The following is a 57,671-nucleotide window of genomic DNA, read 5'->3' as shown; positions in this document are numbered from 1 at the left end:
ATGATTCCCGGTGTTTCTCCACGGGTTGGGGCTGCACCGTTGAATACGTAACCGCCGCCAATCGACACACCTTCGCTGGTATTGGCTCGACCGTTCTTGTCCACGCCGCTGGATCCGGTGCCTTGTATAGTGCCTTGTCTGTTGCTGACATTGGCAATGCCACCAATCCGTACGCCGTCGCCATCAACGTTGGTTTGTCGGCCATCCTGCCCGCCAGTGATCGTGCCATTATTGTTGAAAAAACTACCGTCGCTCACGGATACAGCACCGGCACCGTTACGCCCGATGATCGTGCCTGCGTTACTCAGGTCGATATGATCCCCTGAAACACCATTGCGCCCGCCCGAGATCAGGCCTGAATTGGAGATTCGTGTATCGATTGCAGAGCCGGTGTTGATACCGTCGAACCTATCTGCAGCGCTTGGGGAGTCGCCGGTGGATATTTCCCCATCGTTGGTGAGGCGCGCATGAGAGCCGGTACGGACACCGTCGCCGGCATCAGCCCGAATAACCGCGCCCTTTTGGTTCTCGATAGTCGTGCGGGCGCGTTCTCCCACTACGGAGCTGAGGTCCAGGGCTTGTCCGTTCAACGCCCGGATCGTACCGCTGTTCTTGAGATTGATCTCGCCGTCGTTTTTCAGGTCTGCACTGATCCGAATGGCATCATTTTCGCCTTGAATTAACGCGCCAGCGGTATTGTTGATGGAGTAATAGCCGTAGCCGTTATGGACGCCAGGAGTGGCAATTGCCGCCGCGGCAGAGGAGACAATCTGGCCGTCGTTATTGATACGAATACTGGGGCTCCAGAACGGGACCTTGCGTATTTCGACGGCAGTCTCCACGGCGTTGATACGGCCAGCGTCTCTGACCCATAGACTGGGGTCCATATTGCCGCCACTGCCCATGGATTGAGCAGCAATAGTCGGTGTACGAATTTCGATTTGTGCTTGGCTGGCCTGGGAAAACCAAACGCCGGAAACGATCAATGAAATATGCAGGGCAAGACGGCGGGGCGTAAACGACATGCTGGAAGTCCTTTTCTCGTATAACGCTATCTTCCTATATGGCGCTTTGATATTACCAGCCCACCTCGACAATTAGGTGCGCTGGTAACAGATGCTGCAATCAGAAATCGATGGTCGCCGACAGCTTCGCCACCCGCGGCTCACCCTGGCTCAAATACCCACCCAACGCCGATTCCCAATACTTCTTGTTGGCCACGTTCTCCACCGTGGCACCCACTGACACATCCCGCTGAGCCACTTTGAAGTTGTAGCGTGCACCCACGTCGAAGCGGTTCCAGGTCGGCAGGCTGAGGTTGTTGGCCGCATCGGCATATTGCCCGCCGGTACGCAGCATGCGGCCGTTGAGAGTCACGCCTTGCAGGCCGGGCACGTCCCAATCCACGCCAGCATTGAGCTGAAAGGTCGGCACACCGATGGCGCGGTTGCCGTCGTTGGTGCCGTTTTGCGTGTCTTTGAGTTCGGTGTCCATGACAGTCACGCCGCCCAGCAGTCGCAAGCCATCCAGCGGTTCGCCGAAGACGTTGAGTTCTACGCCTTTGTTGATTTGCTTGCCTTCGCGCACATAGGTCGCCGAAGTCCCAACCGCGTTAATCAACGAATAACCATCGCTAGGCTGCTCGATACGGTACACACCCAACGTAGCGCCGTAGGTACCCATATCGACCTTGACGCCGGCTTCCAGCTGTTTCGAGCGTGCCGGTGCGTAGGTCTGGTTGCCGTTCGTGACCTTGACCCCGCCGGCCGACACCGGCGAGGTCGGCCCCTTGGCCAAGCCTTCGATGCGGTTGGCGTAGAGGGACACGTGGTCCCACGGTTTGAACACGATGCCGTAGACCGGAGTAGTGATCGACGCGTCGTAGTTGGCGGTGCGGGTACCGGTGCCATAAGCGTAGCCCTGGACCACCATTTCCTGGCGTCGTACACCTGCCGTGATCAGCAACCGATCATCCATGAAGCCCAGGGTGTCGGACACTGCGGCACTGCGCACGAAGGTTTTGGCGGTGATGCCCGGATCGCCCAGGTCGCCGCCCTTGAAACCACCCGGTTTGGGCTCAGGTACGTCGGACGGGTTGTAAATATTGCTGGCGTGTTTGGTCAGGTCAAAGTCGTAGGCGTTGCGGGCTTGGGTCCAGATACCGGTCAGCCCGACGTTTAGCTTGTGGCTCACCGGCCCGGTCTGGAACTTGCCGTTCAGACCGGCCATGGCGCTGGTGTTGTCTTCCTGGCGGGCAATGCGCGAGCCGGTGACGTTCGCGTTACCCAGGTTGTCGGTCAGGGTCACTGAGGAGTAGCGGCCATTTTCCTTGGTGTGCTTGGCGCCAGCGGCGAGATAGGCTGTCCAGTTGTCGTTGAGGTCGTACTCGCCGCGCAGCATGCCGAAGGTGTCTTCGATGTCGGTGGCACCCCATTGTGGCGCGTAGTTGGTATCAGCCGAGGGCACTTTGGGCACCTCGGTTGCGGTACCGAAGAACACCGAATTACGCCCGCCATTGACCCGCTGTTTCTGGTAGACAAAATCCCCCGACAAGCGCAGTGCATCACCGCGATAATCCAGGCCCACGGCAAACAGTTTCGAACGCTGGTTCTCATCATCGATGCCAGTATCGCCTTCACGCTGGGACAGGTTCACCCGTACGCCGAAGCGGTTGTCTTCGCCAAAGCGCTGGCCGATATCCAGGTGCTCGCCCACGCGACCGTCACTGCTGATATCGGTGCTGAACCGGCGCAAGGGCACATCATCGGCGCGCTTGGGTTGCAGGTTCACACCGCCGCCGATACCGGAACCGGTGGGTGTCACACCGTTGATAAAGGCGTTGGGGCCCTTGAACACCTCCACCCGTTCCAGGGCGTCGGTAGACATGATCTGGCGCGGCAGGATGCCGTACAGGCCGTTATAGGAAATGTCGTCGCCATTGAGGGGCAAACCACGGATCACAAAGACTTGGGCCTGGTTGGCGTAGCCCGAGGCTTGGCGCACGGACGAGTCGTTGAGCAACACGTCGCCGACAGTTTCGGCTTGCTGGTCACGAATCAGTTTTTCGGTGTAGGAAGACATGCTGAACGGCACATCCATGATGTCCTGGTTCCCCAGCACACCCAACTGCCCACCGCGAGCCACCTGGCCGCCGGTATACACCGGGGGCAGGGCGTTGGGGGTGATGGCTGGCGCACTGATGCTGGTGGCGCCCAACTCCAGCGTGTTGTCGTCCTGACCGCTGTTCGCATCCTGCGGGGTGTGTGGAGTGGCAGCGTGAGCGGCGAAGCTCAGGGAGCAGCAAAGGGCGAGCAGGGTGGGGCGAAACGGCGCAGCGAGTCGGGCGGGACTGGGCATGGTTGGTCCTGACGGCGTACCGTCAATTTGAGGAAAAGGGGCAACAGCGTTGCGCTTCCTCACTGCGCGAATACGACTCCGGTACGGATGATAATAATTACCATTAATGACTTGCAATAGTTTTGTCGGATTGCTGTCTGCGTGTGTGCAGGAAATTTCCGTTAACGTGCCGCGTTTGGCGGGATGCCGAGTAGAATCACGCCCTGAAAGCGATTCTTGAGGTGCGGTACGGTGGATTTACAGCAGGGTTTTGTCCTGACCCGGCATTGGCGCGATACCCCGGCGGGGACCGAAGTCAGTTTCTGGCTGGCCACCGATCGGGGGCCTCGACATATCCGCCTACCCGTGCAGCCGTCGGTGATGTTTATCCCGGTCGCCCACCGCAAGCCCACCGAGTTGCTGCTCAAGGGCGAGCGCGACGTTGAACTGCGCGCCCTTGATTTGTGCGACTTCCATCACCGCCCGGTGCTGGGGCTCTACACCCACCAGCATCGACAATTGATGGACCTGGAAAAGCGCCTGCGTAAAGCCGGCGTCGACGTCTACGAAGGCGATGTGCGCCCACCCGAACGCTACATGATGGAACGCTTTATCACCGCGCCGGTGTGGTTTGGCGGGACGCCAGGCGAGGGTGGAATGCTGCTGGACGCGCAGATGAAACCCGCGCCCGACTATCGCCCACCGCTGAAACTGGTGTCCCTGGACATCGAGACCACCGCTCAGGGCGATCTGTATTCCATCGCTCTGGAAGGCTGCGGTGAGCGCCAGGTGTACATGCTCGGTCCGCCCAACAAGAGCGACGCGGTGGACTTCAAACTCGACTATTGCGACACCCGCGCTCAACTCCTTGAGCGCCTGAACCAGTGGCTTGCCACCCATGATCCGGATGCAATCATCGGCTGGAATCTGGTGCAGTTCGACCTGCGGGTACTCCACGAGCACGCCCAGCGCCTGAACGTGCCGTTGCTGTTGGGCCGTGGCGGTGATGCCATGGGCTGGCGCGAACATGGCAGTCGCAACCACTACTTCGCCGCCGCCGCAGGACGGCTGATCATCGACGGCATTGAAGCCTTGCGCTCGGCCACCTGGACCTTTGAATCGTTCAGCCTGGAAAACGTCGCCCAGACCTTGCTCGGCGAAGGTAAATCCATCTCTACGCCGTACCAGCGCATGGACGAAATCAACCGCATGTTCGCCGAGGACAAGCCCGCGCTGGCGCGCTACAACCTCAAGGACTGCGAGCTGGTGACGCGGATTTTCGCCAAGACCGACCTGCTCAAGTTCCTTCTGGAGCGGGCCAGCGTTACCGGGTTGCCGGCTGACCGCAACGGCGGCTCGGTGGCGGCCTTCACTCACCTGTACATGCCGCTGATGCATCGCCAGGGTTTTGTCGCGCCGAACCTCGGCGACAAGCCGCCCCAGGCCAGCCCCGGCGGGTTTGTCATGGACTCACGTCCCGGCCTCTATGAATCGGTGTTGGTGCTGGACTATAAAAGTCTCTACCCGTCGATCATCCGCAGCTTCCTGATCGACCCGGTGGGCCTGATCGAAGGCCTGCGCTACCCCGACGACAGTGAGTCGGTGGAAGGCTTTCGCGGTGCCCGTTTTTCTCGTACCCGGCACTGCCTGCCGTCGATTGTGGCCCGGGTTTCAGAAGGTCGTGAAGTGGCCAAGCGTGAACACAACGCGCCGCTGTCCCAGGCCCTGAAGATCATCATGAACGCCTTCTATGGCGTGCTCGGCTCCAGCGGTTGCCGGTTCTTCGACACACGCCTGGCGTCGTCCATCACCTTGCGCGGCCACCAGATCATGCGCCAGACCCGCGAACTGGTTGAGGCCAAGGGGTATGAAGTGATCTACGGTGACACCGACTCCACTTTCGTCTGGCTCGGCAGCACCCATACCCAGGAGGATGCCACGCGCATCGGCCTGGACCTGGTGCAGCACGTGAACCAGTGGTGGCGCGAGCGCTTGCTCAACGAGTTCGGCTTGCAAAGCGCTCTGGAACTGCAATACGAAACCCACTTCAGCCGCTTCCTGATGCCGACCATTCGTGGTGCGGAGGAGGGCAGCAAGAAGCGCTATGCCGGCCTCGTCACTCGTGCCGACGGCAGCGAAGAAATGATCTACAAGGGCCTGGAAACCGTGCGCAGCGACTGGTCGCCCCTGGCCCGGCAATTCCAGCAAGAGCTCTACCAGCGGATCTTTCACCGCCAACCTCACCAGGATTATGTGCGCGACTACGTGCGCCGCACCCTGAGCGGTGAGTTCGATGAGTTGCTGATCTACCGCAAGCGACTGCGCCGGCAATTGGGCGACTACGAGCGCAACGTTCCACCTCACGTGCGTGCCGCGCGGTTGGCAGATGAATACAACGACCGCCAGGGGCGTCCGCGTCAGTATCAGAATGGCGGCTGGATCAGCTACGTGATCACCGTCAACGGCCCGGAGCCCCTGGAAGTGCGCCAGGCGCCGATTGATTACGATCACTACGTCACCCGACAATTGCAGCCGGTGGCCGATGCGATTTTGCCGTTCGTAAATGATGACTTCGCCACCTTGGTCGGTGGCCAGATGGGGCTGTTCTGAAAGACTTGCATTGAGGTTCACAGAGCCTGCAATCTTGATCTCTGACGACCATCACACGGCGCGCCTCCCCATGATCGACATCACGCTGACCGGTACCACGGTCGAACTCCAGCCTCTGCAACGGGAACACTCGGCGACCTTGCTACGCGCCGCCGCCGACGGGCAATTGTGGAACCTCAAGGTGACCAACGTCCCCGGTCCCGATACCGTTGAACAGTACATCGCTGTCGCTTTGGCCGGACGCGATGCGGGTACGGTGATGCCGTTCACCATCGTGCGTCGCGACACGGGCCAAGTGGTGGGCAGTACACGTTTCTGGAAGGTCGACCGGGTCAACCGCAAGCTGGAGGTTGGTCACACCTGGCTCAGCGAATCGGCGCAGAAATCCGCGATCAACACCGAAGCCAAGCTCTTGCTGCTGACCCACGCTTTCGAGGTAATGGAGTGTGTGCGGGTTCAGTTCACCACTGATGAACTCAACGAAAAGTCCCGGGCAGCGATTCTACGGATCGGCGCCACCCAGGAAGGCATCGTCCGCCATGAGCGCATCATGCCCGACGGACGCAAGCGCAATTCGGTGCGCTTCAGCATCATCGATTCGGAATGGTCGCAGGTGAAGGCAATGTTGCTGACAAAGCTATCTCGCTGAACCCCTGTAGTAGCTGTCGAGCGCAAGCGAGNNCTCGCTTGCGCTCGACAGCTACCACGGGGGTTAAGCCAGAGTCAGCGCAAGGCTGTCCCGGCTTCATGGCTCAGCTCCTCCACCAACTCATCCATCCGGTCCGCAATCTTCGGCGTGGTCGACAGCACAAAGCTCTTCTGGTTGCCAATGTAGGTCTCGACGATATACAGCGTATCGCCCACATCCAGACCCAGTTCCTGCAAGGTTTCATCCGGAAGGCGGATGGCGCCGTCGCCGTTCCAGTCTTCGATAATGACTTGTTTGCTGTGCATGTTGGGCTTCCGTTAAGCGATTGAACGTCCTAGCCTAACACCTCGACTATCTGCCAGGAGGCTCAATACCGTGTACACCCTCTACGGAACCCAAGGCACCGGCTCGTGCATGATCGAAATCGCCTTGCAACGCTGCGGCGTAGCGTGGCGGCAGGTCGATGCCTGTTCCTGGGAAGACAGCGTGGGTAGCGAGGCCCTGGCCAGGATTAATCCGCTCAAGCAGATTCCCACCCTGCAATTGCCCGATGGCAGTGTGCTGACGGAAAGCGCCGCGATACTGATTCACCTTGGCCTGGCGTTTCCCGCCTCAAGCCTGTTGCCCGCAGACCCCGCCCAAGTCATTCGAGGGCTGGTGTATATCGCCGCCAACTGTTACTCGGCAATTGGCATCATCGACTATCCGCAACGTTGGCTGGACAGCGATGACAACGGGTTGCAGGCGCAGTTGGTCAGCGGGGCGCGTCGACGTCTGCATCTGGCCTGGGAGGTATTTGCCGATCAGTTTGCCGGGCAACTATTCAGCGCATGTGGCGACCCGAACGCCTTGGGTATCATGGCGGCGGCCGTTTCTCGCTGGTCGGGTGGTCGGGATGCATTGCAACAATCACGGTTTGAATTTGCCCGGATTCTGGCGCGAGTGGATGCTGAATCAAGTGTGGCGCCGGTGTTTGCGCGGCATTGGCCGCAGAGGGGGTGAAATGATCATGGAAATTTCGCTGCCTGTTGCCTGGCATGTTACTCATTGGTGCGACGACCCGCCCAATTGGGGGGAGTGGTTGGACCTGACTGACGCCTTGGGCACGCCATTGATTGGAGGACTGATTGCCGGTGACGCCGTGGAGCGGCACTTCGATAATAAAACGGACGAGCAGATCGCCATGGATGCCTGCGCAAAACTGGCCGCCTGGGCCTGTGCAATCAAAAGAAACAATGAGCCCTGACGTGCCTCAGCCCCTTGCGTCGCGGGCATCCTGGCCTACGCTTTCTGAAAGCCTCGTAGGAATCATCCTTGAATTTGACTGTCGCAGACATGAAACTCAAAAACCTTGCATGGAATTCAAAGGAGGTGCGCATGTTCATCCGGTCGCTGACCCTGGCTACCTTGGTGGTTTTTACGGGGCCGCTGTTGGCCGCCGACAACCGAGGTCCGCTGGAACAGGATCAAGGTAAATTTCGCCCGCTGATTGTCATTGCGCCCAGTTCCATCGATCCGACACAGGTCAAACTCAAGGAAGACCTTGAAAAGGCTGACAACAAGCAAAAATTCGCCGAGCGCAACATGGTGCTCTACACCGTGAACTACACCAGTATCGGCACTGTGGGCCAGCGTGATGGCAAGGACTTGGGCGCCCAGGACACCAACGCACTGATCCGCTCGCTCAAACTGGGGGCCAGCGCGGGTACCAAAGTTATTCTGGTGGGCAAGGACGGCGAGAAGAAAATCGAGAAGACCGTACCGCCGGATACGCTTGATCTGGCGGAATTCTTTGGTGCTGTCGACACGATGCCGACGGCCGAAAAAGAAGCAGCAGCACCTGTCGTGCCAGAGCCTGCCCCCAGCAAGGGCGCGGCCAAAGCGGGCAAGGCAACCAAGCAGTCTGCTCCTCAACAACTGGATGATTGAACCCGTACAGGAGCCGGCTTGCCGGCTCCTGTAGAAGTGCCCTTGCAGCACCAGCGGTAACCACTGGGTTTACAGACCCTGCTGTTTCCACGGCTTGAGCCACCACGCCAATCCCCCCAACACCAGCGCGCCAGCCAAGCTGCTCAAGCCCAGCTGCCAGCCATCATTGTGCAGCGGGTGCAGTACCAGTGCTGCGAAGCCCAGCAATACCACGCTCAGCCCCCATTGCAATGGCCAGCCCAGTTGCCCAAGCAACTGTTGGCGTTGCATCAGCAGCAGGTTGGTGACGATGACGCCGCCCAACGCTGCGAGGGCGATACCCGGCAGGCCAAAAAAGAACGGCAACAGCACCAACAGCGCGGCGTTGATCACGCTGCCCAGCAGTTCGCACCGCAGGGGCAGTCGTGTGTCACCGCTGGCGTAGGCGTAGCGCGCGAGCATGGCGTTCCAGGCGCCGAATACCAACGGTGTGGCAAACCAGCTGAGCAGTGCGGGCAGGGGGCCGTCGGCACTTTGCGCCGGCATCAGCAGATGAATCAACACCGGGCTGGCGCCGATCAGGCCGAGAGCCGCAGGCAGGCTCAGCAGAGTGGCGGCGTCCAGGCCTCGGCGCAGCAGGGCCAGGCGTTGATGACCTTGCTCGCCACTCATCAAGCCCAGCAGGACTTGGTTGAGGCTCATCAGCGCAATCAACGGCAAGTTGATCAGTTTGCGTGCCAAATTGACCCAGGTGACCGCACCTTCTCCCAAGTAACTGGCGATTAGCCGTTCGAGCAATGCCAGGCCCTGGCTGGCGACGTTACTGGCCAATAACGGGCCGATGCGTGCGAGCAATTCGCGCCCGGCCGAGGCATCGCCCTTGACCTGCCAGGGACGCCAGCCGAAGGACCAGGCCGGCACCAGCAACGGCAGGCACATCAGTACGCTGCCGGCAAAGAAGCTCATCGCCAGTTCGGCGCTGTCGCTGGAGGTCCCACGGATAAACAGGTACAGCACTGGCGGCAGGTTGAACAACAGCGAACCCAGGCCCGGCAGCACAAAGCGCTGGCGAGCCTGCAACGGAATACTGAACAAGCCGTGCATCACCAGCCCCGGCGCGCATGCGGCGAGCCAGCGCAGGTTTTCAGTGGCCTGGGCGTGGGTGGCGGCATCCAGGCCCGGACCGATCAGCCGCACCCACAGCGGCGCGCCCAGTACCAGCAGCGCATAGAGCGCCAGGCCCACGCCCAGCAAGCGCGGCGACAGGCTGGCCAACCACGCGTGTTGGCGTTGTGGGTCGCGTTGTTGATAAAGGGGTAGGGCCGCCGCCGCGAGCAGGCCTGCGGCAAGGGTCATGCGCAGCGCTTCGGGCAGAAATACGGCGACCAGAAACCCGTCGCTGCGACTGCCCGCGCCCCACGCCGCCACCAGCAGCCATTCACGAGCAAAGCCGGCCACCAGTCCGGCGAGTGTCGCCACGGTCAGCCACAGCGTGCTGCCAAACATTAATGAAACAGGGTGAACAGGCCCTTGCCACCCACCTTATAAGTCAGGTCGTGAGTACGCTCGCCCATGGTCTTGGCACCACTGCCGCCAACAATTTTGTAAGGGGCGACGTTTTTGCCGATCACCGTATTGGCCGTGACCACTGAGCCGCGCCCCAGCCGTGTGCCGAAGCCAATCAGCGCACGGGTGCCAATCCACACATAATCCTCAATGTAAATCGGCCCGGAAATCGACCAGAACTCCGGTGCCTGCAAGTCATGGCTGCCGGCGATGATCAGTACGTGGGAAGCAATCGCCACGTGGTCGCCGATCACCAGGCCGGCGCGGGCATCCACCACGCAGTGCCAGCCGACTACTGAGTCCTCGCCGATGATCAGGTTATGCATGCCCAGCACTTCGGTGTTGCGCCACAGGCTTGAGCCTTTACCGATTTTTGCGCCGCCAAGACGTAACCAGGCCAGGCGCACGTGATGGCTGGGGATCTTGTTGATCAAGATGTTGTAAGCCATATCCCAGGCGTTGCGCCAGCGATCCTTGAGGGTGATCCAGTTTTTGCCGTACATCGGCACCAGGTCCGATGGAATGTCCTGTTTCAAACGATGGTACAGCTGGCGTGCAACGGGTTGCTCGATGCGCTTTTCGATGTCGATGGAGCTTATCCAGAAGCGTTTTCCCTCGCCTGCGCCCTCTTCGAAAATCACTTCGTTGGTCAGGCTCCAGGCCAGGGCCTGTTGCAAGTCTTCCAGGCTTACACCCATTTCGTTGGCCAAGCCGGGCAGCCTGTCGGGCAGATCAGTGGAGTGCAGAATCCGGTGCTTCATGGTTGGTTATCCTTGGGCGCTGGACCGTCGGCGGTTAGGGTAGGGCGCAGGCGAACTTGTTGCAGGCTGATGCCCATCAACAGCCAAAACAGTGCGATCAGTACAAAGGTGAAACTGAAATAGTGGTCGAATATCCCGGTCAGCAGTGCTGCCATCACGCCGCATACGCAACCCAGCCACAGTGCATTTTCTGCGGTGACCTTGCGCACAGGGCCGTGTGGCCGCACTTCGCGCCACCACAATACAGTGACGGTGACAAACAGCAGCAAACCCGGAATACCGATCTTGTAAATGAAGTTCAACCACAGATTGGAAATACCCAGCAGGCCCGTTCCCGGTACCGGCGGGTCTACCTTGAAGCCGATGCCCAAGGGGTAGCGTGCCATCACTTCAGGGAATTTGGCGTATTCGTCAAAGCGGATCTCGGTACTGGCGTTGGTGGTTGAGAACGTGGTCAGCAAACGCTCTTGCAGCGGCGGGTAAAACAATACAAGCGCCACCACAAAGGCCACACCTATACCGATGATTCGCCCACTGTGAGGGACGCGTTTGTAGGTGAGCCAGAACAGAATCAGCACCAGCGCGACAATCGCCCCACGGGAAATACTCAGCAGCAGTCCGGCGCAGCCCAGCACGGCTACCGTAAGTCCCAGCGCCCGACGCCAGCCGGCGCGGGTCCAGCCATAGAACAGCGCCAACGGGATAAACAGCACCAGTACACCCCCCGTCAAGTTCGGGTGAACCCAGGGCGATGCCATACGCTGGTAGTTAGCCGAGAAGATGTCTTTCACCGCCTCTGGGTGGGCGTACTTGAGGTCAGTGAGAATCTGGATCATCGACATCGCATTGCGCGTCTTGAGGAACATAAAGATCGACAGCAGCAGCATCGCCAGGTTGCCCAGCAGCAGGGCGACCACCACCTTGTCGCGGTCGGCATCGGTGCGCAGCAGCAGCGGCACGATAAACAGCAGTGACAGGTTCATCAGCCAGCGCACCCAGTTGACTGGCCCGCTGCCCTCGGCGTGGATGATGATCATGCCCCAGATAAACGGAATCGTGCTGAACAGCATCAACCACGCCAGGGCGCGTTCGGTGGGGCGCCACAGCAGAAAACCGCGGGTCTTACCGATGAACGATTGCCAGAACACACCGACCCAGGTCAGCCCCAGCACCGCCTCGCTGATGGTGGTACGGACCCCCAGCTCCAGGGTGGTGTAGGGAATGCTGGTGGCAAATACCGCAAAAATCAGCAAGCCCCACAGTGGCTTGCGGATCAGCGTCAATGCCACGCCGAGGCCAACCACGACCATCAAGACCTTTATTGGCGGCAGTGCCAGCAGCAATGCGCCGAAGATCAGGCCCAGGATCAGACTGATGAGTTTTCCTGGCAGCATCAGGGGGTCAATTCCTTGAGCAAAGTGTCCAGATTCAGGCGATAAGCCGGTTCGGCAAACTGCCTGGCCCATGCGCGTTGCGATTCGGGGTCGAGGGTGCCCACAGGGTTGGCCAACGACAACATGAGGGCCTGTAATTGTGCACCATTGTGTGGATCAAAACGCGCAGCGTCGGGCGGTGCGACTTCGTCCAGGGCCGATCCCCTGGCGACCGCCACCGGCGTGCCGACACTTAGCGCTTCCACCACTGGCAGGCCGAAGCCCTCGGCATACGAAGGCTGCCACAGGCAGGCGGCGTGCCGGTAGAGCGCCTGCAGTTGACCATCGGACAAGCCGCTGCGCCAATGCAGGCCAGCCAACCCGCCCAGTGTGTCAGGCACGTCGCTGGCGTGGCCCACCAGTACCAGGTCCGGTACGCTCGGGTCCCTGGCGCGGCTGGCTTGCCATTGTGTGAGGAAAAGCGCCATGTTCTTGCGCGGCTCCCGTGTACCCACCACCAGCCAATAGCGTGTTGGCAAACCGTCGGGCAGCGGCTCAGGTGTTTCGCTGAACGCTGGGACCAGGTTGTACAGCACGCGGAACTTGGCGCGGGCCCAGGGAAATAGCCGCGTCGCTTCGTTGCAGGAAAACTGCGACGGGCACCACACCCGATCGGCTCGCCACACTGACCAGGCGATTGATACGCCATCGATCAGGCGATAGGCCAGGGCCTTGAGTTTCGAGCGATGGAAGTTGCGCTGCGTCAGTTGAAACAGGTCATGCAGCACCAGCACATAACGGGTGCCCGCGGGTTTATGACCCAGGGGCAAACCCATGTTAGCGGTGGCGATGTACAGGTCGATACGCTGCTCACGGAGCGCTTGCGGCAGGAATTTGCGTTCGAAGCGCAGTCGCACCTGAGGCCGTTGCAAACCGTCCAAAGGGCTGGGCCAGGGCGGGCACAGCGCCGTCTCACGTTGGGGGTGAGCCAACGGTGCTTCGCTGAACAGCACCACTTCGGTGTTATCACGCTCACGCAGCGCTTGCTCCAGAGCCTTGACCTGACGGGCAATCCCCGACGAAGGCGCGACGGTGGCGGGTCGGTAATCCACAGCTACGCGCATGCTGGACGCTCCTGATGGGTAGGTAAGGCGTGGTAGATCTGCTCCAGTTCGTTACTGGCCACCGCCCAGTCGTGAAAGTTGCGCGCGTAGTCGCGTGCGGCATCAGCCAACTGCTGGGCCAGAACCGGTTGATCCAGCAAGCGAACGATGGCATCGGCCAAGGTCTCAGTGCTTTCGCCGGCCAAGTAGTGATGGTTGGCACGGATGGCCAGTCCCGATGCACCCTGGGCCGTGCTGACCAAAGGCAACCCGGCGGCCATGGCTTCCAGCACTTTGAGTTTGGACCCGCCGCCATGGCGCAGCGCCGCGACAAACCCTGCGCAACGGCGTTGCAGCGCCGTCAAGTCAGGGACAAATCCCAGCCAGTCGATACGCTCATCGGGCCAACGTGCGCGCCATTCTTCAGGCAAACCGTAGCCGGCGACGGCCAGACGGGCGGTGGGGCATTGCAGCCACACACGGGGAAAAATATCGTCCAGCAGCCACTGTACGGCGTCGAGGTTGGGCGCGTATTCATAGTTGCCGACAAACAACAGGCGCAGGCTCTGAGGGTCGGCGGTCACATCGGCAAAACCACGGCTGTCGACACCGTTGACCACTACGCTGATCGGCGTCGAAGTGACTTGGCGCATGGCTTGGGCATCGGTTTGCGTCACGGCAATGACATGGCTGGCGGCATCAAACGCCTTGCGCTCCCATTGTTCGCAGCGCCATTGATCGTAACGCACAAACAGGCTGGCCCAGGCCGGGAAGCGGTCATAGGTAGCGCCGCCCAGGCTGGATTCCAGGTTGTGCTCGGTGAGCACGAAGCTTCGGGATTGCTGTTGCAACGCCTTGAGGTACGGCTGCAGGCTGTAGCTGTGCTCAACCTGAATGACGTCCCAGGACTCACTCAGCAGTTCATCAAAACGCTGGCGCAACGGCGCCGAAAGGCCATTGACCGTGGTCAACAAAGGCCAGGGCGCGAACAGACCGCCGAGCAGGGTCAAGGGGTGTTTCAGCGGGCGACGGGGCACGACGATCAGGCGCTCCAGCAGCGGCTCAAGAGCCTCGTGCACGGCCGCATCAGCCTCGGTTTTCGACTGCGCCAGCAGGGTAATGCGATGCCCGCGCTCGCTCAGCGTGCGCAGCAAATGGTATTGCCGGGTCTTGCCGCCGCTGGTCATTGGCCATGGCAAATAGGGAACAATCCACAGGATTCTCACGTGCTGCTCTCCATACCTGAGTGCGTTACCACACCAATATCTGCAACGTCGGTTTGACCGGTGGGCGGATACCGTTGCCATCGTCAAGGGTTTGCCGGACGCCGGTCAGCGGGTCAATCAGTTCGGCGCTGTGTACCTCGGGCAGGGTGATATTTGTGCCGTCGGCGCTCCAGTACATCAACAGGTGTTTACCGTCGTCGCGGGTCCACGCGACGCTGTACAGGTTTTTCGGAGCGTCTTTGAGTGTCGGCGTGGCGCCGGGCTTGAGACGTGCGCCGGTGATTTCCAGGAAGCGCGCAAGGGCGGTATAGACGGGCTTTGGCTCACCGTTGAGGTCCAGCAGGCCGTAATGCTGGTCCCGCGCCGAGGCCCGTCCATCCAGGTCCGAAAGGGCGAACAGGAAGATCTTCTGGTAGTCCTGGGACGCCATCAGCGCCAGGCGGCGCAAGGTGTAGTCGGCTTGGCCGTCGACACCGATCAGGCGCTGCATTTCCTTGGGCCCGGCATAGCTGGACCATCCCCATTCGGTGGCCCATACGTCCTTGATCCCGGCGTTGTGCAGCAATGTATTGAGCTGGTTGCCCCGCAGTAGCACTTCGTTCTTGCCGGGCTCATCGGTTTCCGGGGTCATCGTGTAAGGGTGATAGGCCGCGACCATGCCTAGGCTTTGTACCCCCAGCGCGCCCAACGCTTCGAACATCAGGGTTTTGCCACGGGGCGGCATCTGACTGTAGTACCCCATGCCACCCATCACCTGGGTCTTGCCCGGCGCGGCGAGATTCAGCGCCTGGTGGCTGGCCAGTAACAGATGCCCGTATTCCTTGGCGTTCACTTCGGGGCGCCAGTTATTGGGCAGGTTTTGTTCGTTCCAGACCTGCCAGGCGTCGATATGCGGATAGCGCTTGGCGAGCATCGCCAGGCGCAGGGCATACACGCTGACGTCCCGGGGCGGGTATTGGTCCTGAAACGGCGCACCCTTGGGCGCAGTGGTGATAAACGGCGCTGAGCCCACCAGGTAGAACACCGAGCGGATGTTCTCCTCGGTGAGGGTGTTGTCGAGTTCGTCGAGGGTGCTCAGTTGATAGTCCTGCTTCTGAGGCTCCAGGCGATCCCAATGCAGGTCGACCCGCACCCAGTTCAGCCCCAGCTTCTGGTACCGGCTGATTTGCTTGCGGTATTGCTCTGGCTTGAACCACAGGAAGTGCGCGTTTACCCCCAGGAAATCCTTCCAAACCACGGTACGCTGAGGTGCAAGGTTCACCGGTTCGGCGTCGACTGTTTCACTCAGCAACAGGGTGCTGCCGACGGCCAGGACCAGCGTCAGTGGCAGGAAACGCGCCCAAGGGCGAATGGAAGTGTTCATCGGGATAGCTCCTTACATGCAGCCTGGAACAATTCGGCAAAACGCTGGGCCGTGTTAGGCCATTGACGTTGCCGACCGATTTCAGCGGCCTGGTCGGCCCACTGGCGAACCTGTTGCGGGTCCAGCATCAAACGGCTCAGGGCATCACTCAACGAGTCGATATCACCTTGCTGATAAGTGACGCCATTACCAGCGGCCACTTCTTCGGCAAAGGCCCGTGCATTTGAGGTGATCACGCCACGCCCGCAAGCATTGGCCCAGGACAGGGCGCCGCTGGTGCCGCGCATCTGCCCCAAAAAGCCGAGTTTTTTCGACTCGCGGTAGGGAAGCACCATCACATGGTGATCCTGGATCGTGCGTGCGATGTCGGCCGAGGGCAGGTCCAGTTGCCAATCCACCACGTCACCGAGGTGCAACGCGTCGATCTGCTGGCGCAAGCCTTCCAGGTAATTACCGGCTGGGTCGAACGTCATTTCCGGCGCCGTGCCTCCGGCCAGGGTCAGGCGTACCTGGCCACGGCATTGAGGGTTGGCCGACAGGGCGCGCGCCAGGGCTTCAAGCAAGTCCTCGATGCCTTTGCCACGATAGATAAAGCCGAAATACAGCAGACGCAAGGGTTCCATCGGCGGCAGTGCCACCGGCGCAATGACCAGGTTGCCGTGGGCAATGACCGCCGACTGGTCCGCACGTAACCCCATGCGCTGGCGCAAGCAGTCGCCGCCCAGGCGGGTGAGGGTGATCAGGCGACGCATGTGCTTGGCCACTCGCCGTTCTTCATGCAGGGTCAACGGGTCGGCCAGTAACGCTGCCGCCTGAGGCATCGGATGGGGCAGGCGTTCGAGCAAGGTCAGCGGGAAGAATAATTGGGCCCGGCGCCAGATCAATCGCTCCGGGTCATGCACGGTGGCAGTCAGCGGCAGCTGCGGGTGAGTCTGGCGCAAGTAATCCAGCGCCTGGAATTCTGCGAAGCGTCCACCGCCCAGCTCAGCATGGACCAGGTCCACGCTGCTCCAGTCAAACACGCGCAGCCGGCGCTGCAGCTCAGCCGGGTCGTGACAGCCCTTGAGCGGTGTGAGCACCTCAATGCCCAGCTCGACCAGCGCGTTGCACAAGTGCGCGGCGTAGTCGGCAATGCCGGTTTGTTCGGGTGGCAGCGGTGCCAGCAGCGCAATCCGCATCAGGCTGCTCCACGCCAGCTGTTGATCCGTGCCAGGACGTTGGCCGGCACTTCAAAGCGGCGACGGTTGAGAATGATCCCGTCGACCTTGCCGAACGCGGTGGTCAGCAGCGACAGGGCATTCTCAATGGTTGGCACGGTGCTGGTGCGGGCCTCGATCACCAGCACAATCTGGTTGGCGCGGCGCAAGGTCAGGAACGCCTGCGGGTTGGACGACAGGGCAGAGGCGTCCAGCAGCAATACTTCACCCGGTTGCGCCGCTTGTGTGCCGTTGACCGTGACCTGATGACCACGTTCTACCAGCAGGTCTTTCAACTGCTCGATGATGAATGTCACGCCTTCGCCATGGCGCGCCGAGGTCAGTCCCAGGGCAAAGCCCTCGCTGGCTATGCGGTCGGTGGGCAGCAGGCTATACAGACGATAAATACTCGCGGTCAGCGCGGCAGGTGTTGCGTCGTGCACGTCGGGGATGCTGCTCCATAGCGGTACATGGAAGACCTCTTGCAGCCGCGCGCCGTCGTGGATGCGTTGGTCCAGCAGGTACAGCACGTAGATGGTCAGCAGGCCCACGGCGAAGCCGGCCGGGATGGTGAACAGCAGAATCAGCAAGCTTTTGGGGAACACTCGCGCCGGGTTCAGGGTGGCGTGTTCGATCAAGGCAATGTTGCTGATCTGGCTGCTGTCCAGTTCGTGGTCGATGCGCGCTTGTTCAAGGTTTTCCGAGTACAGCGCATAGCTTTTCTCGGCGGTGTGCAGTTGTTGGGTCAGGCGATTGAGCTCTGGCTCCTCAGTCATCACCCGGTCACGCTCGGTGCGCAGGGCATTGAGGGTCTTGTCGTAGTCTTCGATTTGCCCGGCCAGCTTGCGCTCCTGCAATTGGGCATCGATCACTTGCTGTTTGACGTTGATTACCAGGCTGTTGGGCGCGCTGTTTTGCGAGCGCTCCAGGCGGGTGGCCTCCTGGGCGCTCAAGGCTTCCAGGTCGCGGATGTTCTGTTCAACCTGGCTGACTTGTGGCGTACCCGGCAGGTAAGTACGCAGCAGGCGCGCACGTTCTACTTGCAAGGTGTTGAGCTGGCGTTTGAGGTCCAGTTGGGTGGGGTTGAGGCTGGTTTCCCGCATCGTCACCACTTCGGAAGGCTGGTTTTTGATCTGCTGGGCGGCGTTGACCAGGAAGCTGCGAATCCCCGAGAGCTGGTTTTGCGCGCCGACTTTAGCGTCGGTGATGCGGTCGATCTGGCTGGTGAGGTTTTCCAGGCGCGCCTGGACACTGATCGAATCGATCTGCTTCAAGCGGCCTTGCAGTTCTTCCTTGAGACCCAGGATGGTTGCGGCGACCTTGGCCCCTTCGGTTTCATAGAAGGTATGCAGGCTCTTGCGCCCGAGGATTCGTGCCCGCTCTTCGAGGTAGGCATCGACCCAGGTCTGCACGACTTTTTGCGCGACTGCCGGGTCGTCCCAGGTGAAGGATATTTCGATCACCGAGGAACCGGGTTCATGGCTGGCCTTAAAGTTTTTTTCCAGCCCGGTTGCCAAGCGCTCCAGCGGGCTTTGCTTCTCGGCCAGGCCGATAAACTGCAGCACGCTGCGTATGCCATCGATTACGGTGCCGACGGCCTTCTTGACGTAGAACTTGGTGGTTTTCCAGAACCCTTGCGGCGGCTCGGAGGTCATGGCCAGGTAGCGCTCGGCAACGATGTGCACGATAGGCCGACCGGTGAGCATTTTCTCCTCGTCAACGATGGGGTCGTGCTGGGTGCTCGGAGCAATCAGCGTCTGACGGTTGCCGGCTTCGATGGGCACCGTGGTGTTATCCCGCCCCGGCTTGACCAGCAAGCGTGCATCGGACTCATAACGAGCCGGCAACAGGAAGGCACCCAGCACGGCGACCACGATGGTGGTGATCACTGCCAGCTTGAATTCGCGGCGGAAAATGAAGAACAACCGCAGCAAGTCGCGTAGAGAGCGGATTTCGATCACAGGATCACTCCGTTGAATAAGTGTTGTATGCCGGATGGAGTCAGCAGGTTCGAGTGATACCAAACCTGCGCCATGATCATGGGCTGAGGTTGTAGGTGGTATTGCCGGACGTGTTATTGAGCTGATAATTCAAGCCCAGCCCAACCCCTTTGTTAACCGGAAACAGCTTGGTGAAGTACATATCCACCGCTTCCACCGTGGCACCGATGGTCGACTGCGGCACATAGATCAAATCCCCTCGTTGCAAGGTTACCAACGGATGCGTCGGGTCTTTCAACATGCTGGTCACGTCGATGTAGTAAAGCCTGTACTTGCCGTCAGGCCCGGTACGTAGCAGCGCAATGTTGGAACTGTCCGCCGACGGCAGCACACCGCCGGAACTGAATAGCGCCTGCTCCACGCTGACCTGGCCCGCCAGGTTGAAGAACGCCGGGTTAGGCACCGCGCCGCCGATAAACACGCGATTGCTCGGGGCGCTGGCGATGTTTACCGTCACCGCCGGCTCGCGGTAGATGCGTTTGAACTTGTCGCTGATCTCCTTGCCCAGGTCCTCTGGCGTGCGTAATGCAGCCTTGACCCGACCGATGTTGGGCATCGAGATCACACCGTCAGGGCGCACCACAAAGAGCGTCATCTCATCGGCAGTAGCCGGCTCCTGGGCGTCACGCACGATGCGCAGGGAATCACCGCTCTGGATCAGCACCTGCGCCGGCGGCAGATCGGCCAGGGTCAGCGCGGCTTGATGGCCGGCCTTGAGCGTATCGTTGTCAGGAAGCGGCACCCGCGCAGGGGTCGAACAGCCAGCCAGCCAGATTGAGGTACTCAGGAGGCCGAGCAGGGTAAGACGGGAACGTCGGTTGATAATCTTCATGACGGCTCAAGTCCAGTAGGTAGAGAACATACCCAGGCGCTGCTTGAGCGATTTGGGCAGGTAGCGTTCAAGGTGGCCGAGGCGATAGCCCAGCAATTTAAAGGCACTGCGCACCACGACTTCCGGTGTGCGATGCAAGGCTCCGGCTTCGCGCAGCGCGCGAAGTTCGGCCAGTACATAGCGTTTACCTTCACCGCCAGCGTCACCAAATGCCTGGCGAATCCACGGCTCACGGCCGTAGAACACCCCGATATCGAAGTAACGGTGAAACTCATCCATAAGAGCGTAATCGTGGGAGTGATAAACCTCGGCGGCGGCGTAGCGCACCTTGTAGCCGTCGAGCAGCATGCGCGCGGCAACGTAGGCGTCTTCGCTGCCGATCACGTCGGCTGGAAAACCACCCACTGCTTCCAGGGTGCTGCGTCGGTACACGGAAAAGGAGTCGGAGCTGAAACAGGTCTTGATCCCAAGCTCCGGGACATCGGCCAGGCTTTTGCTGCGGCTCTGGGCCGGGTAGTTGAAGTGCCGCGATTGCGCGCCCAGTAGGCCGGCGCCGGGGTGGGGCAGTTGGCGTCCATAGGCGACGCCGTTGAGCGGGTCGAGCTGTAATTCATCGATCAGGTTGGCGAAGGTGTGCGCATGGGCGGGGATCGCGTCCTGAGTCATGACGATCAATGCTTCGCCGCCGACGTGTTCGCTGGCCCAACGACGAGTACCGCCGTGATTGAAGTCCTTGGCGTCGATCACCTCGACCCGGGCGCCAAACTCGCGAAAACGCGCCACGGTGTTATCGCTTGAGGCGCTGTCGACCACCAGCATTTCGTCCGGCTGCAAGGTTTGCATCCGCAGTGCGGGCAACAGTCGATCCAGATGGCTGGACGCATTGCGGGTGGGGATGATCAACGAGATGCGCATCAGGGGTTTACGTCCTGAGGCGCCCGACCGTAGATATCGTCAAACCGCACAATATCGTCTTCTCCCAGGTATTCGCCGCTCTGCACCTCGATCATCACCAGGTCGATGATGCCGGGGTTGGTCAGGCGATGTTTGTGCCCGGCTGGAATATAGGTGGACTCGTTCATGTTGAGCAGGATTTCACGGTCGCCATTGGTGATCATGGCCGCGCCGCTGACGACTACCCAGTGCTCGCTGCGGTGGTGATGCATTTGCAGGGACAGTGAACCCTTGGGCTTGACCACGATGCGCTTGATCTTGAACCGGGTGCTTTCTTCCAGCACCGTGTAGGTGCCCCACGGCCGGGTGACGGTGCGGTGCAGGCTGAACGCCGGATGGTTCTGGCGTTTGAGTTCGGCCACGATGTAGCGCACATCCTGGCTGCGATTGGCATCGGCAATCAGGATCGCGTCCGGGGTATCGACGATGATCAGGTCGCGCACGCCCACCGCACCGAGAACGCGCTTGGGCGAGTCGATGTAGCAGTTGTGTACGTCATGCAGGATGGCTTCGCCGTTGACCTGATTGCCGTGTTCGTCGCCGGGGGTGAGTTGGCGCAGGGCTTCCCAGGAACCAATGTCGCTCCAGCCGATATCGCAGGGCACCACGGCAACCTGGGCGGATTTTTCCATCAGGGCCACGTCGATGGAAATATCCGGCGCGGTGCTGAAACCTTCGGCATTCAGTTCGCGCTGGCGGGAGTGGTTGTTTGTCAGGGTCTGGCTGTGGTCAAGCGCCGCCTTGGCCGCGTCCAGTACGGCGGGAGCATGGGTGGCCAGTTCTTCCAGCAGCGTGGCGGCCTTGAAGCAAAACATCCCGGCGTTCCACAAGTGCTTGCCGCCCTCCAGGTACGTCTGGGCGGTGGCCAGGTCCGGTTTCTCGACGAAGCGCTTGACCCGGAAGCCCTGGCTCAGGGCGTCACCTTGTTCGATGTAGCCAAAACCGGTTTCCGGACGGTCCGGCTGGATGCCGAAGGTTACCAGGTAGCCAGCCTCGGCCAGGTCGCGAGCCTGGGCCACGGCCTCGGCAAAGGCGCTTTCATCAAGGATCAAATGATCGGCGGGCATTACCAGCAATTGGGCATCGGCGCCGAAATGCTCCTGCACATGCAACGCGGCCACGGCAATGGCGGCGGCGGTGTTGCGGCCGAAAGGTTCCAACAACAGGTCCAGGCCCAGTTGCGTCTTGTTGACTGCGCGATAGTCGTCCAGGGTGCGAAACAGCAGGTCACGGTTGGTCACCGTCAACACGCTTTCCACGCCAGGCAACTGGCTGGCCCGCAGGAAGGTCTTCTGCAACAGGCTCTGGTCGTCGCGCATGCGCATGAACGGCTTGGGCATGTTCTGCCGGGATACTGGCCACAAACGAGTACCCGAACCACCGGAAATGATGCAGGGGATTAATCCGTTGAGGGTATTCATTAATAGACTTCCTTGGTGGAAAGAACGGCAGGGACCGTCATGAACACGATGTACAAATCGAACCATACCGACCATTTGGAGATGTACTCCAAGTCGTACTCGACGCGTTTTTGAATTTTGTAGAGCGTGTCGGTTTCACCGCGATAGCCGTTGATCTGGGCCCATCCGGTGATGCCCGGCTTGACTCGGTGCCTTGAGCTGTACTCGCTGACAGCCTCCTCAAAAGGAACACCGGCAGCTTTGGTGGCGGTGGCATGAGGGCGTGGGCCGACCATCGACATGTTGCCCAGCAGCACGTTGAACAGCTGCGGCAGCTCGTCGATGCTGGTCTTGCGAATGATCCGACCTACCCGGGTGATACGTGGGTCTTCGCGGGTGGTCTGGCGGTCGGCGTTATGGTCGGTCTGATCGGTGTACATCGAGCGGAACTTGAACACCCGGATCACATTGTCGTTGTAGCCAAAACGGTTCTGGCGAAACAACACCGGGCCCTTGGAGTCGAGTTTGATGGTGATGGCCGTCACCAGCATCAGCGGAGACAACACCACCAGACAGAGGCTGGCCAGCAGCAGGTCTTCGCAGCGCTTGATAAACGGCGACCAGCCGCGCAGGGGCAATTGCGAGGTATTGAACATCAGAATGCCGCCGACATCGGTGATGCGGTTATGGCCATAGCGCAGGGCGGCCATGTCCGGTACCAGCATGACGTTGACGGACATCTGCCGCAGGCGCTTGACCAGCCCGTTGATACGCTGCTCGGCGGCCCAGGGCAGGGTGATCATCACCTGGTTGACCTGCTCGGAACGGATCAGTTTTTCCAGGTCGCGAGTGTTGCCCAGCAGGGGCAGGTTGCTCAGCTCCTTGGGGATACGCTCGGTACGGTCGTCGATAAAGCCGATCAGGCCGGAGCGGATATCACTGTTGCGCGAAAGGTGCTCGGCAACGTGCACGGCAGTGTCGGTGAAGCCGAGAATCACCGTGCGTTGCAGGTATTTGCCATTCTTCATCAGGTTGCGATACAGGCGCAGCATCAGGATGCGCTCAACGCCGAACAGTCCCAGGCTGGTGGTGAACCAGAACATCAGGTTGCGCGGGCTCAACTGCGGGAACAGCAGCAATATCTGATACATGAACAGCAGGATGCAGAACGCCGACGTCCAGGCTACCAACATGACCCGAAAGCGCAGGCGATTGCTGAACAGACCCTCGGAGTACACCCCCAGGGCCTGGAACAGAATAATGGTCAGCGTCGCGAAAAACAGCAGCAGGCCGAGGAAGTGGTTACGCAGTTCTGCTTCCATAGGCTGCGGGTAGAACAACAAGACCACCGCAGGCAACACCGCTGTTGCACCATGGAGCAATTTGACGAACACCACAAAAAACTCGATAAAGCCGGTACGAGTCAGAAACAGACTATCGACCGACGACTTCTCACTCATGAATCATCCCTCGTTGCACCACCAGGACGTCTCTATTCGGCTGTTCATCCCTATAAAGCAGGGATCGCTTTATAAAGGGTGCAAGTCGGACAGCGGCTTCGCTGGGTAAAACGCAATTGCCTGTCTAAGGACTGCAGGGAATATGCGAGTAATGGCCAAATAGTGGCAATCGCCGGATGATCTGTCAAATACTTGACTGAATTTGCGGTATTTGCCTCCTTACGACATAGGCTACTCTCTGAGCGACAGTTTGTTGACTTATTTGGGGCTGTGCTCAGATTTATCGAGAATAAGTGATGGCTTTTTGGAGTGTAGGAACAAATAGGAGGATTTTCCTATCGGCCAGGAAATCCTTTTTTTTGACAGGGATGTAGGACGAGAGACGTTCTAGCCTTCGATAGGGTGCTGGGGGCGATTCGGGGGCGTATCCAGTTAATTTTTTGTTTTTTTTCGCAAAGCCTGATTAATTCACGGGCTTTTTCCTGTTGATGATTTGAGCACGATCGACTGCAGCACCTTTGTTGTTTTTGCAGGATCCTCACAGTCGACATGAGAGATCGCTCCCCAAGAGGAACGATCCCGTCAGCCTCAACCCAACCGCGCTGCCGCCCGCGCTACGATCGCCCCGCGTGTCTTGCGCGACTCAACCGTGCGTTTGTTGGCCTCCTCCAGTACATAGGCCGGTGCGGTGTCTGGCCGGCCGGCGTTGAACGGCGGTGCAGGGGCATATTCCAACTGCAGTTGCACCAGTTGTGCCGCCGCCTCGCTGTGCAGCTCTGCCGCCAGGGTCAGGGCAAAATCAATCCCGGCTGTGATCCCGCCCCCAGTAAACAGATTGCCATCGCGGACCACGCGCTCCTGCACCGGGATAGCACCCAAGGCGGACAGCATGTCGTGGTAGGCCCAATGGGTCGTCGCCCGGCGCCCCTTCAGCAGGCCCGCCGCGCCGAGTACCAGCGAGCCGGTACACACCGAGGTTACGTAACGCGCGGTATGGGACTGTGTATTGAGGAAGTCCAGGGTCTGCGGATCCTCCATCAAGGCTCCGACCCCCGAGCCACCGGGTACGCAAATCACATCCAGCAGCGGGCATTCATCAAAGGTCATGGTCGGAGTGAACACCAGGCCGGTGCTGGAGGTGACCGGCAGCAGGTCTTTCCAGATCAGATGGACCTTCACGTCCGGCAAGGACGCCAGCACATCGTAGGGCCCGGTCAGGTCCAGTTGCTGGATGCCGGGGAACAACAAAAAGCCGATCTGCAAGGTCATGTGAAACTCCGGGGATGGGGATAGACGAGTCAACTGTAGTGGCCTAACCTTTGGCGAATACGCCATTCATCCCACGAATCACGCCAATCATGCCGAAAATCATCCATGTGCTCGCCTTCCCCAATGTGCAAGTGCTCGACGTCACCGGGCCGCTGCAAGTGTTTGCCTCGGCCAATGACCTGGTGCGCCAGCAAGGGTTGCCAGTGCCTTATGCGATCAATGTGATCGCCGCGCAGGTGGAGCCGGTGATGACCTCCGCTGGCCTGGCGCTGGTGGCCGAACCGTTGCCTGCGGCTGATGCACCGTGTGACACCCTGGTCATTGCCGGTGGCTGGGGTGTGTACGGTGCGGCCGACGATCCAGCGCTGGTGGATTGGGTTCGGCGCAAGGCCGCACATTCGCGACGGATGACCTCGGTCTGCACCGGTGCTTTCCTGCTGGCCGCCAGTGGCCTGTTGGACGGTTGCCGCGTGGTGACCCACTGGACTCGCTGTGAGGAGTTGGCGCACAAATACCCCAAGCTTACGGTTGAGGCCAATCCGATCTTTATCCAGCAGGGCTCGCTATGGACGTCGGCCGGGGTCACCGCCGGCATCGATTTGTGCCTGGCCCTGGTGGAACAGGACCTGGGGCGGGCCACGGCGCTGGAAGTGGCGCGGCACCTGGTGGTGTTTCTCAAGCGCCCTGGAGGGCAATCGCAATTCAGCGTGACGTTGTCCCTGCAAAAGGGCGGCAACCGCTTCGCTGAGTTGCACGCCTGGATTGCCGAACATTTGAACCTGGACCTGAATATCTCGACCCTGGCCGCGCAGGTGGGCATGAGTGAGCGCAGTTTTGTGCGCCACTACCGTGCTGAAACCGGCCAGACCCCGGCGCGGGCAGTGGAGTTGATACGGGTGGAAACGGCGCGCCGGCAACTGGCCGACAGCGCCGTCTCGATCAAAAGGGTTGCCGTGCACTGTGGCTTTGGCTGCGAAGAAACCATGCGTCGCAGTTTTCTAAGGGCGTTATCGGTGACGCCCCAGGCCTATCGCGAGCGGTTTTCAGCGTCTGTCGAGTAATTCAAATACCGCCTCAAGCGTCGCCTGCGGCGCTTCCTGGGGAATATTGTGGCCAACACCTGCCAGTACCTGGCGCCGATAAAACCCGGTGAAGCATCCCAGGTCTTCATCCTCCTCCGGTGCCGGTCCCACGCCATCGTCAGCACCGCACAACGAAATGCTCGGTACCGAAATGGGCGGCGGCTGCACCAGTGCCTGCTCAATCGCCTCCAGTGCCGGATCGCCAGGGGCGTACATGAAACGATGGCGATAAGAGTGAATCACCACCTCGACAAAATCCGGATTATCAAACGAAGGCGCCGTCTTGCCGTACAGGCTCGGTCCTTCCGCCCAGGACGGCGACCACAGCGCCCACAACCGTTCACACAGCTCGCGACGGTGGGCAGTCAAACCGTCCACGCCTCGTTGGGTGTGAAAGTAGTATTGGTACCACAACCGATGTTCAGTGATGGGCGCTCGTGGCTGGATGGACTTGGCAATGTCCTGAATGTTGTAGCCATCGCCGGTCACCAGGCCGCGTACCCGCTCGGGCCACAAGGCGGCGACGATACAGGCCGCACGTCCACCCCAGTCATAACCCGCCAGTGTCGCCTGAGGGATGGTCAGGGCATCCATGAAGTCCAGCAGGTCTTTGGCCAGCGCCGCCTGTTGGCCGGAGCGCATTACCTCTGCGTTGATAAACCGCGTCGGGCCATAGCCTCGCAGGTACGGCACCAACACCCGACAACCACGGGCGGCCAACACGGGTGCAATCGCGTCATAGCCTCGGGGATCGTAGGGAAAGCCGTGCAGCAGAATCACCACGTCACCGTCGATCGGACCGTGGGCTTCATAGGCCATGTCGAGCATCGTGGTGCGCACGCAGTGCAGTGGGGCGGTTGTGGTCATGTGGGCTCCGATCAAACTGTGTACATCCAAGCCTTCAGCGAGGGACATGTTTAGTGTTGGGGCGGGTCTCAGGGTTGCCAGACGGTTTTTTCGCCACTCAATTTACGGTCAAGAAAGGTCGCCGCACTGATCAACGCCAGGTGACTCAGCGCTTGGGGCGTATTGCCCAGATGTCGCGCCTGGCTGTCGAACTCTTCGGCATACAACCCCAAAGGATTGGCATAGCGCAGCAACTGTTCAAACTCCAGGTGCGCCTTTTCCACCTGCCCGGCCCGGGCCAGGCATTCGACGTACCAAAACGAACAGGCCGCAAATGCGCCTTCGGTGCCTTGCAGGCCATCGATCTGGCTGTCGTTGCGGTAGCGGTAGACCATACCGTCGCGCACCAGGCTTTTCTGGATTGCTTCGAGGGTCGACAACCAGCGTGGATCGGTGGCGGCAACGAAGCGGACCAAGGGCATCAGCAGCATCGAACCGTCGAGGGCAGTGCTGCCGATGTACTGCACAAAATGCCCGCGTTCTTCGTTCCAGAAGTTGCTCCAGATGTCCTGGTAAATGGCCTGGCGTGTTTCGTCCCAGCGGGCGAACGGCGCCGGCAGCGAGCGTTTGGAGGCCAGGCGAATGGCACGGTCCAGGGCCACCCAGCACATCAGTCGCGAATGCAGGAAGTGATGCTGCTCACCGCGCATCTCCCAGATGCCGACGTCTTGTAGATTCCAGGTTTCGCACACCTGATCCACCACTTCAACCGTGTGCTTCCAGCCTTCATGGGAGATGGCTTCGCCGTACTTATTGACCAGGTACACCGCGTCCATCAGCTCGCCGAAGATGTCCAGTTGCACCTGGCTGTAGGCTTCATTGCCGATACGCACCGGCTGCGCGCCGCCGTGTCCGCTGAGGTGAGTGAGTTCGGTTTCCGGCAATTCCTGGCGACCGTCGATGCCGTACAGGATATTGAGTTTCATCGGCTGGCCATGGCAGTCGCTGACTCGCCCTTTCAACCAGCGCATGTAGTTGTTGGCTTCCTCGACAAAGCCCAGGCGCATGAAGGCGTAGACGGTAAATGAGGCGTCGCGCACCCAGGTGTAGCGGTAGTCCCAGTTGCGCTCGCCGCCCGGGGTTTCCGGCAGGCCGAAGGTGGCGGCGGCGAGAATCGCGCCGTGTTTGCGCGAGGTCAACAGCTTCAAGGCCAGGGCCGAACGATTGACCATTTCCCGCCAGCGTCCACGGTAGTTGGACTGGGCTATCCAGCCGCGCCAGAACTTCAGCGTGCGCTCCAGGTACAGGTCGGTATTGTTGCTGTTGACCCGGGGATCTTCGAGGGCACCGAGGACAAACTCGGCGCCCTGACCCTGTTCCAGAGTAAAACGTGTGACCGCAGCTTCGCCGTCGAGCTGCAGGTCATGGCTGCTGGCCAGGCGCAGGCCGGGTTGATCAGTTGCTTCAAAACAGGCATCGCCGTTGTTGAGGGTGACGCCGGTCTGGGCACGTGCGTAGTCGTGGCGCACCGCGCACCGCAGGTGAATCGTCGCTTTACCACTGACCACACGCACGCGGCGGATCAACAGCGGTAAATCGTCGACTTCGTCGCTGATGGTCAGCAGGTCGGTGATCTCCACTACGGCCTCATCACCCAGCCAGCGGGTTTGCAGGACGTTGGTGTCCGGCAGGTAGATTTGCTCGCGGCGGGCGTCGGGCAGGTCGGGGGTGAGTTGGAAAATTCCAGCGGCGGGGGAGTCCAGCAATGAGCAAAAGATCGACGGGCTGTCGAACTCAGGCCAGCAAAAAAAATCGATGCTGCCCCGGTCGTTGATCAGTGCTGCACTGCGCATGTCGCCGATGATGCCGTGGGCATCGATGGCGCTTTGTGGTTCGCTCTTCAGATCAACCATTGTCACGAAGCTCCTAGTAAGAGCCTTGGGGATAAAGACTCATGCCACCCTCGAAAACAGGGTGCTGCCCACTTCATAGCTGCAGGCGTCACTACTCTCTGTAGATACCGTCTTGCGCGTCACCAAGCAAGCGCCATGTCAGGTCCTGCATTTGGCGGTTGTCGCCGCTGCCGAGGTACGAGGCTGCGATAAGGGCCGAAGGACCTTCGGCGGTTTCAGAAGACCGGCGACTGCTGCGCAGCCGATCGCAGGCTACGCCAGCGGCTACAGAGTTCAGGGGATCCAGGAACTGAGGGCCATTTGCTGCTCCAGCGAGATGCGCATCGTCTCCCCAACCTTTATCAGCGTGTTCAGTTAGCTGACTGGCTGTGCGCGTTGGAAGTTCACCGGTTGTCTGAAATGCGACGATGGCTGTCTATATCTATCGTTTTCGCCACCGGGCTTTTCGCTAGAATCAACGCCTGAGTGACGTGAGAGCTTCCCATGACGATCCCCTCCCGGCCCAGGCCTTGGCTTGAGGCCTATGCCGACAACTACCATAACGATGACAGGGTGCACCTTCATTGCCACGCCCAGGCGCAGTTGATTCATGCGGTCTCGGGTGTGATGGTGGTCGGCACCGCCCAGGGCAGTTGGCTGGTACCGTCCGGCCATGCGTTGTGGGTCCCCGCCGCAATACCCCATGAGATCCGCATGGCGGGTGAGGTGCATATGCGCACGCTGTTCCTGATGCCCGAGGCCGAACCGGGGCTGGGCAGGAATTGCCAGGTGATCGAAGTGTCGGCGCTGCTGCGGGAGTTGATTGTCGCGGCCACTTTGATTGCAGACCAAAGCGGGCCGCGTCTGCCCGCCATGATCGAATTGATCCGCCTGGAGCTGCTCGTCGCACCGGTGGTGGCGATGCATGTGCCGGTCCCCGGTGAGGCGCGGTTAGCCAAACTGTGCACTCATTTTATTGGCAACCCTTCCGATGACAGCAGCCTGGAGTCCTGGGCCGACTCGCTGAACATGAGCGCCCGGACCCTGAGCCGAATCTTCCAGCGTGAACTGGGCATGAGCTTCGGTGAATGGCGCAAACGCGCGCGGCTGGCCTTGAGCTTGAAGCTGCTGGCCCAAGGGGCGTCGATTCTGGAGGTGGCCCTGGAGCATGGGTATCAGAGCCCGAGTGCGTTCAGTGCGATGTTTCGCCGGTCGCTGGGCTGTCCGCCGAGTCATTTTCGGCCAGGCGCCTCGCCGCAGGGCATGACGTTGCGTTAAGCAAACATATTGTCCATTTGGCGACGATACATGGCCTTGACGCGGGCGAATCCGCTAAGGCCGCGACCTAATCTTCAAGGCTCCTTCTTGAGCGAGCCTTGTGATGCCGATCCGTGTGTTTTTCCTACCGACCTGCGTGCTGATGACGCTCGTGCTGACCGGTTGCAGCGGCACGTCCGGCGAGCCGTCGATGCTGATCGCGGCGCAACCGGCATCGCGGCTATTCCAGGAGTCGACTGCACCGTTGCCCGCTCGCTGGTGGCAGCTTTATCGCGACCCGCAGCTCGATGCCTTGGTGGAGCGAGCCCTGCGCAATAACAAAGACCTTGAGGCGGCGGCAGCCCATGTCGATGTGCTGCTGGCGCGGCTGGAGCAGGTGGACGGCGAGCATCAGCCGTCCACGTCACTGGGTTACGGTTTGGACTATGGTCGCAGTCACGATGATCAGACGTTGGCCCAGGCGACCCATCAGTCTGCTGATGGCCAGTGGAACCATTCACCAGCGTTCGCTGTGAATTACACCTTGGACCTGTGGGGCGAGGTGCGTTACCGCATGGCTGTAGCCCGGGCCGACGCCGAAGCGGCGCGTGCCCTTGAAGACGAGTTGCGGGTAACCGTGGCCGCACAGACGGCCCGTGCCTATGCCCAGGCCTGTGTTTATGGGTTGCAAGGTCAGGTGCAGGCACATTCGGTGCGGTTGCTGGAGCGCAGTGTCGAGATCACCGGAAAATTGCAGAAGGCTGGCGCGGCAACCGATCTGGATGAGGTGCGCCTGAAGGGCTTGCTGGAGGAAACCCGCGCGCCGTTGCCGATGTTCGCCGCGAAACAGAAGAACGCCTTGTACGAACTGGCGGTACTCAGCGGCCTGCCACCGGGGCAGGTTGCCACGCAAAGTTGTGCCCATGGCCCGCACTTACAGGCACCGTTGCCGGTCGGCGATGGCTGGGCGTTGTTGCAACGCCGGGCTGATATCCGCCGTGCCGAACAGAGGTTGCAGTCTGCCACGTTGTCCATTGGCGTAGCACGCGCCGAGCTGTACCCCCGTGTCACCTTCGGGGCGATGCTTGGGTCCTCCGCCAGTAGCCTGGGCAAACTGGGCGGCGGCGATGCCGTGGTGTATTCCGTTGGCCCGCTGGTGTCCTGGCGTTTCCCCAATCGCCAGGTTGCCCAGGCGCGGGTCAAACAGCATCAGGCCCAGGCACGCCAGGCCCTGGCGCAATTTGACGGCACGGTGCTCACCGCCTTGAAGCAAGTCGAGCAGGCCCTGGCGTTGTACCAGGGCGAGCAGCAGCGTCGCCAGGCGCTGGAGGCAGCACTTAACAACAGTCGCCAAGCCCATCAACTGGCCAGCCGCAGTTATCGGGCCGGGGGGCTGGACGCCCTGCAACTGCTGGACAGCGAGCGTAACTTCGTCAGCCTTCAGGCCAGCCTGGCCCAGTCCGACTTGCGTTTGATCAACCGCCAGATCGACGTTTTCCAGGCGCTGGGCGGTGGCTGGCAACGTGCGGAACAACCTATTGCCGACCTTGGAGCAAAACCATGAATCAGGCTGTTGAACCCTCCACCCTCAATCCGGTGTTGAACCAGACTTTCACCCAACGTTACCGGCGCCCGTTATTGATCAGTGCGTCCCTGGCTGCGTTGTTGGGGTTGGGAGTATTTGCCGGGTATTGGTGGAACCTGGGGCGGTTCCTGGAGGAAACCGACGATGCCTATGTACGCGCCGATTGGGTCGCGATCAGCCCGCGGATTGCCGGTTATGTCGCCCAGGTGCTGGTGGAAGACAATCAGCCAGTCAAGGCGGGGGACTTGCTGGTGCGCATTGATCAGCGTGACTTCACCGAGCGCCTGAACAGTGCCCAGGCGCAGTTGCAGCAAGCGCAAGCGGCGGCGAATGCGCAGCAGGCCACCTTGCAAACCCTGGACGCACGGATGAGTGAGCAGCAACAACGCATCACCCAGGTCCAGGCGGCCCTGGGCAGTGTCGAGGCCGAGGCTCGACGGGCGCAGTTGGACTATGCGCGTTATCGCGAACTGGTGGCGCAACACGTCGCCACCGCCCAGCGCCTGGAGACGGTCAGCGCAAGCCAGGTCCAGGCGCAAGCGGCCGTTGCCGTGGCCCGTGCTCAGGTCGCCCGGCAACAAGCCCAGTTGCAGGTGCTGCAAGCCAGCCGCCAGCAGGCGCACGCACACATCACCGAGCATCACGCCAGGATCGGCGAAGCCCAGGCCAATCTGGCCCTGGCGCGCAATGCCTTGAGCGATACGGAAATCCGCGCGCCCTTCGACGGCATCGTCGGGCAGCGCAAGGTGCGTCGCCAGCAATACGTCATGCCCGGCCTGCCGTTATTGGCGGTGGTGCCGGTGGATCAGGCTTATGTGATCGCCAACTACAAGGAGACCCAATTGCAGCGCATGCTGCCCGGGCAATCTGTGGAGATCGAAGTGGACAGCTTCAGCGGCCAGTACTGGCACGGTCAGGTGGAAAGTATCGCCCCAGGTTCCGGTGCGGTGTTTGCGCTATTGCCGCCGGATAACGCCACGGGCAACTTCACCAAGGTTGTGCAGCGTTTTCCGGTGAAGATTCGCCTGATGCCGGAGGGGGGCGAGCGGTCCCGGATCTTGCCGGGCATGTCGGTGATCGCTACCGTCGATACGCGTCCAGGCGCCAGGCAGGAGCATGCGCATGGAGGCTGATACACGCTCATCCAAGGTCTCGTTGCGTGCCTGGGTCGCGGTGATCGGTGGTCTGTTCGGCTGCTTCATGGCTGGCATGAACGTACACGTCACCAGCGCCGCCTTGCCGGAAATCGAAGGAGCCCTGGGCGCGACGTTCGAGGAAGGTTCATGGATTTCCACGGCTTACCTGGTGGCGGAAATCATCATGATTCCGCTCACGGCATGGCTGGTCCGGGTGTTCTCCCTGCGTCGGGTGATGTTGGTGGGCTCGGGGGTGTTTCTGGTGGCGTCGATGGCCTGTTCATTGGCGCCGAACCTGACGACCATGATCATCATCCGGGTAATTCAGGGGGCGGCGGGGGCGGTGTTGATTCCACTGTCGTTCCAACTGATCATCACCGAGCTGCCGGCGAGCAAGATTCCCCTCGGCATGGCGCTGTTCAGCCTGGCCAACAGCGTGGCCCAGGCCGCCGGGCCATCCATGGGTGGCTGGTTGACCGACGCCTATTCATGGCGCTGGATTTTCTACCTGCAACTGTTCCCTGGTATTGCGCTGCTGGCGGCGGTGGCCTGGTCTATCGATCGCCAACCGATGAACCTGGGGCTGCTGCGCCAGGGTGATTGGCTGGGCATCGCCTGCATGGTGCTGGGCCTGGGTGCGTTGCAGATCGTGTTGGAGGAGGGCGGTCGAAAAGACTGGTTTGGCTCAAGCTTTATTATCTGGATGACGGTGTTGGCGGTGCTTGGACTGGTGGGGTTTATTGGTCGTCAATTGTGGGGCGCGCACGCATTTATCAACCTGCGGCTGCTGGGGCACTACAACTTTGGTGTGGCCAGTGTGGCGATGTTTATCTTCGGTGCCAGCACCTATGGGCTGGTGTTTCTGGTACCCAATTACCTGGCGCAGTTGCAGGGCTACAACGCTCGGGAGATTGGCATCAGTTTGATTGCCTATGGCTTGGTGCAATTGGTCCTGGCGCCATTTCTGCCCCGGTTGATGAAGTGGCTCAGCGCCAAACTGCTGGTCGCGTCGGGTTTTGCAATCATGGCCCTGGGTTGCTGGATGGGGGCGCATCTGTCGGCGGACAGCGCGAGCAACGTCATTGTCCCGTCCATTGTGGTGCGGGGGATTGGCCAGCCCTTGATCATGGTGGCCTTGTCGGTACTGGCAGTGCATGGATTGGCCAAGGCCGAAGCGGGTTCGGCGTCAGCGGTGTTTTCGATGTTGCGTAACCTGGGCGGGGCCGTGGGCACGGCATTGCTGGCGCAACTGGTGGTGGTGCGTGAGCGTATACATTCGGCGCGCATCGGCGAATCGGTGACGGTGTTTGAGCCTGCGCTGCAACAACGCTTTCCGGGTAACGGCATGCTGGATGAGCAACTGCCGGATCATCAGATGGTGCTGAACCTGTTGGATCAGGGGATTCGCCATCAGGCATTTTTGATGGCCTACAGCGATGCGTTTTTTCTGGCGTGCGTGGCGCTGGCCGCATGTGCGGTGGCGGCGCTGATGTTGCGGCGTACTTGAGGGGTGCGGGTCAGGGGGTCTGAAACCATATGTGGTAAAACGCTTCTCGGATCAGACAAGGCAACGGCCGATCACCGGCGAAGCCTATTGAGTAGAGACGTTTAAATAATGGCAAACCCTTACGCCGAACTGTTCCAGGCGCCAGGTTCCCGGGCGTTTGTATTGGCTGGCATGCTCGCCCGCATGCCCATCTCCATGACCGGTATCGGCTTGATCACCATGCTGTCGCAAGTCCATGGAGGTTATGGGTTGGCCGGTGCCGTGGCCGCTACCTTTGCCCTGGCCACCGCATTTTGTGCGCCTCAGGTTTCGCGACTGGTGGACCGTTATGGTCAGGGCCGTGTGTTGCCGATAGCGGCTTCGATTGGCGGTGGCGCGCTGTTGCTGCTGTTGCTCTGCACTCGCTTGCAGGCACCAAGCTGGACCCTGTTCATTTTCGCCGCTTTGGCCGGGTGCATACCCAATATGTCGGCCATGGTGCGGGCGCGCTGGACTGAGCTGTACCGCGGTCATCCCAAATTGCAGACGGCTTTTGCCCTGGAGTCAGTGCTGGACGAGGTGTGTTTCATCCTTGGCCCGCCGCTGTCGGTGGGTTTGTGCGTGGTGCTGTTTCCCGAAGCGGGGCCGTTGATTGCGGCGTTGTTGTTGGCGGTGGGTGTCACTGCTTTTGTCCTGCAAAGACAGACCGAGCCACCCGTTCACGAATACCACGCCCATCATGGCCAGTGGCTGATTGCCTCACCTTCGGTGCTGACGCTGATGATCCTGCTGACCGCCATGGGCACGATTGTGGGTGTGGTGGATGTGGTCAGCGTCGCGTTCGCCCAGCACCAGGGCCAGCCGGCTGCCGCCAGTATTGTGTTGTCGGTGTACGCCATTGGCTCATGCCTGGCGGGGTTGGCATTTGGTGCCCTCAAACTGAAAACGCCATTGCCTCGGCAGTTCCTGTACTGCGGCGTGGCCACAGCCCTGACCACGCTGCCGCTGTTGCTGGTGGTGAATATTCCGGGCCTGTCAGTGGCCGTCTTCGTATCAGGGCTGTTCTTCGCTCCAACCCTGATCGTCGCCATGGCCTTGGTGGAGCGAGTGGTTCCTCCCAGTCGCTTGACTGAAGGCATGACCTGGTTGATCACCGGTTTGAGCATCGGCGTGGCGATTGGCGCGGCCAGCTCCGGATGGATGATCGACCGATTCGGCGCACCCAGTGGATTCTGGGTGGCGTTGGTGGCTGGGGCGGTGGTGCTGGGAGCCGCAGTGTTGGGGTATCGGCGGTTGGGGTGATCAGCCCGTCACGACGGCACCGTGATGCTGCAGGAACTCGTTCAGCGCCTGCCGCGTCAGGTCGTTCAGCGTCACTTTCTGTCGGGTCGCCGCCAAGGCTGCGGCCAAATGCAGGTCATGGCCGACCCGAACGTTGAACGAGCCCTTGCAAGGCTTTTCGGGTGTTTGGCCGAGGGTGTGGCAAGTATCGAGGTAGTCGTCCACCGCATCGCGAAAGGCGGCTTCCAATTCGGCGACGGTTTTGCCTTCGTAGCTGACCAGAGCCTTGATGAATAGAAGTTTTCCGAACAGGCAATTATCTTCGATGCTCGCTTCGATCGAGCCGATATAGCCATTGTGTTTCAACTGGTTGTTCACTGAATCAGGTCTCCTGATTTCAATTGTTCGATGATCTGGCGCCGAATGTAGTGTTTCAGCTCGTTGCCGGGATGCGGTTTGTGCAGGGTGATCATTGCACTCGGATCGCCCTTGTCGAACTTGACGCGGCTTCCGGCCCCTTCGATTTGTGTGTAGCCCAGCCGACGCAACAGCGTGATGAGTTCAGTCCAGGTAAAGGCCATTTGCTCATTGAGCAGTTTGGCCAGCAGCTTTTCATTTTTCGACACGGCGATCCTTGCCTGTAACTAAATGTAGTTGCACTGTATGTGGTTCGTCAATGATAGGTCTGCGTCGTCAGGCTTTCCGAACTTTGATGTAACCCCTGATGACATCTCCCGCAGCGCCTGTGCCTGGCTCTTCTCCCTTCAAAAACCCCGCTAATTTTTCCCGCCTGGATTCGTTTTATAGGGACGACGTGCCTTTGTGCTTCCTGCCTATTGCTCCGGATCCCAAGAAATGAACGCTGAAGACTCCCTGAAACTTGTTCGCCGGTTTATCGGGTTGCCCCTGGAAAAACGCCAGATGTTTCTCCAGGCGCTGCAAAAGGAAGGGATAGACTTCTCCCGTTTTCCGATCCCGGCGGGTGTGGCGGTCGATGACCGTCAGGCGTTGTCCTACGCCCAGCAGCGGATGTGGTTTCTTTGGCAACTGGACCCGCAAAGCGGCGCCTACAACCTGCCCAGTGCGGTGCGCCTCACGGGACGCCTGAATGAGTCGGCCATGGAGCAGGCCTTTGCCGGGCTGATCGAACGTCATGAAACCCTGCGCACGGTGTTCGTCCAGGACGCCGACGATCAGCCCCGGCAGGTGCCTGTAGCACAAGCGCTGCACATCACTCGTGCAGATATTTCGACTCTGGAGCCCGTTGACCGGGAAGCCTGGGTACAGGCTGAAGCCGAGCGCGTGGCGCTGGAGCCTTTCGATCTGAGCCAGGGGCCACTGCTGCGGGTGCAGTTGATCAAGCTGGCCGAGCAGGAGCACGTGTTGCTGCTGACCTTGCACCATATCGTCTCCGATGGCTGGTCCATGGGGGTGCTGATCGAGGAGTTCACGCGGTTTTACGGTGCGGCCGACGCCGGCCAGGTCGCCGACCTGCCAGCGTTGCCGATCCAATACAGCGATTACGCCCTGTGGCAGCGGCGCTGGCTGGAGGCCGGCGAGCAACAGCGCCAACTCGACTATTGGCGTGAAGCCCTGGGTAATGAACATCCGGTGCTTAACCTGCCCACTGATCACCCGCGTCCCGCACGCCCCAGCCAACGAGGCGCCCGCCATGAGTGGGTGATTGCCCCAGCCCTGGCCGACGGCTTGCGTCAGAGCGCCCGCCAGCAGGAAGTCACCCTGTTCATGTTGCTGCTGGGGGCGTTCGGCACCTTGCTGCACCGCTACAGCGGGCAGGCCGATATCCGCATCGGCGTGCCGATTGCCAATCGCAACCGCAGTGAAATCGAAGGCCTGATCGGTTTCTTCGTCAATACCCAGGTGCTGCGCATTCAGTTCGACTCCCAGACCCCGGGCGATCAGTTGATGCGGCAGGTAAAAGCCGCTGCACTGGGCGCCCAAGCCCATCAAGACTTGCCGTTCGAGCAACTGGTCGAAGGCCTGAACCTGGCCCGGGACGCCAGCCATCACCCGCTGTTCCAGGTGATGTACAACCACCAGCCGCAGGTGGCCGATCTGCAGACCCTGGCGGTCAGCTCCGACTTGCAGTTGAGTGCCGTGGAGTGGTCCAGCCGCACCACGCGTTTTGACCTGACCCTCGATACCTTCGAACGCGGCGGGCAGTTGTGTGCGGCGTTTACCTACGCCAGCGATCTGTTCGCCCCGCACACCATCGAGCGCATGGCCGAGCATTGGCAAACCTTGCTTGGCGCCCTGGTCCAGACCCCCAAGGCTCGCGTAGGCGACCTGCCGCTGCTGGCCGACGACCAGGTTCAGCAAGCGCTGGTGCAATGGAACAATACCCGCGCCGAACGTGATCCGACGTTGTGCATTCATCATTTGATCGAGCACCAGGCAGCCGCCAAGCCTGACATGACGGCGCTGGTGTTCGCCGGCCAGTCCTTGACCTACCAGCAACTCAACCAACAGGCCAATCGCCTGGCACACCGACTGATCGCCCTGGGTGTCGGCGCCGATGTGCCGGTGGGGATCGCCGTCGAGCGCTCCCTGGACATGATTGTCGGCATGCTGGCCATTCTGAAAGCGGGCGGGGCTTACGTACCGCTGGATCCGGACTTCCCGGCTCAACGCCTGGTACACATGGCCGAGGACAGCGGCATTCATCTGCTCGTGACCCAGTCTGGCCTGGTCAATCGATTGCCTGCCCTCGCCGGTGTCCAGCACTTGCTGATCGACCCATACGATGAGCAACCTGTCAGCAACCCGGATGTGGCCCTCGATCCCGATCACCTGGCCTACGTGATCTACACCTCCGGTTCCACCGGCAAGGCCAAGGGTGTGACCCTCAGCCACCGCTCGCTGGTCAACTACGTGCAAGGCATCCTGCACACCCTGCCGCTGGCCAATGCCCGCAGCATGGCCGTGGTCTCGACCTTGTCCGCCGACCTTGGCCACACCACCTTGTTCGGCGCCTTGTGTTCCGGCTGCACCTTGCATGTGTTGGGCCTGGACCTGACCCTGGATGCCGAGCGCTTTGGCGCCTATATGGCCGAGCAGCAGATCGACGTGCTGAAGATCGTGCCATCCCATCTGGAAGCGCTGCTCAGTGATGACCCGCATGCCAGCGGACTGCCGCGCCAATGCCTGATCATGGGCGGCGAAGCGGCATCACCGGCATTGCTGGCGCGGATTCGCGCCCTTGGCGATGGCTGCCGGGTGATCAACCACTACGGGCCGACCGAGACCACCGTGGGCGTGCTGACCACCGCGAACGAAGCGCCCACGCCGTCAGCGTTGCCGCTGGGGCGTCCGCTGCCCAACACCACTGCGTACATTCTGGAAGACGGCCTGCAACCGGCGATGGTCGGTGCCTCTGCCGAGCTGTACCTGGGCGGCGCGGGCCTCGCTCGCGGCTACCTGGGGCGCGCGGCCATGACCGCCGAGCGTTTTGTGCCGCATCCATTCGGCTCAACCGGTGAACGCTTGTATCGCACCGGCGACCTGGCCCGTTATCGGGCTGACGGCAGTATCGAATTCAAGGGCCGGGTCGACCATCAGGTCAAGGTCCGTGGTTATCGGATCGAGTTGGGTGAAATCAATGGTTGCCTGCGTCAGCACCCTGGTGTTCGCGAAGCCGTCACTCTGATAGCTGACGCAGCGAACAACCCGCATATCGTCGCCTACGTGGTGCTCAAGGACGGCTGCAACAGCGACGACCTGCGCTTGGCCCTGGGCCACGAACTGCCGGACTACATGGTGCCCGCCGTGTTCGTCAGTCTCGACGCGTTGCCGCTGACTCTCAATGGCAAGCTCGACTTGCAGGCCCTGGCAGCCTTGCAACAGGACTTGCCACAAGTGGTGCATCAGGCGCCGGTGACTGACCTGCAAAAGCGCCTCGCCACGGTGTGGGCTCAGGTGTTGAAAACCGATCAGGTCGGCCTGCAAGACAACTTCTTTACCCTTGGTGGCCATTCCCTGCTGGCCACGCAAATCATCTCCCGGACCCGGCGCGTCTTGGGCGCCGACGTTGCCTTGCGCACGGTGTTTGAAACGGCCACCTTCGGCGAGTTCTGCACGGCGGTGGAGCAGGGCGACCTATCCAGTACACGCCCGGCGATCACCCGCTTGACCCACCAGCAACCCCGACTGGCCTCGTTTGCCCAACAGCGTCAGTGGCTGTTCTGGACCCTGCAACCCGACAGCGTTGCCTACCACACGCCGATCATCGTCAAGCTGCAAGGCGAGCTGGATCACACGGCCCTGGAGCAGACATTCGCTGCGTTGACCGCCCGCCATGAAGCCTTCCGCACGCGCTTTGTACTGGACGGCGATGTGTTGTGCCAGCACGTCGATGCGGTGTCCCGCGTCACCGTGCAATGGCAAGTACTTGAGGGGCCGGTCGAGCAGGCAGTGATGGCCGAGACCCAGGCGCTTTTCGATCTGGCCGAAGGGCCGCTGATGCGGGTCAAGGTGTTCCAGCTCCAAACGCAGCAGCACCTGCTGGTGGTGACCCTGCATCACATCATTTCCGATGGCGCCTCCATGGGTGTACTCGGCCGTGAATTCGCCGCCCTGTACGCAGCCTTTCAGGCACGCCAACCGCTGGAACTGCCGGCTCTTGCAGTGCAATACGCCGATTACGCCCAGTGGCAACGCGACTGGTTGGGGGGCGGTGAAATGCAGCGCCAACTGGACTACTGGCGCGGGCAGCTTGGCACTGAACATCCGCTGCTGGAACTGGCCACCGACCATCCCCGTCGCGATGGCCAGGGCTACCGTGAAGGGCGGGTGGATTTCACCCTTGATCCTGTATTGGCCTCCGGCGTGCGCGCCCTGGCCCAGCGCAGCCAACTCACCCTGTTCCAGCTCTTCGTCGCCTCGTTCGGCCTGCTGTTGCAGCGCTACTCGGGCAGCGATGACCTGCGTATCGGCGTGCCGGTCAGCAACCGCAACGCCCAGGAGCTGGAAGGGGTGGTGGGCTTCTTCGTCAACACCCTGGTGCTGCGCCTGCAACCCGAGCCGCAGCTGTCGGTGTTGGCGATGCTACAGCAGGTCAAGGCCACCGCACTGGCGGCCCAGGCCCATCAGGATCTGCCGTTCGACAAGCTGGTGGAAGCCCTCAATCCGCAACGCAGCCTGCAACACAACCCGCTGTTCCAGGTGATGTACAACCACCTCAATACCGTCGGTGCCGCTGACGCCGACAGCCTGCCAGGCCTGCGCGCCGAAGAGGTGGTGCTGGAAGGTGGTATGGCCCAGTTCGACCTGACGCTGGAAACCCTGGAAACCGATCACGGTATCCAGGCGGCGTTCATCTACGCTGCTGACCTGTTCGATGCCTCTACCTTGCAAACCCTGGCGGGTCACTGGCGTCAGCTATTGGCGGCGATGGTTGCCGATCCGCAGCAAGCCATTGGCCAACTGGCCGTGCAAACGGACGAGGAACAGCGTGCTCTCATCAGCCAGGGTCAGGGGCCAGAAGGCGAGTACGCCAGCGTCATTCGTCTGTTTGAACAGCAGGTCAGCCGGGCGCCCGATGCGATTGCGCTGATTGCCGGTGATCAACGTCTGAGCTACCGCCAACTGGACGCCCGTGCCAATCATCTGGCCCAGCGCTTGCTCGATGCGGGCGTCACCGCCGAGATGCCGGTGGGCCTCGCGTTGCCGCGCACCCCCGAACTGGTGGTGGGCCTGCTGGCGATCTTCAAGGCCGGTGCGGCCTTTGTCCCGCTGGACCTGCAATACCCCGCAGAACGCCTGGCCTACATGATCGAAGACAGCGGCATCGCGGTGCTGTTGACCCAGGCTTCAGTGGTTGAGCAATTGCCAGCCGTCGACGGTGTACGCACCATGCTGTTGGAGGGTGCGCACGAGCAAGCAACCGCGCCCGCCCTGAACGGCCTGCGTGGCGAAGGGCTTGCCTACGTCATCTACACCTCCGGTTCCACCGGCCAACCCAAGGGCGTCGGCATCGAGCATGCAGCCCTGGCCATGCATTGTCGGGCGGCGGGCGAGCGTTACGCAGTGACCCGCGACGATTGTCAGTTGCAGTTCGCGTCCATCAGCTTCGACGCGGCGGCCGAACAGATTTTCATGCCGCTGATCCACGGCGCCAGTCTGGTGCTGGGAGAGGTCGGCCAATGGTCCTTCGAGCAACTGTTGACGCAGATTCGTCAGCATCGCATCAGCATCCTCGACCTGCCGCCGAGCTATTTGAATGCCATGGCCCAGCACGCTGATCCGGCAGAGGCGGGTGTGGATGTTCGTGTGTGCATCCTCGGTGGTGAGGCGTGGGGTGCGGGCCAGTTGGCGGCGTTGAAGGTTATCCGTGCCGCGCAACTGTTCAACGCCTACGGCCCGACCGAGGCGGTGATCAGTCCGTTGATCTGGGCCGCTGATGAGCAGCGTCTGGCACAGGGCACTTATGCCGCCATCGGCATGCCTGTCGGTGCGCGCTCGGCCTGTGTATTGGATGGCAATCTCAACCTGCGGCCGAATAATGTGGTCGGCGAGTTGTACATCGGTGGCGAAGGTTTGGCGCGGGGTTATCTGGGCCGCCCAGGCCAGACGGCCCAGCAGTTTGTCCCGGACCCGTTCAGCGCCAGCGGTGCCCGGTTGTACCGCACGGGTGACCTGGCTCGCCGTGATGCCGCTGGGATGTTCGACTATGTCGGGCGCGTCGACCATCAAGTGAAGATTCGTGGTTTCCGTGTCGAATTGGGCGAAATCGAGGCGCGCTTGCTGGCGTTGCCACAGGTGCATGAAGCCGTGGTCCAGACCTCGGTTACCCGGCAGTTGGTGGCGTATGTGGTGTTGGACCATGAGTCAGCTCTGGACGTAATCAAGACCCAACTCGGCGCCAGCCTGCCGGACTACATGCAGCCGTCCCACTGGGTGCTGCTGGACGCGCTGCCATTGCTGCCCAGCGGGAAACTGGATCGCAAGGCTCTGCCGGAACCTCATATCAGCCAGGCTGAAGACCAGTACCTGGCGCCGCAGAACGCCATGGAGCAACAACTCGCCGAGATCTGGGCGCAAGTACTCAAGCTCGACCGGGTGGGTGTGCAAGACAATTTCTTCGACCTGGGCGGCGACTCGATTATCTCGATCCAGGTGGTGAGCCGGGCACGACAGGCGGGGATTCATTTCAAACCCAAGGACCTGTTCCAGCACCAGACGGTGCAAGGTGTTGCCCGTGTCGCGGTACTGGGCGACAGCGTGCAGCGTATTGATCAGAGTGCCGTCCGCGGTGACCAGCCACTGTTACCGGTGCAGCAGGTATTTTTTGAAGAGGTGCGCAGCCAGCGTCAGCACTGGAACCAATCGGTGATGCTGCTGTGCCGCCAGCCTCTGGAGCGGCAGCGCCTCGAACAAGCCTTGCAGGCGCTGATCAGCCACCACGATGCGTTGCGCCTGGCCTTTGTTGAAGGCGACGGCTGGCAAGCGCATTACCCCGAGCGAGATCCGCAGCCGACCATCCTCTGGCAGGCCGAAGGCTGCACGCAACAGGGCTGGCAAGCCTTGTGCGACAAGGCCCAGCGCAGCCTCGACCTGGCCCACGGGCCGCTGGTACGTGGGGTGTTGGCAACGCTGGCTGACGGGCAGCAGAAGTTATTCCTGGCAATTCATCACCTGGTGGTGGATGGCATGTCCTGGCGCATTCTGTTTGAAGACTTGCAAGCGGCCTATCGCCAATTGGTTGAAGGCAAGTCCGTGCAACTGCCCCTCAAGACCAGTGCCTTGCAGAGCTGGGGCCAGCAGTTAGCGCTCTATGGTGCGAGCCCCGCGTTGCAGGCTGAATTGCCGTTCTGGCAGACCCAGCAAGCCACAGGTGAACAGACACTACCCGGCGCTAATCTGGCCGGCGGACAGCTCAATCGTCATGCCGTCACCGTGCACAGTCGCCTGGACAAAACCTTGACCCGCCGCCTGTTGCAGGACGCGCCGGCTGCGTACCGCACCCAGGTCAACGACCTGCTGCTCACCGCTCTGGCACAGGTGATGTGTCGTTGGACTGGCCGCGACAGCACAGTGATTCAACTGGAAGGCCACGGCCGCCAGGAGTTGTTCGACGGCATCGACCTGACCCGCACCGTAGGTTGGTTCACCAGCCTGTTCCCCGTGCGCCTGACCCCGGCGGATCAGCTCGGCAGCTCACTCAAATCCATCAAGGAACAACTGCGCGCCGTGCCCAACAAGGGCATTGGCTACGGCGTGCTGCGCTACCTCGGAGACGATGCTTGTCGCGCAGCGCTGCACCGTGCGCCGACGGCTCCCGTCACGTTCAATTACCTGGGCCAGTTCGACGCCAGCTTTGATGATGATCAGGCGTTGTTCGTCCCGGCCAGTGAAAGTGCCGGCGCAGACCAGAACGATGAAGCGCCTCTGGGCAGCTTGCTGACCCTCAACGGCCAGGTCTACGACGGTGAACTGAGCCTGGGCTGGACTTTCAGTGGCCAGGTATTCGATGAGGCCGTGATTACCGGTCTGGCTGACGAGTACAGCGCCATTCTGGAGGCGCTGGTCGAGCATTGCTGCGAAGCCGGTGTGGTCGGATTGACGCCTTCCGATGTACCACTGGCCGGTTTGACTCAGGCGCAGCTTGATGGCCTGGGATTGCCATTGGCCGAGCTGGATGATCTGTATCCGCTGTCGCCGATGCAGCAAGGCATGTTGTTCCATTCCCTGTACCAGCAGGACGGTGGCGACTACATCAATCAGATGCGTGTTGCGGTGCACGGCCTGGACGTGGCGCGTTTCAAGGCGGCCTGGCAGGCGACAGTGCAGGCTCATGACATTCTGCGTTCCGGCTTTATCTGGCAGAGCGAACTGGGGCGACCGTTGCAATGGGTCCACCGGCACCCGGCGCTGCCATTTGCAGAGCATGACTGGCGTGGTCGTAAGGATGTGACATCGGCCTTGGAAGCCTTGGCGCTTAGCGAACGCCTGCAAGGTTTCGAACTGGCCGAGGCGCCGCTGTTGCGTCTGGTGCTGGTGCAAACCGGCGATGATGCCTGGCACTTTATCTATTCCAACCACCATATCCTGATGGACGGCTGGAGCTATTCGCGGTTGTTGGGTGAGGTCTTGCAGCGTTATCACGGCCAGGCCGTGGCGGCGCCCGCTGGGCGTTATCGCGACTATATCGGTTGGTTGCAGGCCCAGGACGGCGCCCTCAGCGAGCAATTCTGGCAGCAACAACTGGTGGTGCTGGAGGAGCCGAGTCGACTGGCTCCGGCCGTGTCGGCGTTCGGCAATCTCGACACCACCGTCAGTCGCGCAGCGCATATGCGTCAGTTGGATGCGATTGCCAGCGATCACCTGGCTGCCTTTGCCCGTGGCCAGAAAGTCACGGTCAACACCCTGGTGCAGGCGGCGTGGTTGCTGCTGTTGCAGCGTTACACCGGGCAAAACGCTGTGGCGTTCGGTGCGACCCAGGCCGGACGGCCGGCGCAGGTGCCGGGTGCCGAGCAACAGATCGGTCTGTTCATCAATACGCTGCCGATCATCGCTGAACCGGCGGCGCAACTGACCGTCGGCCAGTGGCTGCAACAGGTGCAAACCCTCAACCTGGCGGTCCGCGAACATGAACACATGCCGCTGTTTGAAATCCAGCGTCTTGCAGGTTCAGGCGGTGAAGCGCTGTTCGACACGCTGCTGGTGTTCGAAAACTACCCGGTAGCGGAGGCCCTGCAACAAAGCGCTGCCACCGGGCTGACCTTCGGTGAAGTACTCAGCCACGAACAAACCCACTATCCACTGGCGCTGGCCGTGGAGGCGGGGGAGACGCTGATCCTCAACTTCGACTACGCCACCGCGCAGTTCAGTGCCCAGGCCATCGAGCGTTTGGCAGCGCACTTGCTCAACGTGCTGGCGCAACTGGTACAAAGCCCGGATACCCGCCTGGGTGGTATCGCGTTGATGAACGCCGCGCAAGAAGCGGCGACAGTGGCAGCCGGTTCGGCGGCCAGCAGCGTTCCGGCGCTGTTGGTGCACCAGCGCATTGCGCAGATTGCTCGCCAGACACCCACGCACGGGGCAGTGGTTCAGGGCGAACGCAGCCTGGACTTTGCCAGCCTCGACCGCCAGGCTAACCAACTGGCCCACGCCCTGATTGCCTTGGGTGTCGGTCCGGAAGTGCGCGTTGCAGTGGCCTTGCCCCGCAGTGAACACCTGCTTGTGGCATTGCTCGCTGTGCTCAAGGCCGGTGGTGCCTACGTGCCGCTGGACATCACTCATCCGGCGGAGCGCCTGGCCTACCTGATGAGCGATTGCGCGGCGGCGCTGGTGCTGACGGACTCAACCTTGACCGCACAGATGACCCTGGCCACTCAAGCCCGTGTCGTCGAAATCGACCGTCTGGACTTGGTACCCTGGCCGCAAACCGAGCCGCTGGTAGCACTGCACCCGGACAACCTGGCCTATGTGATCTACACCTCCGGATCCACCGGCCAGCCCAAAGGTGTGGTGGTGACCCACGGCCCGCTGGCGATGCATTGCGCCAGCATCGGCGAGCGCTACGGCATGACCCCGGCCGATTGCGAGTTGCTGTTCATGTCGTTCGCCTTTGACGGTGCCCATGAGCGCTGGCTGACCACCTTGACCCACGGCGGCCGCGTGCTGCTGCGGGACGAAGAACTGTGGACGCCGGAGCAAACCTTCGATGCCCTGCACCGTCACGGCGTGACCGTCGCAGCGTTCCCGCCGGTGTACCTGCAACACCTGGCCGAACACGCGCAAAAGGTCGGTAATCCGCCGCCGGTGCGCATCTACTGTTTTGGCGGTGATGCAGTGCCTCAAGCCAGTTTTGAACTGGCTCGGCGCGCCCTTAAGCCGCAGTTCATCATCAACGGTTACGGGCCGACGGAGACGGTGGTTACGCCGCTGATCTGGAAGGCTGGCAGCGCTGATCATTGCGAGGCGGCCTATGCGCCAATCGGGACGCGCATCGGCGAGCGCAGCCTGCAAATACGTGACCTGGAACTCAATCTTCTGCCCAATGGCCTCTGCGGCGAGCTGTACCTGGGCGGCTACGGTGTGGCCCGTGGTTACCTGAACCGGCCGGCCATGACCGCCGAACGCTTTGTGCCGGATCCGGCCAGTGACAATGGCGCACGCCTGTATCGCTCCGGCGACCTGGTACGCCAGCGCGAGAGTGGTGTGATCGACTGCCTGGGCCGCATCGATCATCAAGTGAAGATTCGTGGTTTCCGTATCGAGCTGGGTGAAGTGGAGGCACGGCTCAAGGACCAGGCCTCGGTGCGTGATGCACTGGTGGTGGCCCAGGACAGCGCCCACGGCAAGGTATTGGTGGCCTATCTGGTGGCCGAGCCGTTTGTACAAGTGCCCAAGGAACTGGGCAAAACCCTCAAGGTCGCTCTGGAAAGCGTGTTGCCGGGCTACATGGTGCCGTCGCAGTGGGTGCTGCTGGAGCGTTTCCCGCTCAACCCCAACGGCAAGATCGACCGCAAGGCCTTGCCGTTGCCCGAGGCCATGGCCGCCACCCATTACAGCGCGCCGGTGGGGGAGTTGGAGCAACAGGTCGCCGCTATCTGGGCCGACATCCTCAAGCTTACGCGCGTGGGTCGCGAAGATGCGTTCTTCGAGCTGGGCGGCCACTCGCTGATGGCCACGCAAGTGGTGATGCGCCTGCGCCAACAATTGCAGGTAGATGTGCCACTGAAGCTGCTGTTTGAAACCCGGGACCTGGCCGACTTCTGTGAACAGGTGGCGCTGTTGCAGGCTGGCGGCGGCGACCTGATGGATGAGTTGACTAAATCGTTGGGGGATCTCACACGTCTATCAGCTGAAGAGCTTGAGAAACTGATTTCCTAACGAGGGACCTGGCGTGCAAAAGTTAATTGAGTCTGTGGGAGCGCTGTCCTCCAAACAAAGGAAAGCGCTGGCGGTCCTGCTCAAGCAAAAGGGCATCAACCTGTTTGGGATTGCCCCGATGTTTACCCGCGACCCGGACGAGCCGCTTCTGCTGTCCTACGCTCAGCAACGCCAGTGGTTCCTGTGGAAAATGGACCCGCAGAGCCCGGCCTATAACATTCCCCTGGCGATTCGTTTGCGCGGAGAGCTGGATATCGACGCCCTGCGTCGCAGTGTGGCGGCGCTGGTGGCGCGCCATGAAACCCTGCGCACGCTGTTTGCCGAGGATGAACAGGGGCGAGTGTCCCAGGTGATCGTCCCGCAGCTTGAGGTGCCGCTTGAGGTGGTCACGTGCCCGGCGGGTGAGTCACAGCGCAGCATCGATGAGTTTGTCGCGATCCAGACCGCCACGCCGTTCGACCTGGCCTGCGGGCCACTGCTGCGCCTGGCGTTGTTGCAGGTAGCCGATGATGACTGGGTATTGACCCTGACCCAGCACCATATCGTCTCCGATGCCTGGTCCATGGGGGTGATGGTCGATGAACTGTTCCAGGGCTACGCGGCCTTCAGTCAGGGCCAGTCGCCAGTTTTGCCGGACTTGCCGGTGCAGTATGCCGATTACGCTGCATGGCAACGCCAGTGGATGGACAATGGCGAGCACGAGCGGCAATTGGCGTATTGGGTCGAGCACCTGGCCGAGACGCCGGTCAAGCTGCAACTGCCGGGGCAGCGTGTGCCCGGGCCACAGCGCAGTCATCAGGGGGCCAGCCTGAATCTGGCCCTGGGTGGCACCTTGAGCGAGCAGCTCAAGGCACTGGCGACACGCGAAGGCGTGACCCTGTTTGTGTTGCTGCTGGCGAGTTTCCAGGCGCTGTTGCATCGCCTCAGCGGGCTGGATGACATCCGTGTCGGCGTGCCGGTGGCCAACCGCACGCGGGTTGAAACCGAGCGCCTGATCGGCTTTTTCGTCAACACCCAAGTGCTCAAGGCCCAGGTCAGTGGAGAGCAGCGCTTCAGTGAATTGCTGCAGCAGATGCGTGACACCGCGCTTAAGGCCCAGACCTTCCAGGACCTGCCATTCGAGCAACTGGTGGATGCTTTGCAGCCGGAGCGCAGCCTGAGCCATTCGCCGCTGTTCCAAGTGATGTTCAACCATCAGCACGATGCACCGAGCCAGGCGCGCTCGCTGGCGGACGGGCTGAGCGTCGAACATGTGGTGAGCGAGGTGCGCAGCGCCAAGTTCGACCTGACCCTCAACACCCTCGACCACGGCAACGGCATCGACGCCAGTTTCATCTATGGCTGCGAGGTATTCGACATCACCACCATTGAGCAACTGGCCAGCCAGTGGCAGCGAGTGCTGGAGGCGATTGCCCTGAATGCACAGCTGCGCATTGAAGACCTGCCAGTGATAACGGCCCTGGATCAACAGCGTGTGGTGCTGGCGGGCACTGGCGAACATCGCGAATTTGCCGTGAGCAATGTGCTTGAGCTGTTCGCCCAACAGGTGGCGCGGATGCCGCACGTGCTGGCCGTGGTGGATGGCGAACGTAGCCTGACCTATCACCAGTTGGACCTGGAAGCCGAGCGCCTGGCCGGGCGCATGCGTCAGGCCGGGGTAGGGCCGAATGCGCTGGTGGGCGTGGTGCTGGAGCGCTCGGTGGAATTGGCAGTGGCGATACTGGCCGCGTTCAAGGTGGGTGCGGGTTATTTGCCGCTGGCACCGGACACCGCTGGCCAACGCTTGCGCGAGCTGTTGCACGACAGTCGGGCCGCGTTGCTGCTGACCGACGCCCGCCAACTGCCGGGTTTGCAACTGAGCGACGAAGTTGCCGTGCTGTGCGTCGATGACACTCAGGTATCAGCACCTGAGGCTTCGGTGCCCGCGCTGCTGTTGGCGGGGCAAACCGCTTACGTCATCTATACCTCCGGCTCCACCGGTGCGGCCAAGGGCGTGATGATCAGCCACGGCGCACTGGCCAATTATGTTCAAGGGCTGTTGCAACGGTTACCTGACGACTGTGGCAGCAGCATGGCGATGATCTCCACTGTGGCCGCTGACCTGGGCCACACCATGCTCTTTGGCGCTCTGTGTTCCGGGCGCACGCTGTACCTGATCGCCCAGGATTTGGCGATGGACGCCAACGGCATGGCGCAGTACATGACGGCCCAGGCGGTGGATGTACTGAAGATCGTGCCGTCGCACCTCAATGCCTTGCTCAGCGCCGACGACGCGGCCAGTGTACTGCCGAAAAAACTGCTGATCCTCGGCGGTGAAGCCTGCCCGCCAAGCCTGCGCGAACGTGTGCAGCAACTGGCGCCGCAGTGCCGGATCATGAACCACTACGGCCCGACCGAAACCACGGTGGGTGTACTTGCTGCCGTGTTGGAAAACGACGGGCGATTACCCCTGGGCGTGCCACTGGCCAACAGCCGGGTTGAAGTGCTGGATGCCAGCCTGCAACGCCTCGGTACCGAAACGGCCGGGCAGTTGTACATCGGCGGCGCCGGGCTTGCTACGGGTTACCTGCATCAGCCGGGACTGACCGCCGAGCGTTTTGTGCCCGATCCTTTTTCCACGCAGGGTGAGCGGCTCTACCGCAGCGGTGACGGGGTGCGCCTGGTGGAGGCAGCCTTTGAGTACTTGGGGCGCATCGACGATCAAGTGAAAATTCGCGGTTTTCGCGTTGAACCGGGCGAAGTCGCGGCCTGTTTGCGCAGCCTGCCTAACGTGCTGGATGCAGCAGTAGTGGTAGGAAGCGGCCCGCAGTTGTGGGCCTACGCAGTGAGTACAGAACAGGCCCCGACCTTGCTGGCGCAACTGCGTGAGCGCCTGCCGGCCTACCTGGTGCCAAGCCACTTGCAGGTGTTGGACCGATTGCCGCTGACCGCTAACGGCAAGCTTGACCGCAAGGCCCTGCCAGCGCCGGGGGCCGATGTGACACCCACGTACCTGGCGCCTCAGGGCGAGCTCGCGCAACGTATCGCGGCCATCTGGGAAGACGTCCTGCGACGCGAACAGATTGGCGCTCAGGACAACTTCTTCGAACTGGGCGGCGACTCGATCATCTCGATCCAGGTGGTCAGCCGCGCCCGTCAGGCAGGCATTCGCTTCACCCCTCGCGACTTGTTCGAACACCAGACCGTGCAAGGCCTGGCCAGTGTCGCGCAGGTGGGCGAGGCGGCCAGCCAGACCGATCAGGGACCGGTCACCGGCGAGCTGCGCCTGCTGCCGATCCAGCAGATGTTTTTCGACACGCCGATTCCCGAGCGTCATCACTGGAACCAGTCGGTACTGCTGGTGCCGAGCCGAGTTCTTGATCCCGCAGCCCTTGAACAAGCGTTGCAGGCGCTGGTCATTCATCACGATGCGCTGCGCCTGAGTTTTGTCGAAGGTGCTGACGGCTGGACCGCTCAACATCGCGGGTTTAAAGACGCCAGTCCGCTACTCTGGCAGGAGGTCGCGCAAAGCGAAGCGCACTGTCTGGACATCTATCAACGTGCCCAGGCCAGCCTCGACTTGAGCCAAGGCCCGCTGTTACGCGGCGTATTGCTGGACCATCCCGACGGCCGGCAGCGCCTGCTGCTGGTGGTGCATCACTTGGTGGTGGATGGGGTGTCCTGGCGCATTCTGTTCGAAGACCTGCAAGCGGCCTATAACACCGAGCCTCTGCCTGCCAAGACCAGCGCCTTCAAGGACTGGAGCGAGCGCCTGCATGCCCTGGCAGCGGACGGTGGTTTGCAAGCGGAAGTCGCCTACTGGCAGGCGCAACTGAGCCCGGCCCATCAGCATCTGCCGGGGCGCCGTGAGGTACCGGTGGCCTTGATGCGCGAAGCGGTCACGGTCTCCACCACACTGGATGCACACACCACCCGGCAATTGCTGCAACAGGCGCCGGCCGCCTATCGCACACAGATCAATGAACTGCTGCTGACGGCCCTGAGCCGAGTCATTTGTCGCTGGACCGGTCAGCCGAGCATGGGCCTGATGCTGGAAGGCCATGGCCGTGAAGACCTGTTCGACGACCTGGACCTGACCCGCACCGTCGGTTGGTATACCAACAAGTTCCCGGTCAGCCTGACGCCCGGCACGACGTTGCAGGGCGGTATCAAGACCATCAAGGAACAACTGCGTGCCGTGCCGAACAAAGGCATCGGTTTTGGTGCGTTGCGTTACCTGGGCCGCCCGCAGGATCGGCAACGGTTGGGAACATTGCCGCTGCCATGCATCACCTTCAACTACCTGGGCCAGTTCGACGGCAGTTTCGATCAGGATCAGGGCGCGCTGTTTTCACCGTCCACCGAGGCCGGCGGCAGCGAGCGCAGCGATGATGCCCCACTGAGTAACTGGTTGACCTTGAACGGTCAGGTGTACGGCGGCGTGTTGAGCGTCGGCTGGACCTTCAGCCGTGAGATGTTCGACACCACCGCCATCGAGCACTTGGCCCAGGACTACGCCCGCGAGTTGCAGGCCGTGGTTGAGCATTGCGTCACCCCCGGCAACGGTGGGCTGACCCCGGCGGATTTCCCGCTGGCGCGCCTGACCCAGGCCCAACTTGAGCATCTGCCACTGCCCGCCGGCAACGTGCTGGATATCTACCCGTTGTCACCGATGCAGCAAGGCATGCTTTATCACAGCCTGGAGGCGGGCGAGGGCGACCTGTACATCAACCAGACCTGCGTGCCGGTGCAAGGCCTTGAAGTGCAGCGCTTCGCAGCGGCCTGGGACCAAGTGCAACAGTGTCACGACATTCTGCGCACCGGTTTCTGGACCGCCAGCGAGCTGGCCGAGCCGTTGCAGATTGTCAGCAAGCAGGCGCCGTCGGCGGTGCGCATTGTGGATTGGCGCCAGCGCGAAGTCGGTCCCTATGACCTGGGCGACCTGATCAGCGCCGATTGCCGCGAAGGCTTCGATATGCTCCAGGCGCCGCTGATGCGGGTGACTTTAGTGTGGCTGGACGAGGCGCGCTGCCACCTGATCTGGACCCGCCACCATATTCTGATGGACGGCTGGAGCAGCTCGCGGTTGTTGGGCGAAGTGTTCAATGCCTACAACGGCCAAGCCACCGCGAAGCAGAGTCGCTACCAGGATTACATCGCCTGGTTGCAACGTCAGGGCAGCACTGCCCTGGAAGCGTTCTGGCGCGGCCAGCTCAGCGATTTGAACGGCGCCACCGAGTTGGCGGGCAACGTCTTCCCGCGCCCGCAAACCCAGCCGGGTGGTCACGACGCGCTTTACCTCAAGTGGGACGAAACCCGCACTTGCCGTCTGCGCGAGCGGGCGCAACACTGGCGGGTTACCCCCAACACGCTGATCCAGGCCGCGTGGCTGCTGCTGTTGCAGCGCTACACAGGCCAGGAGACGGTGTGCTTCGGTGCCACAGTCGCGGGGCGCCCGGCCAGTTTGCCCCAGGCTGACGAGATCCTCGGGCTGTTCATCAACACCTTGCCCATCGTACAGACACCACGGCCGGATCAACCCCTGGGCGAGTGGCTGGCGCAATTGCAGGCCTTCAACCTGGATGCGCGGGACTACGAACACGCGTCGTTGGCCGACATCCAGCGCTGGGCCGGCCACAGCGGGCGGGCGATGTTCGACAGCATTATCGTCTTTGAAAACTACCCGGTGGATGACCGTTTGCAGGAAATGCGTCAGGGTGCCTTGCAGTTCGGTGAGGCCACCGGGCGCGATGTGACCAACTACGCCATGGACTTGGCGGTGAACCTCACCGAGACCTTGGGCATCGAGTTTCTGTACCTGCGTAACCGTTTTTCGCAAGAGGCCGTAGCGCGTATTCGCGGCAGCTTTGAAGCCTTGCTGGAAGCAATGCTGGACGACACCGGTGGTTCCACTGGCCGCCTGTGCATGCTCACCGCCGAGCAGCGCCAGCACTTGGTGGCAAGCAATCCGTTGCAGGCCCGGCAACCCGTGTCGCCTTCGTTGCTGGAGCGGATCGAAGCTCATGTCGAGCATCAGCCTGAGGCCCTGGCGGTGGTTTGTGGCGACCAGCACCTGAGCTACCGTGCGCTGGAGCGACAGGCCAATCGTTTCGCCCATCTATTGCGTGAGCGTGGCGTGGGTCCGGAAGTGCGAGTCGGTGTGGCGTTGAATCGCTCCACCGACATGATCGTCACCCTCTATGCAGTGCTCAAGGCCGGCGGCGTGTATGTGCCGTTGGACATCGACTACCCGCGCGAACGCCTGGAATGGATCGTCGAAGATTCGGCGATGGCCGTGTTGGTGACCCGTGGCGAGTTGCGCGAGCGTTTGCCCGCCATCGACAACGTGCTGGACATCGATCAGCTGAACTTGCAGGCCTATCCCGACAGCCTTCCTGGCCTGAATATCGATGCCGATCACCTGGCCTACCTGATTTACACCTCGGGCTCCACCGGCAAGCCCAAGGGCGTGGCGGTGGCCCGTGGCCCGTTGAACATGCATTGCCAGGCGATTGCCCGGCGCTATGAAATGGACCGCGACACCCGCGAGTTGCTGTTCATGTCTTTCGCCTTCGACGGCGCCCAGGAACGCTGGCTGACCACCTTGCTGGCTGGCGGTTGCCTGGTGCTGCGGGACGACACGCTGTGGACCCCGGAAGAAACCTGGCAGGTGTTGCATCGCCAGGCCATCAACATCGCCTGCTTTCCGCCGGCCTACCTCAAGCAACTGGCTGAATACGCCGAAAGCCAGGACGAAGCGCCGCCCGCAGTGCGGGTGTATTGCTTCGGCGGTGATGCGGTGGCTGACGAAACCTTTGAACAGGTCAAGCGCGCCTTGCGTCCAACCTGGATCACCAACGGCTATGGGCCGACCGAAACCGTGGTCACGCCACTGCTCTGGACCGCCGACCTGGACCAACGCTGCGAGGCCGCGTACGCGCCGATTGGCGTGCAGGTGGGCAATCGCACCTTGTACGTGCTGGATGACCAGTTCAACCCACTGCCGGATGGCGTGGCCGGCGAGTTGTATATCGGCGGTGAAGGTCTGGCGCGGGGGTATCACCAGCGCGCCGGGCTGACGGCCGAGCGCTTTGTTGCCAGCCCGTTCGAGGCGGGCGGGCGCTTGTATCGCTCAGGTGACCTGGTACGGCGTCGCCCGGACGGGGTGTTCGACTACCTTGGCCGTCTGGATCATCAAGTGAAGATTCGCGGTTTCCGTATCGAGTTGGGTGAAATCGAAGCCCGCCTGCGCACGCTGCCATCGGTGCGCGACGCCGTGGTGGTGGCGCGGGAGAGTGCCTCGGGCAAACAGTTGATCGGCTACGTGGTCGCCGACGCCCACCCCGGCATGAGCGAGCAACTGCGCCAGGCCTTGGGCAGTCAATTGCCCGACTATATGGTGCCGTCACAGATCGTTGCGTTGCAGGCCATGCCGTTGAACCCCAGCGGCAAGGTTGATCGCAAGGCCCTGCCGGATCCGGACTTCAAGGGCCAGGTCTACATCGCGCCGCGCAATCCACTGGAGCGGATGCTGGCGACCATTTGGCAGGAGGTGCTGGAGATCGAGCAGGTCGGCGTCACCGATAACTTCTTTGAATTGGGCGGCGATTCGCTGCGTACCCTCAAGGTGCTGAGCAAGGTCCGCAACCAGGCCATGCCGGGTTTTGAACTGAAGCTGCGGGACATGCTGGCCAAGCCGACCATCGCCCAATTGTCCGGTTTCGATGAACAGCAGGAAGCCGATCTCGATCCGCTGCTGTTGCTCAATAGCCAGGTGCCCGGTACGGCGCCGTTGTTCTGCCTGCACGCCGGCTTTGGCACGGTGTTCGACTACGAACCTCTGGCCCGGCAACTGGACGGGCAGTGCAGCGTGTATGGCCTGCAATGCCGGATGCTGCTGGACCGCGATTGGGAGGATGACTCCCTGACATCCATGGCCATCGACTACGCGCAATACATCCGTCAGAAGCAGGCGCAAGGCCCGTATCGACTGCTGGGCTGGTCATTGGGCGGCACCCTGGCGGTGCTGGTGGCCAGCGAACTGGAGAAGCAGGGCCAGCAGGTCGGTTTCCTCAGCCTGGTGGACAGTTTTATCCCGGCGACCTCGACGCTGCTGGATGACGACGATTGGCGCGAAGGCTTGCCGGTGTTCCTCAGCCAGACCCTGGGATTGATGGTCGATGCAGGATTTGTTGAGAGCCGGTTGCCGGTGATCGAGCCGAACCTGGCGGCACTGACCGAGCAGTTTGCGGCGCTTGCTACGAGTTATCCGTCTTCAGGCGCGACCTTTGGTGTGGAGGAGTCGGCCCGGGCATTCCAGGTCGGCCTCAAGCTCAAGGCCTTGTCTCGCCGCCAGTCCGAGTTGCCGAGGATTGCCAGCGAAGCCGTGTGCTGGTGGCGTGGCGAGTTGTCAGCGGAGTCGATCAAGGCCCGTGAGGCAGGCCTGACCGTGGAGGAGAGCGCATGTATTGCTGCCGACCACTACGCAATCATCAAGCACCCGCAGTTGCTCAAGCAATTGCACCAGCGGTTGCACTCACCGGCGCCGGTTGTCGGCTGAAATAACGGGCAGTGCCACCAGGCACTGCCCAGTTGCCCTCTTTGAATTGGATACTCCCATGCCTGTACATCCCGACTTGTCGGCGTTTCTGGAACTGGCGGAATTTGGACGCCTGACCGGCAAAAGCCAACCTATGCATACCTTGCCCGTTGCTCTGGCCCGTGCCGACTTTGAACGCTCCTCGCAAATCCTCGACCCCAACCCACCGGGCGCTGTCGAGGTGCAGGCGCTGCAATTACCGACTCGCGATGGTGACGTGTTGGAAGGGCGTCTCTATCGGCTTGCGTCGACGGCTGATCAAGTCTTACCGACCATCCTCTATTTTCACGGTGGCGGCTACGTGGTGGGCAGCCTGGATTCCCACGACTCGGTATGCCGACGTCTGGCATTGAGCGGCGAGTTTGCGGTACTGGCGCCAGCCTATCGATTGGCGCCGGAATACCCGTTTCCTACGGCGGTACATGATGCCCTGGACAGTGTCGCGGCCTTGAAAGAACAGGCCGAACAGTTGCACCTGGATCCACAACGGCTGGTGGTGGCCGGTGACAGCGCGGGAGCCACTTTGGCGGCAGTCCTGGCGATCACGGCGGCCAATCACCCGGCCGACATCGCCCTGAAACCCCAGGCGCAGTTGCTGTTCTATCCGGTGACCGACATGAGCGTGCAACGCGCTTCCCATCGCACCTACGCCGAAGGCTATTTGCTGGAAACCGAAACCCTGGAGTGGTTCTACCAGCATTATGCCGGGCCTGCCGTAGAGCGCCAGGATTGGCGCGCCTCGCCGTTGCTGATTGGGCAAACTGCCATGCAGGCACCGGCCTATATCAGTCTGGCGGAATATGATCCGCTGTTCGATGAAGGGATGGCGTACGCCGAGGCACTGAAGTTGAGCGGTACGCCAGTGCAGTTGACGGTGGAGAAGGGCTTGTCCCACGACTTCTTGCGCATGTCCGGGATCGTTGAGTCGGTGGATGATATTTACCGGCGGGCGTTGCAGTGGCTGGTGGCAAACACCTGCGGATAACTTGCCGAAACTTCCTACCTGGCCGCCAGATAACCTCTACTCCCCGCGCTTAAGAACCTCTGCAAAGTCTCTCGCCTGATCACACAGCGCGAGGGACCGCCGATGTTTTTTCCTACTCATGCCCTGTCCTACGGGGCTACCTCTTGAATTCCGCCATTGGCTTTATGGTCCTGGCGGCCATGGACTCGAAGACACGTGACGTCGAGTCCGTTCTTGGCGATTTCCGGAAATGCCTTAACACCTATGACAGTTGGGCCGAAAGCTTCTGGAGCTTTTCGGCGCTGGACGTCGAGCAGGTGTTCAAGGTCGGCGATGAAGTCGCGCTTGTAGCGCCCATCCACCGCTCCATCCTCCCCAGCAGCACCGTCGCGATGTGCCCGGCCAGCGGTTCGTTGAACCTAGTGCATATGTTCCAGAGCGCGCGATTTGTGCCCATCGGCAATACGCCGGTGATGCTGCAAAAGGTTGATCCGAAGGGTGGTCCGCTCGGCGAGCCGATTCATAAAACCATCGGCCCCAGCGGCATTCTTGAAATCACCGAATGCACTCGCGGCCAGCCGTATCGGGTGAGCTTTTACCCCAACGTTTCCAGGGAGCAGGTTAAGGCGCTGTATGCCTCCTATCAGTCGGTGATCGAGCCGTTGGAAGGTTGGTTACGTGGTGAGTGGACTGGCACGTTCG

General features: G+C 61.3%; 33 protein-coding genes and 2 pseudogenes (1 of these 35 running past the window's edge). 15 read left to right on the top strand and 20 right to left on the bottom strand.

Annotation, left to right across the window (positions count from 1 at the left end):
- On the bottom strand, positions 1-1,025 hold the 5' end (the start) of the coding sequence (locus tag J7E41_RS22205) for an autotransporter outer membrane beta-barrel domain-containing protein (RefSeq protein ID WP_214996266.1). It extends 2,068 nt beyond the left edge of the window; the window shows 1,025 of its 3,093 coding nt (coding positions 1-1,025); it begins with the start codon at positions 1,023-1,025; its stop codon lies off the left edge, out of view.
- A 100-nt stretch (positions 1,026-1,125) separates the two neighbouring features.
- Positions 1,126-3,357 carry a TonB-dependent receptor gene (locus tag J7E41_RS22200; RefSeq protein WP_214996264.1) on the bottom strand — a complete coding sequence of 744 codons (2,232 nt, stop codon included), beginning with the start codon at positions 3,355-3,357 and terminating at the stop codon, positions 1,126-1,128.
- A 231-nt stretch (positions 3,358-3,588) separates the two neighbouring features.
- On the opposite strand from J7E41_RS22200, the gene J7E41_RS22195 reads away from it, so the two are divergent.
- On the top strand, positions 3,589-5,946 hold the full coding sequence (locus J7E41_RS22195) for a DNA polymerase II (protein ID WP_214996262.1): 2,358 nt from the start codon (positions 3,589-3,591) through the stop codon (positions 5,944-5,946).
- Positions 5,947-6,016: 70 nt separating this feature from the next.
- The gene (locus J7E41_RS22190; RefSeq protein WP_214996260.1) at positions 6,017-6,595 is read left to right on the top strand and encodes a GNAT family N-acetyltransferase; all 579 of its coding nucleotides are present in this window, start codon (positions 6,017-6,019) and stop codon (positions 6,593-6,595) included.
- A 74-nt stretch (positions 6,596-6,669) separates the two neighbouring features.
- On the opposite strand, the gene J7E41_RS22185 is transcribed toward J7E41_RS22190, so the two are convergent.
- The gene (locus J7E41_RS22185; protein ID WP_214996258.1) at positions 6,670-6,900 is read right to left on the bottom strand and encodes an AbrB/MazE/SpoVT family DNA-binding domain-containing protein; all 231 of its coding nucleotides are present in this window, start codon (positions 6,898-6,900) and stop codon (positions 6,670-6,672) included.
- A 70-nt stretch (positions 6,901-6,970) separates the two neighbouring features.
- On the opposite strand from J7E41_RS22185, the gene J7E41_RS22180 reads away from it, so the two are divergent.
- The 3 genes and pseudogenes from J7E41_RS22180 (at position 6,971) to J7E41_RS22170 (ending at position 8,524) form a co-directional block, all read left to right on the top strand.
- Positions 6,971-7,597, top strand: coding sequence for a glutathione S-transferase N-terminal domain-containing protein (locus J7E41_RS22180; protein WP_214996256.1), 627 nt, complete (start codon positions 6,971-6,973; stop codon positions 7,595-7,597).
- A 46-nt stretch (positions 7,598-7,643) separates the two neighbouring features.
- Positions 7,644-7,841: pseudogene (locus J7E41_RS22175) on the top strand (amine oxidase); the annotation flags it as partial.
- A gap of 131 nt (positions 7,842-7,972) precedes the next feature.
- A complete protein-coding gene (locus tag J7E41_RS22170) occupies positions 7,973-8,524 on the top strand; it encodes a DUF4174 domain-containing protein (protein ID WP_214996253.1) in 552 nt (183 codons plus the stop codon).
- Positions 8,525-8,593: 69 nt separating this feature from the next.
- Here the strand turns inward: J7E41_RS22170 and J7E41_RS22165 are convergent, their stop codons facing one another.
- The 13 genes from J7E41_RS22165 to inhA form a co-directional block, all read right to left on the bottom strand.
- Positions 8,594-10,009, bottom strand: a complete 1,416-nt coding sequence (locus tag J7E41_RS22165) for an oligosaccharide flippase family protein (protein WP_214996251.1) — start codon at positions 10,007-10,009, stop codon at positions 8,594-8,596.
- Entirely contained in the window at positions 10,009-10,830 is an 822-nt protein-coding gene (locus J7E41_RS22160) for an acyltransferase (protein WP_214996249.1), read from the bottom strand. Before J7E41_RS22160 ends, J7E41_RS22165 begins: the two co-directional genes overlap by 1 nt.
- A complete protein-coding gene (locus J7E41_RS22155) occupies positions 10,827-12,224 on the bottom strand; it encodes an O-antigen ligase family protein (protein WP_214996247.1) in 1,398 nt (465 codons plus the stop codon). The genes J7E41_RS22160 and J7E41_RS22155 overlap by 4 nt, the downstream gene beginning before the upstream one ends.
- A complete protein-coding gene (locus tag J7E41_RS22150) occupies positions 12,224-13,327 on the bottom strand; it encodes a glycosyltransferase family 4 protein (RefSeq protein WP_214996245.1) in 1,104 nt (367 codons plus the stop codon). The genes J7E41_RS22155 and J7E41_RS22150 overlap by 1 nt, the downstream gene beginning before the upstream one ends.
- Positions 13,318-14,532, bottom strand: a complete 1,215-nt coding sequence (locus J7E41_RS22145) for a glycosyltransferase family 4 protein (protein WP_214996243.1) — start codon at positions 14,530-14,532, stop codon at positions 13,318-13,320. Before J7E41_RS22145 ends, J7E41_RS22150 begins: the two co-directional genes overlap by 10 nt.
- 25 nt (positions 14,533-14,557) lie before the next feature.
- Positions 14,558-15,895, bottom strand: a complete 1,338-nt coding sequence (locus J7E41_RS22140) for a beta-galactosidase (RefSeq protein WP_214996241.1) — start codon at positions 15,893-15,895, stop codon at positions 14,558-14,560.
- Positions 15,892-17,073 (bottom strand): glycosyltransferase, encoded by a 1,182-nt coding sequence (locus tag J7E41_RS22135; RefSeq protein ID WP_214996239.1) that lies wholly within the window; start codon positions 17,071-17,073, stop codon positions 15,892-15,894. The genes J7E41_RS22140 and J7E41_RS22135 overlap by 4 nt, the downstream gene beginning before the upstream one ends.
- Positions 17,073-19,052 (bottom strand): GumC family protein, encoded by a 1,980-nt coding sequence (locus J7E41_RS22130; protein WP_214996237.1) that lies wholly within the window; start codon positions 19,050-19,052, stop codon positions 17,073-17,075. Before J7E41_RS22130 ends, J7E41_RS22135 begins: the two co-directional genes overlap by 1 nt.
- 76 nt (positions 19,053-19,128) lie before the next feature.
- A complete protein-coding gene (locus tag J7E41_RS22125; protein ID WP_214996235.1) occupies positions 19,129-19,923 on the bottom strand; it encodes a polysaccharide biosynthesis/export family protein in 795 nt (264 codons plus the stop codon).
- A 6-nt stretch (positions 19,924-19,929) separates the two neighbouring features.
- On the bottom strand, positions 19,930-20,838 hold the full coding sequence (locus J7E41_RS22120; RefSeq protein WP_214996233.1) for a glycosyltransferase family 2 protein: 909 nt from the start codon (positions 20,836-20,838) through the stop codon (positions 19,930-19,932).
- Positions 20,838-22,298 (bottom strand): mannose-1-phosphate guanylyltransferase/mannose-6-phosphate isomerase, encoded by a 1,461-nt coding sequence (locus tag J7E41_RS22115; protein ID WP_214996231.1) that lies wholly within the window; start codon positions 22,296-22,298, stop codon positions 20,838-20,840. The genes J7E41_RS22120 and J7E41_RS22115 overlap by 1 nt, the downstream gene beginning before the upstream one ends.
- Positions 22,298-23,737 carry an undecaprenyl-phosphate glucose phosphotransferase gene (locus tag J7E41_RS22110; protein ID WP_214996229.1) on the bottom strand — a complete coding sequence of 480 codons (1,440 nt, stop codon included), beginning with the start codon at positions 23,735-23,737 and terminating at the stop codon, positions 22,298-22,300. The genes J7E41_RS22115 and J7E41_RS22110 overlap by 1 nt, the downstream gene beginning before the upstream one ends.
- Before the next feature lie 588 nt (positions 23,738-24,325).
- Positions 24,326-25,006 carry an isonitrile hydratase gene (gene inhA, locus J7E41_RS22105; protein ID WP_214996227.1) on the bottom strand — a complete coding sequence of 227 codons (681 nt, stop codon included), beginning with the start codon at positions 25,004-25,006 and terminating at the stop codon, positions 24,326-24,328.
- 89 nt (positions 25,007-25,095) lie between these two features.
- Here inhA and J7E41_RS22100 point away from each other — a divergent pair, with 89 nt between their 5' ends.
- Positions 25,096-26,067, top strand: a complete 972-nt coding sequence (locus J7E41_RS22100; RefSeq protein ID WP_214996225.1) for a GlxA family transcriptional regulator — start codon at positions 25,096-25,098, stop codon at positions 26,065-26,067.
- Here the strand turns inward: J7E41_RS22100 and J7E41_RS22095 are convergent.
- Together J7E41_RS22095 and J7E41_RS22090 are read right to left on the bottom strand one after the other, a co-directional pair.
- Positions 26,050-26,955 (bottom strand): alpha/beta fold hydrolase, encoded by a 906-nt coding sequence (locus J7E41_RS22095; RefSeq protein ID WP_214996223.1) that lies wholly within the window; start codon positions 26,953-26,955, stop codon positions 26,050-26,052. The genes J7E41_RS22100 and J7E41_RS22095 overlap by 18 nt on opposite strands.
- A gap of 68 nt (positions 26,956-27,023) precedes the next feature.
- Complete coding sequence (locus J7E41_RS22090) at positions 27,024-28,847, bottom strand: glycoside hydrolase family 15 protein (RefSeq protein ID WP_214996221.1); 1,824 nt, start codon at positions 28,845-28,847, stop codon at positions 27,024-27,026.
- A 483-nt stretch (positions 28,848-29,330) separates the two neighbouring features.
- Between J7E41_RS22090 and J7E41_RS22085 the strand changes: the two genes are divergently transcribed.
- From J7E41_RS22085 to J7E41_RS22065, 5 genes are all read left to right on the top strand, one after another.
- Positions 29,331-30,104, top strand: coding sequence for an AraC family transcriptional regulator (locus tag J7E41_RS22085; protein ID WP_214996220.1), 774 nt, complete (start codon positions 29,331-29,333; stop codon positions 30,102-30,104).
- 103 nt (positions 30,105-30,207) lie between these two features.
- Positions 30,208-31,647: an efflux transporter outer membrane subunit gene (locus J7E41_RS22080; RefSeq protein ID WP_214996219.1), complete on the top strand. Its 1,440-nt coding sequence runs from the start codon at positions 30,208-30,210 to the stop codon at positions 31,645-31,647.
- Positions 31,644-32,801 (top strand): HlyD family secretion protein, encoded by a 1,158-nt coding sequence (locus J7E41_RS22075; RefSeq protein ID WP_214996218.1) that lies wholly within the window; start codon positions 31,644-31,646, stop codon positions 32,799-32,801. The genes J7E41_RS22080 and J7E41_RS22075 overlap by 4 nt, the downstream gene beginning before the upstream one ends.
- Positions 32,791-34,311, top strand: a complete 1,521-nt coding sequence (locus J7E41_RS22070; protein ID WP_214996217.1) for an MDR family MFS transporter — start codon at positions 32,791-32,793, stop codon at positions 34,309-34,311. Before J7E41_RS22075 ends, J7E41_RS22070 begins: the two co-directional genes overlap by 11 nt.
- 108 nt (positions 34,312-34,419) lie before the next feature.
- Positions 34,420-35,592 (top strand): MFS transporter, encoded by a 1,173-nt coding sequence (locus J7E41_RS22065; RefSeq protein WP_214996216.1) that lies wholly within the window; start codon positions 34,420-34,422, stop codon positions 35,590-35,592.
- Here J7E41_RS22065 and J7E41_RS22060 read toward each other — a convergent pair whose 3' ends face one another.
- A complete protein-coding gene (locus tag J7E41_RS22060) occupies positions 35,593-35,949 on the bottom strand; it encodes a type II toxin-antitoxin system HicB family antitoxin (protein WP_214996215.1) in 357 nt (118 codons plus the stop codon).
- On the bottom strand, positions 35,946-36,197 hold the full coding sequence (locus J7E41_RS22055) for a type II toxin-antitoxin system HicA family toxin (RefSeq protein ID WP_214996214.1): 252 nt from the start codon (positions 36,195-36,197) through the stop codon (positions 35,946-35,948). The genes J7E41_RS22060 and J7E41_RS22055 overlap by 4 nt, the downstream gene beginning before the upstream one ends.
- A gap of 229 nt (positions 36,198-36,426) precedes the next feature.
- Here J7E41_RS22055 and J7E41_RS22050 point away from each other — a divergent pair, with 229 nt between their 5' ends.
- The 4 genes and pseudogenes from J7E41_RS22050 to J7E41_RS22035 form a co-directional block, all read left to right on the top strand.
- Positions 36,427-47,427, top strand: a complete 11,001-nt coding sequence (locus J7E41_RS22050) for a non-ribosomal peptide synthetase (protein ID WP_214996213.1) — start codon at positions 36,427-36,429, stop codon at positions 47,425-47,427.
- Between the two features lie 13 nt (positions 47,428-47,440).
- Complete coding sequence (locus tag J7E41_RS22045; protein WP_353049421.1) at positions 47,441-55,966, top strand: amino acid adenylation domain-containing protein; 8,526 nt, start codon at positions 47,441-47,443, stop codon at positions 55,964-55,966.
- 58 nt (positions 55,967-56,024) lie between these two features.
- Positions 56,025-56,990 (top strand): alpha/beta hydrolase, encoded by a 966-nt coding sequence (locus tag J7E41_RS22040; protein WP_214996212.1) that lies wholly within the window; start codon positions 56,025-56,027, stop codon positions 56,988-56,990.
- A 179-nt stretch (positions 56,991-57,169) separates the two neighbouring features.
- A pseudogene (locus J7E41_RS22035) lies at positions 57,170-57,671 on the top strand (type IV secretion protein Rhs); the annotation flags it as partial.

Origin of the sequence: Pseudomonas fluorescens (genome assembly GCF_018614655.1) — a bacterium.
GTDB classification, from domain to species: domain Bacteria; phylum Pseudomonadota; class Gammaproteobacteria; order Pseudomonadales; family Pseudomonadaceae; genus Aquipseudomonas; species Aquipseudomonas fluorescens_BX.
Note: the sequence above shows the minus strand (reverse complement) of the source record. Positions and strands in the feature narration are given on the sequence as shown.

Coding starts and splice junctions, on each gene's coding strand:
- J7E41_RS22200 (WP_214996264.1), bottom strand. CDS start 3,357: ATGCCCAGTCCCGCCCGACTCGCTGCGCCGTTTCGCCCCACCCTGCTC.
- J7E41_RS22190 (WP_214996260.1), top strand. CDS start 6,017: ATGATCGACATCACGCTGACCGGTACCACGGTCGAACTCCAGCCTCTG.
- J7E41_RS22185 (WP_214996258.1), bottom strand. CDS start 6,900: ATGCACAGCAAACAAGTCATTATCGAAGACTGGAACGGCGACGGCGCC.
- J7E41_RS22170 (WP_214996253.1), top strand. CDS start 7,973: ATGTTCATCCGGTCGCTGACCCTGGCTACCTTGGTGGTTTTTACGGGG.
- J7E41_RS22165 (WP_214996251.1), bottom strand. CDS start 10,009: ATGTTTGGCAGCACGCTGTGGCTGACCGTGGCGACACTCGCCGGACTG.
- J7E41_RS22160 (WP_214996249.1), bottom strand. CDS start 10,830: ATGAAGCACCGGATTCTGCACTCCACTGATCTGCCCGACAGGCTGCCC.
- J7E41_RS22155 (WP_214996247.1), bottom strand. CDS start 12,224: ATGCTGCCAGGAAAACTCATCAGTCTGATCCTGGGCCTGATCTTCGGC.
- J7E41_RS22150 (WP_214996245.1), bottom strand. CDS start 13,327: ATGCGCGTAGCTGTGGATTACCGACCCGCCACCGTCGCGCCTTCGTCG.
- J7E41_RS22140 (WP_214996241.1), bottom strand. CDS start 15,895: ATGAACACTTCCATTCGCCCTTGGGCGCGTTTCCTGCCACTGACGCTG.
- J7E41_RS22135 (WP_214996239.1), bottom strand. CDS start 17,073: ATGCGGATTGCGCTGCTGGCACCGCTGCCACCCGAACAAACCGGCATT.
- J7E41_RS22125 (WP_214996235.1), bottom strand. CDS start 19,923: ATGAAGATTATCAACCGACGTTCCCGTCTTACCCTGCTCGGCCTCCTG.
- J7E41_RS22120 (WP_214996233.1), bottom strand. CDS start 20,838: ATGCGCATCTCGTTGATCATCCCCACCCGCAATGCGTCCAGCCATCTG.
- J7E41_RS22115 (WP_214996231.1), bottom strand. CDS start 22,298: ATGAATACCCTCAACGGATTAATCCCCTGCATCATTTCCGGTGGTTCG.
- J7E41_RS22110 (WP_214996229.1), bottom strand. CDS start 23,737: ATGAGTGAGAAGTCGTCGGTCGATAGTCTGTTTCTGACTCGTACCGGC.
- inhA (WP_214996227.1), bottom strand. CDS start 25,006: ATGACCTTGCAGATCGGCTTTTTGTTGTTCCCCGGCATCCAGCAACTG.
- J7E41_RS22100 (WP_214996225.1), top strand. CDS start 25,096: ATGCCGAAAATCATCCATGTGCTCGCCTTCCCCAATGTGCAAGTGCTC.
- J7E41_RS22095 (WP_214996223.1), bottom strand. CDS start 26,955: ATGACCACAACCGCCCCACTGCACTGCGTGCGCACCACGATGCTCGAC.
- J7E41_RS22090 (WP_214996221.1), bottom strand. CDS start 28,847: ATGGTTGATCTGAAGAGCGAACCACAAAGCGCCATCGATGCCCACGGC.
- J7E41_RS22085 (WP_214996220.1), top strand. CDS start 29,331: ATGACGATCCCCTCCCGGCCCAGGCCTTGGCTTGAGGCCTATGCCGAC.
- J7E41_RS22080 (WP_214996219.1), top strand. CDS start 30,208: ATGCCGATCCGTGTGTTTTTCCTACCGACCTGCGTGCTGATGACGCTC.
- J7E41_RS22075 (WP_214996218.1), top strand. CDS start 31,644: ATGAATCAGGCTGTTGAACCCTCCACCCTCAATCCGGTGTTGAACCAG.
- J7E41_RS22070 (WP_214996217.1), top strand. CDS start 32,791: ATGGAGGCTGATACACGCTCATCCAAGGTCTCGTTGCGTGCCTGGGTC.
- J7E41_RS22065 (WP_214996216.1), top strand. CDS start 34,420: ATGGCAAACCCTTACGCCGAACTGTTCCAGGCGCCAGGTTCCCGGGCG.
- J7E41_RS22050 (WP_214996213.1), top strand. CDS start 36,427: ATGAACGCTGAAGACTCCCTGAAACTTGTTCGCCGGTTTATCGGGTTG.
- J7E41_RS22040 (WP_214996212.1), top strand. CDS start 56,025: ATGCCTGTACATCCCGACTTGTCGGCGTTTCTGGAACTGGCGGAATTT.